Genomic DNA, 50,163 nt, shown 5'->3' with positions numbered 1-50,163 from the left:
TTCAGTTTAAAATCAGTAGTGCCTAAAGGACACCAATCTTGGCTCATCAATTTTCTGACAAATATTTCTCAAATAAACTTCGAGTCATTTCTACCATCAATCAATGAAAATAATTTCGATCGATCAACCAGTAAAAATCCACACAAGTTGTTCTTCATAAGCTCTTAATGATCTTCTCGATGCTTCGTCAGCATCAAGCTAGGTCGGCTATATTACACTGAATTTCTAAAGTGTCAATCCGTAATTTAAATTAATTTAAACTTATCCAACAAAACCTAATCTTAACACTTCGTGCTAAGTTACTGTTTTATCAGAAGTTTTAATCTTCATCACTGCCGATGGATGTGCATTCTACAGGATTTCAGAGCGCTTGCAACACCTTTTTCAAGAAAATCATTTTGCATGTACATTTTTTACTCTTTTTGTGTATTTTCATTCATTTTTTATACAAATTTGCTTAAATGATGTCTATTCGTGAATATAACGTTTATTATTTTTATACTAATAAGTAGTGCTCCTTACTCAGACAAGGCCTCGGGTTTCCTTATGCATCGTTCTATTTACTTATCTATATGCTTATTTTCTCTAGTATCAAGCGTACATGTTTTCGCAGAGGTCAACACGGCTGTGGAAAATGAATCTTTGAAAACGCCACTCAGAACCAAAATATCGGCCAAGGCACAACAATTACAGACACAGCTAAAAGTCGATGCCAGTGCAGCACAGGCTGAAGAAGTCAAAGATCCTTTCCAACCGTTAAATAGAAAGATTTATCAGTTTAATGATGCGATTGACCGTACTGTGGTACGTCCTATAGCTGTTCAGTATGTTGAGAAAGTTCCACAGGATGTCCGCGGTAGCTACACCAATTTCCGTAATAACCTGGGTGAACCCTGGAATGTGGTCAATCAGCTGATTCAGGGTCGTCCGACCCGCGCAGCAAAATCCTTGGGACGTTTTACCATTAATACTTTAACGACCTTAGGTTTGGCTGATCCGGCACGTCGCCTTGGTTTAAGTCATGAAGACGAGAGATTTGGAACTACTTTGGGTTATTATGGTGTTGCGTCTGGTCCTTATATTATGTTGCCATTTTTAGGCCCAAGTTCAGTGCGTGGGGTGATTGGTACTGCTGTAGATAGTCAAACCCGCCCACAAAAATATCTTCTCGAAGATGAAGATGGGCTTTACTGGACCGACCAGTTCTGGCGTGCCATTGATAACCGCTCGGAAATACTGGATGTTGAAGGGGTGCTGACCGGTGATCGTTATGCCCAGATTCGGGATATTTACTTGCAACGCACCAATTACGCGATTGCTGAAAAGAAAGGTACAGAACAAGATACCCTATTCCTAGAAGATGACTTCGAAGAAGATAGTTCTGAAGATATACCTTTTGATGAGAACAATATTGAATCTTCAGAAGAAGATCTTTAAGTTCATGCTTGATGTATGATTGCTAGTGAAATCTGTTCGCTAGCAATACCTTGCTTGTTATAGTACATCGTATAACCAACCCTGAGATCGAATCACTTTTTTATGTATTTCATTCAACCGACTCGTGATATTCCCTATTTAGATCAGGTACTTGATACGCTTCCGCATATTCAGATGATCTATCTGGATGATCATGAGCTGTATGATTCTACGATTATCGCAATTGCAGATGTACATGACTATCTGAAATATAAGTGGAATCTGCCTACCATTGTGCTGGCCTTAGAGCATGAAGGCACAGCGTTGGCTCAGGCTTGGGAGCAAGGGGCGCTGGCAGGCTGGATCTGGAATAAACTTCCTGAAAATCCTGACCTGGCGCTGCAAAAAATTGATGCGCAATATAAACGTAACCAGGATAGCCGTGATCTGCCTTCTGCGGCAGAACTACAAAAAAGATTGTTACCCAACCCGATTAAACTGACCAATTATGAGGTCGAAACTTATTTTCAGCCTTCAGCCTATCTTTCTGGAGATTGGTATGATTACTGGAAAATTAGCGACAAAGAAGTGATTTTCTATTTGGCCGATGTATCTGGACATGGCGTCACCAGTAGTTTACTCACGTCCTGGATGGCGGCTTTTCACGGTCGCTCCAAAACGCCGCGAGAGCTGATTAAAAAGCTTAACGGCATGCTAATGCAGGAAAATATTGAAAAGCACATCACCATGATTGCCGGGATTTTAAATCTGGAAACCCATGTATTGAAATGGTCCAGTGCCGGACATTATCCCCCACCGATTATATTTGAACCCAATCAAGAACCTAAGATTTTCTCTACCAGCAGCTTCCCTTTAGGCCTGACCGAAGAGCTTGAGGTTGAAGAAAACGAATGGGTATTAAGCCCTAATGCCCGTTTTATTATCTGTTCAGATGGTGCACTGGAACCCTTTGATGGTGGATTAAATGAGCAATTTTCACAATTATTACATCACTTGCAGAATGAGTCATTTCAGGCTCCAGAACATGTGGCCGACGATATCGCCTTTTTAAGCTTTATCCGCGTAAATTAGCAGTATATTTACAGACTTTATAAGCACTTAATTTGATTACCACTTTCAGCTACTTGAGTATCAATACACCCTATGGGATAATTTAATATCCTTCTCTGCAAATGGCATTTATATGTCAACAGGTCATGTTGAATATGCAAGTCTGAATGGAACGCATATTTTTAAGCTTATCGGCGAAGTGCGTGCCCAATCTTGTATTAGTCTAGACAAATTACTGAACAAAATTGAACAGCAGGACAACGTAGTTGGCGCTATCGTTGATCTCACCGAAACCAGTTTTATTGACAGTACCGTACTGGGTGTTTTGGCCAAGTTAGGACTGAAACTCAAGCAAGTACATAATATTCAGGCTGTTATGCTTTCCACCAATTCCGACATTACTACTTTGGCCAACAGTATGGGACTGAGCCAGGTGTTTGTGATTCTGAATTATTGTGGCGATCCGAATGTCTGCACCCGTGCGCTGATGGAAGAACATGTCACGCATCAAAATATGCTAAATACCGTTCTGGATGCGCATAAAACCTTGATGAAGCTAAATCAAAGCAACCAGAATATGTTTGAACCTTTAGTCAAACAGTTACAGAAAGAGCAAGACAATTTAGATAAAATCTCCGAGCAAAAGGTATAACGACTATATAAGAGGACCGCATGACTTTACTTTCTGTTGCACAAATGAATTCTCAAAATGAAATTGACGCCAATTTTGTGGAGATTGAGTCTTTAATTCAACAAAGTAAGGCCAATGGTGCTGAGTTAATTGTTTTCCCGGAAAATTTCGTCTGTTTCGCAGCAGGCAAACAACGCGAAACTGCTGCACAATTTGAAGTCATTCAACAACGTCTGGAACAACTTGCCCATCAATATCAAACCTGGATTGTGGCCGGGACTTTGCCCTGCCCTTATCGTCCGGATGGTTCAATCATTCAAGATGGCCGGGTGCGTACTGTCAGTCTGTGTATCAGTCCTGAACGAACCGAAGCGCGTTATGACAAAATTCACTTATTTGATGTACAAGTCGGCGATGCTGTCGGTGGTTATCAGGAGTCCAAATTCTTTGAGCCTGGTACAGAGGTGGTCGTTGCCAAGACTCCTTTTGGCAATATCGGCTTGATGGTCTGTTATGACCTGCGCTTTCCAGAACTGGCTTTAAGCTTACGTGCTAAGGGTGCAAACCTGCTGACTGCGCCTTCTGCATTTACCTATACCACCGGTGAAATGCACTGGCAGTTATTGCTGCAAACCCGTGCCATGGATAGCCAGTGTTCGGTACTTGGCGCTGCTCAACAAGGCTGGCATGGTGAAAAACGTCAGACTTGGGGGCATGCAGCTGCCACCAATAGCCGCGGCCAACTGTTGAATATGATCCATGCTGATGGCGCACATTTGATTACGGTGGACTTTGATTTAAGTGAACAGCAAAAAATCCGTGAATCCATGCCTTTAATGCAACATCGTAAACTGCTACAACTTTCTTAAGAAACCTGCCCGGATACTTGCATAAATTAACAAAATCCCTGCTTATTCTTCAGGCAAAATCGCCGAGCATAGAAGCTCCATGAACAATAAATAGGGATTAAGCTCATGTCATTAGAAAAAGCCGTCTATACCGCACATGCCAAAGCCACAGGTGGTCGTGATGGCCGCGCCACCTCTGACGATCAGATTTTAGATGTACAATTGGCCGTGCCCAAAGAAATGGGGGGACCTGGTGGTGGAACCAACCCTGAACAGCTCTTTGCCGCAGGTTATTCGGCATGTTTCTTGGGTGCGATGAAATTTGTTGCCAATCGTGACAAACTGAATATGAGTAAAGATGCTTATATCGAGGGTGATGTAGGAATTGGTCCAATTCCGACCGGGTTTGGTATTGAGGTGACTTTAAATATCCATCTTGAAGGTATGGATCAGCAAGAAGCGCAAAAACTGGTAGATGCCGCGCATATTGTCTGTCCGTATTCAAATGCAACCCGCAATAATATTGATGTGAACTTAAACGTCATTACTTAATTTTTCGATTCAACCGCTATCCTGAAAAAATGCTTCAGGATAGCTAGAGCGCTATTATAAAATTTTAATCGCTGCATCTTCCCTTAAAAACAAATTCTCTTTTCAAAACAAAAGCAAAAATCTTAATACTTATATATAATGATTCTTATTTGCAATGATTTATTTTAAGTCACCATGTTCAAATTATTTATTTCTAGTTCTCTCCTGTTCAGCATTGCGACTGCCTCTTTTGCAGAGCTGCAAATTTCAGAAAAAGTTCGCCCCCAAGTAAAATCTGTAGTTAATGCCGGGATTGAACGTCTGCCCATTCCTGCAACACCCAACAATATGATTCTGCCTGAATTTGGTAAAGGTATCATTGGTTGGGGTGCTGGCCCCAAAGATGCCGAAGTCCGTTTCCAGCGTGTCACCACAGCCGATGTTGAAAAAATGAAACAGGATGGGGTTACTTTAGAAATGGCGCAGGCCTGGCAGACCTTCTATGAAAATGAAACTCAGCGGAATCCGGGCAATCCGACTGCACCTTTTCGGGCCCAACTGATGAAAAAAATCGTCAGCCTCTGGTAAATATCCAGATATCCTGAGGATAAGTCATTAAAAGCAGCAGATTAAAAAATTATTCTGCTGCTTCATTGGTGACCCGTAATACTTCTTCAATGGTAGTTTTCCCTGCCAAAACTTTGCGCAGACCATCATCCCGAATCGAACCGGATTGCTGCCGTGCATAACTTTCTATTTCGTATTCGGCCGCATTGCCATGAACCAGACGGCGCATATGATCATCGACGGGCACAATTTCATAAATCGCAGTACGCCCACTAAAACCAGTATTGCCACAGCGCTCACAACCCTGTGGTTGCGGCAGTCTTAAATCCTGTGGATGTTCAATATTTTCAAACAGTTTCTTTTCAAAAGCATCTGCTTCATGCCAGGTCGCGCAATGCGGACATAACGTTCTGACCAGACGCTGGGCAATTACCCCAATCAGGGAACTTGAAAGCAGGAACGGCTCAATGCCCATATCCTTCAAACGCGTGACAGCACCAATCGCGGTATTGGTATGCAGGGTCGACAACACCAGATGCCCCGTCAAGGAGGCCTGCACCGCAATTTCTGCGGTCTCCAGATCACGAATTTCACCCACCATCACCACATCAGGATCTTGGCGCAGCATGGCTTTTAAGGCACGTGCAAAGGTCATATCCACTTTGGTATTCACCTGGGTCTGACCAATACCTTCCAGTTGATATTCAATCGGATCTTCAGCGGTGAGGATGTTTTTGGAACCATCATTCAGGTCAGAAAGTGCGGCATATAAGGTGGTGGTTTTACCCGAACCGGTGGGACCAGTGACTAAAATAATGCCGTGTGGACGATGCACCAGAGTTTTCAGTCGATCATAGTCATTATTCATCAAGCCCAAATGGGTCATATTTAAACGACCGGCCTGCTTGTCCAGCAGACGCATCACCACACGCTCACCATGAGAGGATGGCAAAGTAGATACACGGACATCGACTTCACGTCCGGCCAGACGCAAGGAAATACGACCATCTTGTGGAATACGCTTTTCCGCAATATCCAGTTTGGCCATGACTTTAATCCGCGAGACCAAAAGCGGCGCAAGTTCACGGCGTGGCTGGACAATTTCACGGAGCTGGCCATCGACCCGTAAACGTACCGACAGTTTTTTCTCAAAAGATTCAATATGAATATCGGAAGCCCCGACCCGAATCGCTTCAGACAATAATGCATTGATCAGTCGTACAATCGGCGCATCATCTTCCTGATCCATCAGATCTTCAGCTTCAGGTACGGAATCGGCCAGACTGAGTAAATCCGGATGATCTTCCAGACCCGCAGCCACCTGTTGTGATTCGCCGCTATCTCCGGCAAAACTGGAGCTGAGTAACTGGTTAAATTCCTGTTCGCTGCACAGCTGAAAATGAGCCGGATAACCGAGCAGACGGCGCGCTTCCTGCAATGCAAGCATCGAGGTATTGTCACGACGCAGAATAAAGGCCTGATCTCCCTCATAACGCAACAGCACACCATGGCGCTTGGCGAAGCTATATGGGATTTGTAATTGTTTAAGTACTTGCATCGCGGATTATAATAATGATGAAAAAATTTAAATTGAGTGTACTCTAAGCATATGACAGCGTGAAGTATGTTTTCAAAGATTTAGCAAGAAAGGGTGCCAACATTGCCGCAAGATAAAGATGAATTAATCCCGAATACAGCGAAAATGCGCTGGTGGGGAGAACAGATTTTTGAAATAAATCAATCCAAAGCCTGGCAGTTTGGTTCCTTGCTGTTTCGTCTGACTCGAGGCATTCAGGAATGGCGACTGGAATACTATCGTCCTGTGGTGCAATATGATTATGAGCAGCAATGGCATCAGATTGATGATCCGAACTTTGCCTTTCCAGCGCCGGTGCACATTGAACGTTATATGTTCAAATCCACCCAAAATAAATTACAGTTGATGCCACGTTTGGCAAACCGTTCGGTGGTGATCAAGCCGGTTGATCCGATTTATATTCCTGCCGGACAACGTGGTACGCTTTATATCAGCACGCCCTTATGGATTGCTGGTTTTGTCGAGGGGCAGCGCGAACCAATTTTTGATCTCCCGGTGATCTTGCCAAAAGACACCTGGTTTGGGCCGAATCATCGCTCAGGTGAAATCTGCTATGCCACTGCAGTCGATGGCAGAACTGAACTGAAACAATTGCATCCACGCGCTTTTCGTGCGGTTACACCGATTGAATTTCACAATACCAGTAACCAGCAATTGCGCTTTGACCGGATGAATGTCCCGGTGCCTGCCCTGCCGTTATTTTACAGTGAAAGTACCGGGCGCTTATGGACCTCGCAAATCCGGGTCTTGCATGAAGGTTCGGACCGCCCACCGCGTATTCGGGTGGAGAACCGTACCCCGCCAAATGCCGGTGAAGTCGCCTATCTGCATCCACCGCGTGATCCGGCGGGCGCTTTATTTAATATGTTTGATTCATTTTTCTAAGGGCGTCTGATGCCAAGTTCAAATATTCCGACCGAAGTCACCAACAGCCTGAAGGGAGTATTTACCAATATCAATACCGACCGTTTAACCGAAATTTTGGTCGCGGTGGTGTTATGTTTTATTGGTTTCCTGATTGCGCGCTTTATTTCCAATACCTTTATTCGGACCATTGGTGTACGTTTTAATGCCCATCAGAAGCTGGTCTGGCGCCGCGGGATTTTCTATTTTATTTTCCTGCTGTTTGTAATGGCCAGCCTGAAAGAAGCCGGTTTTAAACTGAGTGTCTTCCTCGGGGCTGCCGGGATTCTCACCGTAGCCTTGGGTTTTGCGTCACAAACCTCGGCATCCAACCTGATCAGCGGTCTGTTCCTGATTGGTGAGGGTTCTTTCGAAGTCGGCGATACTATTCAAATCACCTTGATTCGTGGGCATACCATTGAAGGTGAAGTGATTTCGATTGACCTGCTTTCAGTCAAACTCCTCACGCAGGATAATATCTATGTACGTTTGCCGAATGAACAGCTGATTCGGGCACCGGTACAGAACCTGTCAAAATTTCCGATACGGCGTATTCCGATTACGCTGGCGATCAATTTCCACGAAGATATTATTAAAGTACGAGAAGTGCTGCTGGATGTCGCCAATAAGTATCCATTAGTTTTGGCTGACCCGAAACCTGCAGTCACCGTTACCGCCTTTCGTGAATCATCCATCGAGTTGTTATTTGCGATCTGGTGCCAGCAGGAAAATTATCTGAAAGTACGCGATGAAATGCAGGAACGGATTCGTAATGGCTTTGTCGATAATCAGATTGAAATTCCAGTGCCGAAAATGGGCTTTGTCGACCATCCATTATCTCGCCCCTTAGAGAATGTTGATATTGACCAATACGCCAATGACAAGGCCCTCAAAAGAGAGCCTGATCTAAAATAACCCTTCGATTCCCTCTCCTTTTTAAAGGAGAGGCTTAGGGAGAGGATTCAATCAGTTTTCTCTGGCATCGGTGCAATATAGGCAATCAGCAGCATCACCCCACCTGCCAGCAAGAAGGAAATGACTCGCGTCAGGGTGCCAATATGCGACAGGTCAAAGAGCACCAATTTTAAGGTCACAACCACCAGAATACTGCCACCTAAAATCCACATCGGCTTCAGGTTTTTTAAGGTTGCCGTCCACATGGTGATCCAGGCCAGCAATACCCAAAGTACAGTCAAGCTGAGTTGCACCGTCGCATTACCCCATAGCTCCATATCATTAAACGGCGTGTGTAAATACACATGTAAAGCTCTTAAAACCATATAACTGGAAAGCCATAACAGGCTCAACACCATCAAGACTGCGATCATGCCCTTATCACGGCCAACCTTAATCTGTTGCAACAGCATCCAGATAAAACTGGCAAACATGGCGATACTGATCAGGTCAAAAGGATTCAGAATCGGCAACCAGTAATACTGGAATGCTTGCTGACTAAATAACTGTGAACATACCAGCCAAGTGGCCATCAGCAATAAACAACACTTGGTTTGCCAAAGCTGCTGCCAGCCTGATTGCAGGTCCTGTCGATAGCACCACAGGCAAAACAATAAAGGTAAGATCACCATACTGAAATAAGGCATGCTCGGGATCAGACACAGACTGGCCAAAGCCAAACTGCTAAAAACGCCCAAACTCATCCATTCTTTGGATAGCTGCAAACCAGCCAGCGGTCTGAGCCACAGAATCGCTAATAGCATCGCCGAAAGGGCAAAAACCCCGCGCTCCAGACCGCTATCCCAGACAATCACCGCATTTTGACTGCGATCCAGTGTCAAAATCACTGCAATGACCAGCAAGGGTGAGATACCACTCCACTTCGGTAGCAACCAGGACCATTGCTGATTTTTGCGCAGAATCATTTCATTCAACAGCACATAGCCCAGTGTGATGATGAATAAACTCAACACATAGGCATGCTGACTCGAAAATTCATCTTCCAGCAAGGCAAAGAGCATTAAACTGGCTGCAACACTTAAAGTACTTAAAAAACTGACACTCAGACTATCCAGTTGCTGCTGGTATTTTTCTTTAAGCTGACTGATCGCCACCACTGCCACATAACACAGACTCAAAATCCAGAAAATCATCCGCGGTGTGGGATTGATTTCGACCAGATAATACAGGCTGCTAAATCCGGCCATCAACAATAAGCCCATACTTAAATAATGCGCCACCCGGACATTTTTCTCTAAGGCCCACAGATAAATTAGTACCCCTTCCACAGCCCAACCAACCACACTCCATTGTTCGGTCAATAAGATCGGTGGCACCAGTGCCAGAAAAATCAGCATCAGACTCAGATAACTTTGTGAAATAAGCTGAATCGTTTGTTTTTGGCGCAATAAAGTCCAACAAGTGGCAAAGACCCCTGCGAACAACAGACTTAGACCGGCTTGCCAGAGTTTTTGATCGGGCTGATTAAAGTGAATCAGATACAGAAAAATATAAGCAGTAATCGGTGCGGCAAAAATCAAGGCCAAGTCGAGTACCGGTTTTAGCTGAAAACGGGACAAATCCTGTCGTGCCAGCAACTGGCTAAAACGAAAACCCAGCCAGATAAACAGCGCACTATGCGCCAGAATCAGCGCAGTCATGGCATAACGCTCATGAGTATCACCATGAATCAGGCTATACATTCCACCGACAATCGCCGTAATTAAAAAGGCAATCTGATTGAGAACTTTCCAGGGGCGGAAGCTGCTCAGCACTGCCACCCCGACATTAATCAGCAAGTAATAACTGATCAGCTCAACAGCGGAAGCATCTCGGATTGGCAAGGTAAACGGCGCCAGATAAGCAATCAGCAAAGCCATTATGGCCAGTTCGATACTTTCCTGTTTCAGACTTAAATACAGCGTCATTGCCAAAATGATGATAAATACACATGCTGCCAGCGGTAGGGTTGGAATCACCAGATTGTAATAGGCAAAGAATAAAGTCAGGAACAGACTCCCTAAACCTAATCCTTCCAGCGCCAAAGCAAAACTGCGGTTTTTAGGAATCAGCCGATAGCCCAGTCCTGTTACAAACAAACTGGCCAGCGCAACCAGACCTAATTTAGCAGCCAGACTCAGCTGCCAGTGCTCGGTGGCAAAACGCAGCAACAAAATAACCCCGATCACTAAAATACTAATGGCGACTTTTAAGACCGGATTGCCCTGAAAGATCCAGCGCTGCACTTGATCGATGAGATTAGGCGTGGACTGAGAATTTAGAGCCGGTTGAGCAGTCACAGGTGCAGCATCAGACCAGTTCGGTGGTGTCGAGGGTGGTGGATCGGCAGAATAAGATTGCGACTGTAACTGTATCAAGCGCCCTTCCAGACGTTGCAGCCATCGGAGTAAAAAGAACACCCAGGCGGTAATCCCGATGCCCATCAACCAGTCAAGCTCGGCCAGCCCACCGACAATGGCAATAATTGAAGAGACATATAAAGGAACTTTCGAATTGCGTTCCAGAGACCTCTGCTGCTGTGCAGCCAGTTGCTGTAGCGGGGCTTCTACTGCGCTGACATATTGCATCACACTGAAGAGAAAACCCACACCACACAGATAAGTCACAATCTGATAATCCAGATACCAGGCACTGATCCCGACAATTAGCAGAGTAATCAGCCAGATCATGCGTAACTCATTGCGTCCTGCAGCCATTCTTATCTTTCTCTTTCCTGAATCATTCCATCATACAACAGCTTGTGCTGCTTATTTCATCTTCAGCCGATATTCGCTAAGCTGTAAACTCAGACTCGCCTCAGCGAGCGCAGTAAAAATCACGTACAATAGCGCTGTATTTTGAATAAGGAATTGATTACATGCCACCATTTGTCTTGGTCGATGGCTCTTACTTTTTATTTCGTGCCTTTCATGCACTGCCACCATTAACCACGTCAACCGGTTTACATACCAATGCAATTCGTGGTGCGATTTCTGCTATTCAAAAACTGATGCGTCGGATCCAACCGACCCATATGGCGGTGATTTTCGATACGCCAGAACCGACGTTCCGGCATGAGCTTTCACCGATTTATAAAGGTGACCGCCCGAGCATGCCGACGGAATTATCCGAACAGATTCCTTATTTGCATGCCTTGATTCGTGCGCTGGGTATTCCCCTGCATACCTTACCGGGTGCCGAAGCCGATGACATTATCGGAACATTGGCCAAACGTGCCGAAGCCTTGGGACATCAGGTGCTGATTTCGACTGGTGATAAAGATATGGCGCAATTGGTCACAGACAAAGTGACCCTGGAAGACAGCTTCAAAGAAAAACCGCTGGATGTCGATGGCGTGTTTGAAAAGTTTGGCGTCTGGCCAAATCAGATTATTGATTACCTGACCCTGATGGGCGATGCTTCTGATGGCATCATGGGCGTGCCGGGTGTCGGTGCCAAAACCGCGGCAAAACTGCTAACCGAATATGGTTCGATTGGCGGCATTTTAGAAAATGTCGACAAGATCAAAGGCAAAGTTGGTCAAAATATTAAAGAGTATGTGGAGGGCATTGCACTGGACCATCAACTGGCCAGTATTGTGATCGATCTGGATCTTAACTTTGGTTATGACGATTTAAAACTGGGTGAGCCGAATGTCGAGACCTTACGTCATTTGTACACCGAGCTGGAATTTCGTAATCAGCTACAATCCTTAGATCACCCAAACAACCCGAATCATTCAAATTATAAACAGGCGGCAAGATCCATTACCGCCAAACCGGCAACTCTGCCAGACACCAAAGAAGATCATGCTTCTGTGACCAGTGGCGATGATCAGCTAGGTCAAGCAACCTATCATAGTGTGTTAAACCAGCAGGACTGGGACAAGCTGTTTGCGCGCTTAAGTAGCGAAAAACGTTTTGCCTTTGATACTGAAACCACCAGTCTGGATTATCGTATCGCGCAGATTGTCGGCTTCTCGGTCGCCTTTGATGCCAACGATGCTTACTATGTTCCTTTGGCCCATGATTATGAAGGCGCACCGGAACAGCTCAATCGTGAAGTCATCTTGGCACAGATCAAGCCGATTCTGGAAGATGACAGTGTACAGAAAATTGGTCATCATCTGAAATATGATGCGCATGTACTGGAAAACCATGGTATTCATTTGGCAGGCTGGTATTTTGATACCATGCTGGCATCATATGTGCTGAATTCTGTGGCAACCCGTCATGGTATGGATGATGTGGCGCGTCTGTATTTGAGCCATCTGACCACGACCTATGAACAAGTTGCCGGTAAAGGAGCCAAACAGAAAACCTTTAACCAGATTCCGCTGGAAACCGCTGCACATTATGCTGCTGAAGATGCTCATGTCACTTATCGTCTTTATGAAGTTTTGGATGAAAAACTCAAAGTCCATCCTGAATTAAGTCAGCTTTTGCATCGCATTGAAATGCCGGTGGCACGTGTATTAACGAAAATGGAAGAAAATGGCATTCAGTTAGACGTGCATTTCCTTGACCAGCTCAGTGAAGAATTTGCACAAACCATTCAGAATCTGGAAAACCAGATTATTGAATTAGCAGATCAAAGTTTTAATGTCAGCTCACCAAAACAAGTCGGTGAAATTTTGTTTGATAAGCTGGGCCTCAAAGGCGGCAAAAAAACCTCGACTGGCCAATACAGCACCAGTGAAAGTATTTTAGAAAAACTGGATCATCCGATTGCCGCATTGATTTTGGAATATCGTGGCCTGTCTAAACTGAAAAGCACCTATACCGATGGTTTATGCAAACAGGCCAATAATGACAGTGGCCGCGTGCACACCAGTTATCATCAAGCGCTGACTGCAACGGGTCGTCTATCTTCAACAGATCCAAATTTACAAAATATTCCCATTCGCGAAAAAATTGGCCGTCAAATTCGTAAAGCTTTTGTAGCACCGAAAGGTCGTGTGCTGCTCGCTGCCGATTATTCACAAATTGAATTACGCCTCATGGCGCATTTTTCCCAAGACGAAGCCTTGGTACATGCCTTTAATCACGGTCAGGACGTGCATCGTCGTACTGCAGCAGAAGTTTTGGGCATCGCTTTTGAAGAGGTGACAAATGATCAACGTCGCCAAGCCAAAGCCGTGAACTTTGGTCTGCTCTATGGCATGTCTGAATTCGGTCTAACCCGTCAGTTAGGCTTTACTCGTCAAGAGTCACAAGAATACATTAAACAGTATTTCCATCGTTATCCGGGGATTTATGAATATATGCAACGCACCCGTCAGGTGGCACTCGATCAAGGTTTTGTCGAAACCGTTTCTGGTCGTCGTTTATATACACCGGATATTGATGCTCGTAATATGATGGTGCGTAAAGCAGCAGAACGTGCTGCAATTAATGCCCCACTACAGGGTTCGGCTGCAGATATCATTAAAATGGCAATGATTGAAGTCGACAAGATGTTGCCAAAAGATCAGGCCAAAATGCTGTTGCAAGTCCACGATGAACTGGTGTTTGAAGTCGATGAAGCTATTGCCGATGAATTGGCACCGAAACTGGCTGAAGTCATGCAATCGGTATTGCAGATTTCTGTACCGTTGGTGGTTGAAGTCGGTAAAGGTAAAAACTGGGATGAGGCGCATTAATGTGTCTCTAAGCCCCTTCCTCCCTATAGGAGATGAGGCATATATTCGGCAAGGGGATGCAGGTTAGTTTTAATCCCCTCTTCCCTTACGAAGCAATGCTCCCCATCCCAAAGGAAGAGGAACTTTCATTTACTTATTCCTATGCCTTTCTTGAAGTCCATAATTTTGAGTTGGAAGATGTAAGGTAAAGCCCCTCTTTGAAAAAGAGGGGTTTGGGGAGATTTAAATCCTTCCCAACCTCCCTTTAGAAAAAGGAGGCGCAAATAAAAAGGACGCCTCAGCGTCCTTTTTATTTGAATCCAATTAAAGACCGGTCAACAATACAATTGCCACCTGGTTCATGATCATTTCAATGATGATCAAGGTTAAAATAGCAAAAATTGGAGAGAGATCAATCATCCCCATATTTGGCATAATCTTACGGAAAGGTGCCAGCAATGGTTCAGCCAACTCCTGAACCACTTCAATATACGGTGAACGAGACTGAGTAAACATCACCACCCAACTTAAGATAATCGTAGCGAAAATCAAATAACGACAGAAACGGATCAAGTCCTGCATCATGGTGACAAAGGTCAAAATCAGTAAATGCACAGGACCATTCGGCATGCCACCAGAGAGATACATCATGCCGAAAATTTTCAGCAAATACAGTACCACCAATAATGCCAAAGCGGCAGTATTGACACGGCCTTTGGCCAAAGTTGGGAAAATTCGACCAAACACATCTACAATTTTAGTGGCTTTTACAGTCGAAAGAACCACGGGATTGTAGGGGCTGACAGCAGCCAATTGCATTAAAAATCGGAAGAATACGAGCAAAATCGCGACGTTAATGATAATGCCAAAAATTAGCGCAGAATTTGCACCCATACTTGAACGTTCCTAAAAATTAAACTGAAGATTTGCTGCTTTCACTGAGCTCTTGTGCCAGTTCTTGACTGCGTTTTTGTGCAGCAGCAAGTGCGGCCTGAATATTTTGAGAAATCTGGGCGCGATCGAAGACTTCAAGTGCTGCCTGTGTCGTTCCATTTGGAGAGGTCACATTTTTACGCAGCTCGGCTGGGGTGTTCGAACTGGTGATCGCCATTTGTGCCGCACCTAAAGCCGTTTGCAAGGTCAGCGCCGTAGCCACTTTTTCATCCAGCCCTAAATTTTTGCCCGCACGAATCATACTTTCCATCATATAGAAAAAGTAAGCCGGCCCCGAACCCGATACGGCAGTCACCGCATCAATTTGCGCTTCTGAATTCACCCAAATGGTCAAGCCCGTAGAGGCTAAAACCTGACTGGCCAAATCACGGTCACTATTTTCTACATCTTCGTGGGCGTATAGACCATGCGCCCCGGTTTGTACCAAGGCTGGCGTATTCGGCATGACCCGTACAATACGCGCTGTCCCCAATAAGCTTGCCAATGTCGCTATTTCCGCACCGGCAACAATGGAAATAATCAGCTTATCATTGACCAGACCTTTTAAAGGCTGTAACACTTGTGCCAAAACTTGAGGCTTTACCGCAAACACCACAATATCTGCATCCTGAATTGCAGCGCTATTATCATCGGTCACATTGATTTCTTTTTCCGCAAGTAAGGCACGGACTTGTTCGACCGGATCAGAAACTGTAATACGTGTTGTTGGCAAACCACGCGAAATCAGGCCGCCAATTAAGGCTTGGGCCATATTACCGCCACCAATAAAACTAATATTACAATTTAAAGCTGCACTCATGTTTAATGCTCGTTGTTGAGTTCTAAAGTTGAAGAAACCGAAATCGGCAGCCATCCCCCTGCTTCACAATATGCAGATTGGGCCAACCAAAATCCTTTAGGGGTAAACACGCCTAGCATAACATTATCTGTGCTTAATATTTGAATAGTATGCCGAACCCAAGGAAATATTTGCGCTTCCTGAATGGCTTTTTTCAGCGGCCAGGCGCCAACACGACCATAGAGATGGATCTTTTCACCCCCCTGACGCTGCTGCAAGTATAAGGGCTGCTGCAATAATGCTGCGGATAAACCCACCTTTGCAGATTCAATGACATATTTTCCGGACAAGACCTGCACATGATCTTTTAACGCAATTTTCAAGGTTTTTAGGCCAGTTTGAAGCTGTTGCTGCTCGGCCAAATAAACCTCTTCTGTCAAACGATATAGTTGCTGCTGATAGCGTACATAGTAATAATCTTTCCAGTGTAAGGCCGCCTGCGCATCGGGTTTGGCATGAATTACCTCGCGTTGCAGACGCTCGACCATATCTAAAGAGGGGCGATACTGCGCTTCGCCTTTCATCCAGGCGGAGAGTAACTGGCGTTGCCGTGATCTTGACAATTGTAGAAGTTTAGACAAATCAAGTTGCGTATCGGTTCCACACGCCTGTAAATCTTGTTGTAATACTTCTTGCAAAATTTCCTGGGCATCTTGCATCAGTTCACTGGTGCGTACCAGCGCAGACTGCATTTTCGGATAACGTTCACTCAAAACTGGCCACAAGGTCTGGCGTGCCCAGGCCCGGTCATAATGGGTATCAGCATTGCTCGGATCTTCAATATTTTGAATATTTAAGTGTTTTGCCCATTGGCAAATCTGTTCACGGGAAATATCCAGCAGTGGCCGCCAAATGGTGAGATTTTCACGTACATCAACCTGTTTCATGGCCGCCAAACCATCCACGCCAGCACCAGATAATAGGCGCAGCATTAAGGTTTCTGCCTGATCCTGTTGATGATGCGCCAGCACCAGAATTTCATCCGTTTGCAAATGTTGTAAATAAGCCTGATAACGGCAATGACGCGCTTGCTGTTCCAGATTGCCATTTTTGACCTGAACCGGCTGGATGATGCAGGGAATATTCAGTCGCTGGCATCGATCTGCCACGAACTTGCCCCAATCTGCACTAAGAACTTGTAATTGATGATCGACATAAATCGCCCGAACTTTTTCCGGGCATAAAAAAAACATCAGATGCAGTAGCAGCATAGAATCCACGCCGCCACTGCACCCGATGAGAAATTTTGTCTCTGCAGGAAAGCCCTGCAGCTGTTTTAAGAAACCAGACCTAAATTGTCGCTGCCAAACTTCATTAAACGTTGGTAACGTGCTTCGCATCGTGCTTGCGCTTCCATTGGTTGCAGTTCATTCAAAGCTTCTTTCAACACTGCTTTCAAGCTGTTCATGACATGATCCGGATTTAAATGAGCGCCCTCACCTTCATCCACCACATATTCTACAATGCCCATTTTCTGCAATTTTTCTGCAGTCAGCGCCAAGGCTTCACTGGCCTGTTCGGCTTTTTCGGCAGTTTTCCAAAGAATCGATGCACAGCCTTCAGGTGAAATCACTGAATAGATACTGTGAGACAGCATCACCACACGGTCTGCCACACCAATACCCAGTGCGCCACCTGAACCGCCTTCACCGAGTACAGTTGCAATCACCGGTACTTTCAAATTAGAAAGCTGCGCCAGACTGGTGGCAATGGCTTCTGCCTGACCACGTTCTTCTGCACCAACTCCCGGATAAGCACCCATGGTATCAATAAAGGTGAAGACTGGCAGATTAAAACGTTCAGCCATATCTAACAGACGCTGCGCCTTACGATAACCCTCAGGGTTACTCATGCCAAAATTATGCTGTAATTTTTCACGGGTACTACGACCACGATGCTGACCGACGATCATCACCGGTTGACCATCAAAACGAGCCAGACCACCAATCATCGCACCATCATCACCATATAGGCGGTCACCATGTAAAGCATCAAATTCAGTGAATATTTCACCCACATAGTCCAGAAATTGTGGACGTTCCGGATGACGCGCAATCTGCACTGTCGCCCATGCTTTTGATGGAGTCGCTTTATTTTTCATAGGTTAACCGTTTTCATCCCTATAAAGGTATTAATTAACAAACTGTTCGGATTGAATCGAGAGTTCAATCTCCCAATTTTTAAATTGCTGCTGTTCATCATGCAGTTCAGCCACCAGCAATGGCCATTGTCGGGCATCACCAGACACGCTGAGCTGCCATTGTTGCGCATTTTCAACCTTGAGTTCAATGGCAGGAAGCATCTCATCACTACGACTGTGATTGACCAAAACCGACAGACGAAGCAGCAAACATAACCATAAAAGTTTCGATCCACCGACTTTCATCACATCATGCTTGGCATCAACGCGCAATTTGCGGCGATGGTGTGCGACCAAATGTGACAAATGATTTTGGTCGACTTGTGAGAAACCGGCAATATCCGAGTGTTGTAATAAATAGGCACCATGACGATGATAACCACTATGGCTGATCGCCAAACCAATCTCATGCAGATAGGCAGCACGACGTAACAGATCGCTATCCTCTATCGTCAGGCCCAGTTCATGTTCCACGTCATTAAACAGTTTTTGTGCAGTCTGGACCACACGCTCGGCCTGTTTGGCATCGGCATTATAACGACCAATCAGGGCATGTACGGAACGATCACGGATATCTTCATGCTTGAAACGGCCAAGCAAGTCATACATCACGCCTTCACGCAGCGCACCATCCGAATAAACCAGATGATTAATTCCGAGCACATCAAACACAGCATAGAGAATGGCAATCCCAGCCGGCAATACCGCGCGGCGGTCTTCTTTGAGACCTTCGAATTCCATATCCGAGACATATTTATATTTGAGCAGTTTGTCTTTGAGTTTTTCCAGGCCTTCACGGGTGAGCTGTTCTTTGTCATTGCTCCAGCCCATATTGATACAAATCTGACGACAGGCCTTGATCGTGCCACTGGAACCGACCACCGCATCCCAGCCGGCTTCTTTATAGGTATTGGCAATTCCGGAGATTTCTTTACGCGCCGCAGTAACCGCTTTATCAAAAGCTTTGGCACTGATCTCACCATCCTGAAAATAAGCCTTGGTAAAGGCGACACAGCCCATCTGCACCGATTCAGTATGAATCGGCTCGAACTCTTCACCAATAATCAGCTCAGTCGAACCGCCACCGATGTCAACCACCAGACGACGACCACTGTTGGCCATGGTATGCGAAACCCCGAGATAAATCAGACGGGCTTCTTCACGGCCGGCAATAATTTCGATTGGCTTGGGTAGAATTTCTGCAGCTTTTTGAATAAATTCATGCCCATTTTTGGCTTGACGCAAGGCATTGGTCGCCACAATCCGTAAACGATTTGGCTGAACTGCACCTAAACGTCCGACAAAACGTGCCAGACAGGCCAAACCCCGTTGCTGTGCAGCTTCGGTTAAATTTTTATTTTCATCGAGTCCGGCGGCAAGCTGAACTTTTTCTGACATTGATGCCACTTTTTTAACTTCACCATGATCTACACGTGCGATGGCCAAATGAAAGCTATTTGATCCCATATCGATGGCGGCAAGTAATTCTTCATCAATCAAAAAGTCAGACATTCCGGAAATAAACCTTTAACGAATTGTGCTTAGAGTAATTCACATGCATGCAATTTAAAAGCCATTTGTAGCGACAATTTGATGCATGATTCTTTTTATATCGGGAACAATAGTAGGACACGATCATCACTATCGTGATCATCCATTAGACAAAATAACATTAAGCATTGAAAATTTACAGATTCCCCTACATTGTTAAAGATGGCTATGTAATACTAATAATTAGTTATCTTTAAAATATTAATCTGGAGCACATTCCATGTCTGGCAACATCGTAAACACTACTGACGCAAACTTCGAAGCAGACGTTCTTCAATCAGACGTACCTGTACTGGTCGACTTCTGGGCGGGCTGGTGTGCACCATGTAAAGCAATTGCACCCGTACTAGAAGTGCTTGCTGATGAATACCAGGGCAAAGTTAAAATCGTGAAAGTTGACGTAACTTCTTGCGAACAAACTGCCGTAAATTTCAACATCCGTAATATCCCGGCTTTGTTGATGTTCAAAAATGGTGAAGTTGTTGCAACTCAAGTGGGTGCTGCGCCAAAATCTAAACTGACTGCGTTTATTGATGACAATATCTAAGCCCAGCATTTTCAGTAAAAAATACGCGACTGACAATCGCGTATTTTTTTCGGCTATAAATTGACAAAGCCGACATTTTCTCTTATATTTGCTACTCAAGAGATAAAGGATCTTAAATCCTGCCAATTTCTTACAAGACACATTACATAAGATGCCGCTCGGCAATAGAAATTGTTTTTCACATTTTTCTTTGAAACACTCAAACAGATCTCTGAATTGTTCTTTTGCAAATTCAATTGCTTTCGTTTGAATGCTTGTATGCGGCCGAATGTTACTCCCTTTCTAACCTGTACCTCAGAACTTTGATTCTATCTGACCACCTATGAATTTAACCGAACTCAAGAAAAAACCGATTGGCGAACTCATCAAGATTGCCGAGTTTATGGGCCTTGAAGGTATGGCTCGTAACCGTAAGCAAGACATTATTTTTGCCATCTTAAAACGTCATGCAATGAATGGCGAAGAGATTTTTGGTGATGGCGTTCTAGAAATTTTGTCAGATGGTTTTGGCTTTTTACGCTCAGCCGCAGGTTCTTATTTAGCAGGCCCTGACGATATCTATGTCAGTCCTTCTCAAATTCGTCGTTTTAACCTACGTACTGGCGACACCATTACTGGCACTATTCGTCCACCAAAAGAAGGCGAACGTTATTTTGCCTTACTTAAAGTTAATCAGATTAACTACGACACCCCTGAAAATTCACGTAATAAAATCTTATTCGAAAACTTGACCCCATTGTTCCCGACTGAACAGCTGGTGATGGAACTCGGTAATGGTACCACTGAAGATTTAACCACACGTGTGATCGACTTGGTGGCACCGATTGGTAAAGGTCAACGTTCAATCATTGTGGCACCGCCAAAAGCCGGTAAAACCATGTTGCTGCAAAGTATTGCGCAATCGATTGTTCGTAATAACCCAGAAGCTATTCTGATTGTGCTTCTCATTGATGAACGTCCAGAAGAAGTCACCGAAATGGAACGTACCGTTCGCGGTGAAGTGGTTGCGTCGACCTTTGATGAATCACCTGCACGTCATGTTCAAGTCGCTGAAATGGTGATTGAAAAAGCCAAACGTCTGGTTGAGCACAAAAAAGATGTGGTGATTCTACTGGATTCGATTACCCGTCTGGCACGTGCGTATAACACGGTGATTCCTTCATCAGGCAAGGTTTTGACCGGTGGTGTAGATGCGCATGCATTAGAACGTCCTAAACGTTTCTTCGGTGCTGCACGTAATATTGAAGAAGGTGGTTCACTCACCATTATCTCTACTGCCCTGATTGAAACAGGCAGCAAGATGGATGAAGTGATCTACGAAGAATTCAAAGGTACAGGCAACCAGGAAATTACTCTGGATCGCCGTATTGCTGAAAAACGTGTCTTCCCTGCGATGAATATCAAGAAATCTGGTACTCGCCGTGAAGAACGCCTGATGTCAGAAGACAATCTGCGCAAAGTCTGGATTCTGCGTAAGCTGCTGCATACTCAAGATGAATTGGCAGCGATGGAGTTCTTACTGGATCGTATGAAAGAAACCAAGACCAATGATGACTTCTTTGATCAGATGAAACGCAAAGCCTCGAATTAAAATTTCAAATGAAAGGTCACCTAAGCGGTGGCCTTTTTTTAGGTTGACATAAATTACACAATGAAACAATCGAGCCTCATTTATGTAAACTTATTTTTAAGTTTTTGATTAATAAAATAATCAAATTAAAAATTGTATAACTTTTAAAAACTTAACAAGCCTTTCTCCAATCTAAATGTTTCATTCCATTGTTATTTTCTGTTAAAAACTTATGATTTTTTAGCATTTTTCAGTACTTTTTTGAGTCTTGCTAGTAGCAATTAAAAAGGCGCAGTGATAGCATATTTGCAGACCAGTTAGACTGCTCCTGCGTTGTTAGTCCCTAACACAATTAGGAACAATAAAAGCACTTAACAGACTAACTTAGGTTTTTTTTAATCTCAATTTTTAGAGAGTGATGCCATGTTATTCAAAAAAATCGCTATTGCTGCTGCAGTTGCTACTACTCTAGCTTTCGTTGGTTGTGCTAAAAAAGCTGACGACGCTGCTGCTGACGCTAACCAAGCTGCATCTGAAGCTGTAGAAGCTGCTTCTGAAGCTGAAGCTGCTGCTGACGCTGCTGCTGTAGAAGCTACTTCTGAAGTTGCTGCTTCTGAAACTGCTGCTGTTGCTGAAGCTGACGCTGCTGCTGCTGTTGCTGTTGACGCTGCTGCTGACGCTACTGCTGCTTCTGAAGCTGCTGCTCAATAATCTTTTAGATTATTCAGTACAAAAAAAGAGAGCCTTGGGCTCTCTTTTTTTTATTTTAAAAACTGAAATTTAGAAAAATAACAGAATTTAAAAAAGCAGATCAGCTGATCTGCTCATTTCCCACACGTTGACGGAACTTCTGTCCCGCACGGAAGGTCACCACACGGCGTGCAGAAATCGGAATTTCTTCACCCGTTTTAGGATTACGGCCTGGACGTTGACGCTTATCACGCAACTCGAAGTTACCAAAACCCGAAAGTTTTACTTGTTCGCCTGAGATCAGCGCTTGGCTAATCTCATCGAAAAACAACTCAACCATTTGTTTTGCTTCACGACGGTTTAAACTCGTGAGCTCACTTAAATGATCAGCCATTTCTGCTTTAGTTAGTGCTGTCATGAAGCCCTCAATGTCGCTTGGTAAGTGTTTTCTAACACTTGAAGGATATTATCCATACCTGATTTAATTTCAGCATCTTCCAGTGTACGGCTTGGATGCTGCCAGAGAAGTGCAAATGCCAGTGAGCGTTTCCCTTCTTCTACTCCTTGTCCAGTGTACACATCGAATGACCACGTCGAGTTTAAAAGCTCCCCACCTGTTTTTTCGATAAGTCCCTGAATTTCGCTAACATTAATCTTATCACTAATTAAAAGCGCAATATCACGTCGAACCGATGGAAAACGTGATAATTCTGTAAAATTAGATACATAAGTTTGCAAAACAGCCGTTTGATCCAATTCTGCCACCCAAGTCGTTGCCAGATCAAGCTCGTCTTCCAGAGAAGGATGTAGACGCCCTAGGTAACCAATTGATTGACCATTCACGAGAATTTCTGCGGATTGACCTGGGTGTAACCAGCTACGCTCTGAACGTACATATTCTACTTTGACACGGCCGGCAGCCAGAATTTCTTCTACATCACCTTTAAAGTCAAAGAAGTCCATTGCAGCAGGTTTAGCATGCCAAGATTCAACATGACGTGAACCGGTTGCAATCAGCGCAAAGGTTGGAATCTGTTTTAAATCATGAATGCTGCTGGCTTCCTGATAGTCAAAACGTAAACCCAGTTCAAAGAAGCGTACACGGCTTTGCTGACGATTAACATTGTACTGAACACAAGGGATCAGACTAGACAATAAGGTAGAACGCATGACAGCCAAATCACTTGAAATTGGATTTGCTAATGCTAATGGATTCACACCGGAATTAAGTTGCTTTTCAAGCTTCAAGTCAGCGAAGCTAAAACTGATCGCCTCTTGATAGCCTAAAGTCACCGCCGTTTGACGTAATTGACCCAGTTCAAACTGATCCTGGTATTTCGCCAACTTCACATCAATCACAGGCAGACTGATTTGAATGTTGTCATAGCCATGAATACGTGCAACTTCTTCAATCAAGTCCTGATAAATCGCCATATCATAACGATGTGATGGCGGAACTACAGACCATTCGCCTTCTGCTTTTACCGTCACCGTGCAACCAAGGCGTGTCAATGCATCAGTAATAAAGTCGCTTTCAACTTTATAACCTAATAACTGATCGACTTGAGCTTGGTTTAATTCAATCGCATCACGTTTTGGCAAAAGTTCAGCTTTTTCCGCCACGGTGATTGGTCCAAATTCACCGCCAGCCAGCTCAGAAATAAGCTGAGATGCACGGTGCATTGCAATTAATGGCAATTCAAAGTCCACACCACGTTCATAACGTTGTGAGGCATCCGTATGTAAACCAAAGCTACGGGCACGACCGGCAATATGCAGTGGCGCGAAGAATGCTGATTCCAGGAAAATTTCAGTGGTTGCATCGCTGACTGCTGAAGACAAGCCGCCCATAATACCAGCAATGGCTAATGCTTTTTCATCATCTGCAATCACCATCACTTTTTCGTTGAGTTCAACTTCTTGTTCATTGAGCAAAACTAACTTTTCAGCTTCCGTCGCTTGACGTACATGTACCGCACCTTGCACTTTACCACCATCAAATGCATGTAGCGGTTGACCAAGCTCGATTAATACATAGTTGGTAATATCGACCAGAATGCTGTGCTGACGGATACCTGAACGTGCCAATGCACGCTCCATCCATTCAGGCGTTGGTGCTTTGGTATTCACATTCTTGATCACACGACCTAAGTAACGTGGGCAGCCTTCAGTTGACACAACGACTTTCTTTTCGTCGCTAATAGTTGCAGTAACTTCTTTAATTTCAGGCGCAGTCACCGGAAGCTGGTTAATCACACCAATTTCACGTGCGATCCCGCGAATACTGAAACAGTCACCACGGTTTGGTGTAATGCTGATGTCAATCACGTTATCATCAAGATCCAGATATTCACGGATGTTCATACCTACTGGTGCATCTGCAGGCAGCTCTAACAGACCATCGATTTTATCTTCCAAATCGATTTCTGAAGCGCCGCACAGCATGCCTTGTGACTCGATACCACGTAGCTTGCCTTTCTTGATTTTGAAATCGCCCGGAAGTACTGCACCAATGGTCGCAACTGGCGCTTTCATGCCGGCACGTACGTTTGGCGCACCACATACAATTTGCAATGGTTCATCTGAACCGATATTGACAGTGGTCACACGTAAACGGTCAGCATCTGGATGCTGTTCTACAGTCAAAACTTCACCAACGACAACACCAGTAAAGGGTTTCGCTGCAGGAGATAAGTCATCGACTTCCAGACCCAACATAGTCAATTGATCAGAAAGTTTTTCGCTATCGATGGCTGGGTTGACCCATGTGCGTAGCCAATTTTCGCTAATTTTCATTGATATAAAACCTGTAATTCAAATCTCTAGAATCCCCCTCTGACTCCCCCTTTTCTAAGGGGGAGAACCCCATTTATTTCGTGGAGTACCTCTCCTTTCTTAAAGGAGAGGTTAGGAGAGGATTAAATAAAAAGTTTTAAGCAAACTGGCGTAAGAAACGCACATCATTCTGGAAGAACATACGTAAGTCGTTCACACCGTAGCGCAACATCGCAAAACGTTCTACGCCCAGTCCGAAAGCAAAGCCTTTGTATTTCTCAGGGTCAATGCCGGCAGCTTGTAGCACATTTGGATGCACCATACCGCAGCCCAAAACTTCTAACCAGCGACCGCGTTCATCCATGATATCCACTTCAGCACTCGGCTCAGTGAACGGGAAATAAGATGGACGGAAGCGTACTTTCAAATCTTTTTCGAAGAATTCATTCAGCAGGTTAATCAACAAACCTTTCAGTTCTGCGAAGCTGGTATTTTCAGCCACATACAAACCTTCGATCTGATGGAACATTGGCGAATGGGTTTGATCCGAGTCACAACGATAGACACGACCCGGACACACGATCTGGATCGGTGGCTGTTGTGTTTCCATCGTGCGGATCTGTACACCAGACGTATGCGTACGTAGCAAATGATTTACATCGAAGTAAAAGGTGTCATGCATGGCACGCGCCGGGTGATGCCCCGGAATATTCAGCGCTTCAAAGTTATGATAGTCATCTTCAACTTCAGGACCAGTCGCTACCGTAAAACCGGCTTTGGTAAAGAACTGACAAATACGCTCTTGTACCTGGGTCACAGGGTGGATACTGCCCACCTGTTGACCACGACCGGGCAAGGTAATATCAATGGTTTCGCTTGCCAGTTTTTGTTCTAAGGCAGCTTTATGCAGTTCTGCCTGACGTGATGTCAATGCAGCGGTAATGGTTTCACGTACAGCATGGATTTGTGCGCCGAAGACTTTACGTTGTTCAGGATCCATTTTACCAAGCGACTTAGATTGTTCCGCGAGCTGGCTTTTTTTCCCCGTAAATTGCACTCGTACTTGATCAAGTGCAGCAAGGTCTTCTGCTGCTGCAATCGCAGCGAGCGCTTCAGTGGTCAGGGCTTCCAGTGACATAGTAACTCTCAAAGCAACAGGTTAAAAAATATTTTAAAAACCCCACATTCTAACAGTTTTTAGACACTTTGATGAAGATGCGTTTTAAGGAAAATTAGATTGGCATGATTAAATATAAAAAGTATAAGATAAACACAATATCAATCAGATCAAATCACTATGGCACTCGATCAAATTTGGAAACAGCAACTGACCCTGGTCACTTATGGCAATGAATATTTGTCTCAGGGCCTGAGTTTCAATCGTTGGATTCAACATGCCATTTTTAATCAGCATCAGTTTGCCTTTCGGGATCTGATGTCACAACATCTGCTGGCTCAGCATTTTCAAATCTGGCTGGAAGGCCTGAAAAAACAAGGGGTACGTCGACTGAGCTTGCATCGCTCTGATTTACTGATTGATGAAAAAAATCCGAATGCCAATGTCGAGCTATTACCACTGGCACATTTTATTGTCAGTCATGGTGCCAAAACCAAAACTGCCTGGATCATCGGCAAAGAACTGCCTGAATGGTACAGCGCAGACAATGATTACGAAGCGCCTAAATCGCAGCAGTCCCCTTTACGTCATGAAACATTCTGGTGTTATGAGCTGAATCCCAAACTGGCCAAGCGTATTGACACAGATCTGGAAGCACCGAACTGGGACGATATCCAGGCTTATACCAATTATGAGTTATTTGAAAGCAGCCTAGCTCAAGATTTTATAGAACCGGCGTATACCAATCTTCCATACTACGGCACGATACCTGCAATTCAGGCAGATACAGAAAGTCATTTGGCCCTGATTCCAACCGACTATTCAGCTGATTATGCCCATCAGACTTTATACCGGCTAGATGCCTTAAATGAGTTTATTCAAACTAAAATTCAACATCCCTATACGTCAGATGGTGAAGTCCTGAGCCCAGATCAGCAGCTCAATTTACGCCACTTTTCACAAAAAATTGATGATTTAAGTGCCAAATTCATCAGCAAAGTTGCCAACCACTATAAAACTGCACAGCTCACCCCAAAAGTTGCGCCTGACCCATTTGTGGGTATGAGTACCGAACACCGTTCGCCCAAAATATCTAAAGCGGAAAAACCTCAAGATCCAGGTAAAGCCAGTTCTTCTGCAAATGTAGTGACCTTAATTGTGATTACCGTGATTATCTGTCTGATTGGTTACTATTTCGGGCTTTAAAAGAATTTTAAGAAGCTATTTTTTTAGCAGCTTTTTTAAACACAAGAAATTTAAAAAAATTAATGGACAAAGTCAAAATTGGTTGACTTTTTCTATAATCAGAAATAATTTGGTTGACGTTTTTATAAAAATGAAATAAATTAAAAATTCGCTACTTAGGATTTCCACATTACATTAAGTAAAGGATACGTTATTTATGGTCAAATACCCCCACCCTTCAACATTTGATAAAGAGTTAACAGATGACAAGTTAACTTATATTGCAAAATTAATGCTTCAGTGTTTCGATAAAAGTTTTCGAGACACCCGTGATATTGATGATGACAATTATACCTTTGGTACTGTTTTCTTTAAGAGAACTCATAATTGTTTGAAAAGAGAATTCCTCAATGATTCTTGTCCTTACAAATTTGAAATAGTTGATAAAACGAATAAATTTATTTTCAAAGTAGGACAAACACCTTGTCGTTTTTTTGAGGAAAAGAATTATTTTTATCCAACCAAGAAAGGTGCATTTGTCTTAACAGAACAATTAAGCCTTTTCAATGAAGTTGGCTTACCTTGCTATTCCAATTTCTTACTCATGTATTCAATTGATGAAGATGGATTCCCATTAGCCACTGTCCGTTTTGTCAGCTATGACATTAACGAAAATATAGTCGCTTTCTGGGAATATAATTCATCTAGCTTTGCTCCTTCAATTCAAACAAATGATTTGTTTACCCCTGATAGTAATGGCAAAAAACGCACTAGAAATCTATCTAGTAAACGTAATAAAGCTAACAAATCACAAGAGAATTGAATCAATTATTAGGTTCCACAATGTTTAATTCCTTTAATGGATTAGAACTAAAACTGCTGCGTTTATTTAATGAGTTATCACTTGAAGACGTAGCAGCTAAAGTTCAAAAGTCAAAACAATATATACATAAACTCGAAACAGGTCTTAGTTATCCTACTGAGGAACTGTTAAATGAGTTATGTGATATTTTTAATGTAAAGAAAGATTTTTTCTATCAAGTACATTCTCCTTTACAAGAAGACCAAATCCATTTTCGTAGTCTTAGATCATCACGACAGTTTGCAAAACAAGTCGTTATTTCTAGAGCAGAACAATTAAATCGGTTAATTAGATATATTGAACATCATGTGGATTTGCCCGAATATTTAATTAATTCTATTGAAATTGATCATAATCAATTAACAGGTGAGCAAATTGAGAAAATTGCAGAGGAATTTAGAAAACAATTTGATTTAAATTTAGCTCCCATCGAAAATTTAACGGAGTTCTGTGAAGATATTGGCATTGTTATAACTGATTTTGACTCTATTTCAAGTGAAGTTGATGCTTTATCATTGATTTGTCAAAGACCTATTATTGTTCGAAACACTAGTAAAAAAAGTGCCTGCAGACAAAGATTTGATATTGCACATGAGATAGGTCATATGGTACTTCATAATGGAGTTACTACTGGCGACAACCTAACTGAGTCTCAAGCGCATAGATTTTCTAGTGCACTACTATTACCTCAATCCATGCTAAGAACAAATTTTCCAATCTTATTTAAAGGTGGAAGGTTTGATTGGAATAAAATGAGTGAATTCAAAAGAATTTGGGGAATTAGTAAAGCAGCTATTCTATATAGAGCAAAGCAACTTAATCTAATTGATGACAATCAATATAAAACTGGTGCTATCCACCTAAGAGTCAATGGCGAGGCAAGACAGGAATCGGAGGATATTAGTATGCCTATCGAAACTCCTACTCTTCTTCAAGAAGCTTTAAATATTATATTAGATGATGGTATTTCTGCTGAAGAAATTTCCAATGAGTTAAATATTTCTATTTCTATGCTCGAAAAGCTTACCAATATGAAATTTCATACTCAGGAAAGGAAACTTAAAATTATCTAAAAAAAAGACCGCTAAAAGCGGTCTTTTTCAAGTCATAAAGACTTATGCAGCCAATGCATCTTTAGCTTTAGAAGCTAAAGCAGCAAACGCAACTGCGTCATGCATAGCGATGTCAGCAAGTACGCGACGGTCGATAATCACTTGAGCTTTTTTCAAGCCAGCGATCATACGGCTGTACGACAAACCATTTTGACGAGCACCAGCGTTGATACGTGCAATCCACAAAGCGCGGAATTGACGTTTCTTCTGACGACGGTCACGGTAAGCATATTGACCAGCTTTGATTACCGCCTGGAACGCTACGCGGTAAACGCGTGAACGAGCACCATAGTAACCTTTAGCGCGAGCAAGAATTTTTTTGTGACGGCGATGAGCCTGTACACCACGTTTTACACGAGCCATTTATAATCTCCTTAGATGTACGGGCACATACGACGAACTGAAGCAACGTCACTTACGTGAACCATTACACAGCCGCGCAATTGACGAATACGCTTAGCAGATTTTTTGGTCAAAATGTGGCGTTTGAACGCTTGTTTACGCTTAAAACCGTTAGCAGTCGCTTTAAAGCGTTTAGCTGCACCACGGCGAGTTTTCATCTTAGGCATAACAACCTCTTTTGAACACCTGTTCGGCTCGTTTGCACCATTACAAAACGACCTGCAGGTAAGGGAGCGAGTATTCTAAAGCATCTTTGTTTAAAACAAAAGCATCTTCATCCAATAAGCGAATTTAAACAGGATGGTTTTATGATTTCACTTTAAAAATAGTGCGCAAAACAGAATCAGAAAAATCGCTTCAGGTTTAGAACAGGGCAAAAGCCGCATAAATAAACAGATAACGTCCAATTTTCGCCAGGCTGACAATGAGCAAAAATCGGGCAAAGTTTTCTTTCAGTAGTCCTGCAATTAAAGTAATGGGATCTCCAATAATAGGCACCCAGCTCAGCAGCAAAGACCAATAGCCATATTTCTGATATATCATTTGTGCCTTGAGCATCTTGTCTTCTGACACCGGAAACCATTTTTTATTTTTATAATGCTCGATTTTGAGCCCCAGATACCAGTTGACACAGGAACCCAGAATATTCCCCAGACTGGCCACCGCAATTAACAGTGCCACACTATGGCTTGCCTGTACCAAAAGACCAAGCAGCACAGCTTCAGACTGTAAAGGCAGTAATGTCGCTGCACCGAAGGCTGATAGAAAGAGCAGAAACAGGCTCATGCCAGTATTAACGGCTTAAACGCAGTTTTTTCTTGGCTTTGCTATATTCCCAGCTGGACCACAGTACTGCTGCCACCATTGCCATGATCCGTCCCCATTTATACTGCTGGGTAATGGGTTCAATCGCTGCACGCAAAATCTGCTGATCTTTGGTATTGAGAGCAGCAATTACCTGATCGATATGTACAATTTCAGCAATATAAAGTACTAAACATGCAGCAATACCGAAGAGAATACTCCAGTAAATTCGGGTATTGCTTTCAACAATCTTGGTAAAATTCAGAAGAAAATCGTTCATATATCCATCCAATAAAAAACCACCTTAAGGGTGGCTTTATTTATTTAAGGCTATTTTAGCATAAAGGCTGCAGCTTAACTGACCTGTATAGCAAGCGCTTTCTGAACTGCAGGACGTGCATTCAAGCGATCGATATATTTAGCCACTTCAGGATAATCTGCCAGATTAATCTGCTGCCAGTTGTGTCGCAACAACCACGGGAATATCGCCATATCGGCAATCGAGTATTCACCAGCCACATAATCCTGCCCGACCAGCTGCTTGTTTAACACGCCATACAGACGTTTGCTTTCATTGACATAACGCTCGGTGGCATAGGCGATACGTTCAGGCGCAAAACGGCTAAAGTGATGATTTTGCCCAAGCATCGGGCCTAGTCCACCCATTTGCCACATCAGCCATTGTTCTACCTGAATACGTTTGATTTCATCTGTCGGATAGAACATGCCGGTTTTACGACCTAAATACTGCAAAATCGCACCCGATTCAAAGATTGAAATCGGCTGGCCATCTGGCCCTTCCTGATCGACAATCGCCGGAATTTTATTGTTAGGAGAAATAGCCAGAAAGTCAGACTGGAACTGGTCATTTTCCAGAATATTAATCGGAAAAATTTGATACTTCAGCCCCATTTCTTCCAAAGCAATGCTAATTTTATGGCCATTGGGGGTGCCCCAATAATATAAATCGATCATTTTTTTAATACTCCCTGCACTTTATCTATGCCATGATGCATTCAACATAGAGGATTCAGCCAGAAACAACAAGTCTGTATTTTAAAAATATTTTTATATAAATATCATTATCTTAATAAAAATTCATGTATTTTTTTATTTTTTATCTTGAAAATTTTTACAGCAGACACATATTTATTTGTGCATAAGGATTGCGTCAATCTTATGTACTGTCGATGTCTGACATGACAGATCTTATTTTCTTGTTTTTATAACTTTGCTTAATCGAGAAGGTTCTAATCATGAGCAACTTAAATCTTCATCCTCTGTTTCGTCGTAGTATCGGTTTTGATCGCTTGAATGACTTTATTGACTATGCCATGCAAAGTGATGCGCCGAATTATCCCCCGTATAATATCGAAAAGCATGGCGAAAATAATTATCGGATTGTGGTCGCAACTGCGGGTTTCCGTCAGGAAGAACTCGACATTCGTCTGGAAAATAAGTTACTGACCATTTTAGGTAAGCCTGAAAACCAGAGCAATGACCATACCGAATTCTTGCACAAAGGCATTGCACGACGTACATTTAAATTGTCTTTGCGTCTGGATGAATATATTGAAGTACAACAGGCAGATTATGAAAATGGTCTATTGATCATTGACTTGCAACGTATCATTCCAGAAGAGAAATTGCCGCGCCAAATTCCGATTGGCAATAAACTGCTGATCGAAAATGATGAAAAATCAGTTGAATAAGCTAGATTTGACTTAAAAGAAGGGCCCAAAAGGGCCTTTCTTTTTGACTCCAGATTCTCTAAGCTCATTAAAATAATACGCTTTATGATCATAAAAATAAGCTATGAACGCGTCAGAAAAAATCCTGTTTCATCAGAGTAGTCCGATCATGCGTGCTATTGGATATTTACTACTCTGTTATCCGGTTGGCATATTCAGCATTTTTTATTTAAGCAGTCTGCGTAGCAATTCCAGCTTTCTGCAAGGATTGTTATTTTTATGGCAGGAGTCGCCTGGCTTTTATGTTTATATCGGCGGCTTTCTTGGTCTTTCGCTGCTCATGCTGGGAACCAAACTAAAAATAACGTCTCAGGCAATTTATTATACTTTGGCCGGTTTCCGGATCAGCCTCTGCTTAAAACGACACTCGGTACACTATAGCTTTCTGAATCCTCGATACGATTCTCTCAAAGCCCATCTCAAGCGCTGGCTGAGTAGAACTCCAGCGCATGTCATCAGTCAACGCGATGGCACGCTAGATTTTAGATTATGCCAGCCTGGTCTGATCAACCAAATCTGTCTCGGGTTTTTCCGGATTCAATTGTCAATGTTTTCCCGGCAACAGGCTCAACAGATTATGCAGGCCATACAAACTGCTTGGAATTTTAGGGCATAAAAAAAGCCCTGCATCTGCAGGGCTTTGTTCGCTTCATGAGTGCTTACTTTTTCTTTTTAGGACCAAGCAGCATACCCATTTGACGGCCTTCCATTTTCGGCATCTGTTCAACAGTACCGAATTCAGCCACGTCAGCTTCAATTTTTTGCAATTGAGCCAGACCCAACTGTTGGTGCGCCATTTCACGGCCACGGAAACGAAGGGTGATTTTCACCTTGTTACCTTCTTCAAGGAACTTGATGATTGCACGTAGTTTTACGTTGTAATCACCAACATCAGTACCCGGGCGTAGCTTGATTTCTTTCACCTGGACTTGATGTTGTTTTTTCTTCGCTTCTTTCTGCTTTTGCTTAAGATCAAACAAATGCTTGTTGAAGTCCATGATCTTACATACTGGTGGCTCAGCATTGGCTACGATCTCGACAAGATCAAGTTCCACACTTTCTGCTGCGCGCAGGGCTTCAGCTAAGCTTACAATCCCTTTTTGCTCACCATTTTCGTCTACAAGACGGACTTCTTTCGCACGAATTTCATCATTCAAGGCAGGACGGTTTGATTTGTTACCGCCCTGTTGATTACGGTCAGGCTGTTTAATCGCTGTTACTCCACAATGTACCGGCCGCGTTCGGCAACGGCTGCTTTTACTAGGTCAACGAAAGCATCGATTGACATAGTACCCAAATTTTTTCCTGAGCGGGTACGGACGTTTACTGTACCTTCTTCAACTTCCCGGTCCCCAAGTACCAGTAAGTAAGGAATACGCTCTAAAGTACGTTCACGAATCTTAAAGCCGATTTTCTCATTTCTCAAGTCAGAAATTGCACGAATACCGTTTTCTTTAAGTTTTGCGACAACTGACTCACATGCTTCTGCCTGAGAATCGGTAATATTCATCACACACGCTTGCATCGGCGCCAACCAAGGTGGCATGAAGCCTGCGTAGTGTTCAATCAGTATACCAATAAAACGCTCAAAACTGCCAAGAATTGCACGATGTAACATTACTGGCTGATCGCGGTCGTTATCTTCTGTGACATAAGACGCATCTAAACGTTCTGGCAAGTTAAAGTCACACTGAATGGTACCACACTGCCAGACACGACCCAGACAGTCTTTCAGAGAGAATTCAATCTTCGGACCATAGAATGCACCCTCGCCCGGCTGAAGCTCCCATTCAAGACCCGCAGCATCTAAAGCATCTGCTAAAGATTTTTCAGCCATATCCCAAAGTTTGTCATCACCGACACGCTTTTCAGGACGTGTTGATAATTTCATTTGTACTTCTTCGAAGCCAAAATCTTTGTATACGTCGAGTGTCAATTTGATAAAGTCTGCAACTTCAGGCCCAATCTGTTCTTTGGTACAGAAGATATGCGCATCATCTTGGGTAAAGCCACGTACACGCATAATGCCGTGTAAAGAACCTGATGGCTCGTTACGGTGACATGAACCAAATTCTGCCAGACGTACCGGAAGATCACGGTATGATTTTAAACCCTGGTTGAACACTTGTACGTGACAAGGACAGTTCATTGGTTTAACCGCGTAGTTACGGTTTTCAGAATGCGTGGTGAACATGTTGTCTGCATAGTTGGCAGCATGTCCTGATTTTTCCCACAGCGTGAAATCAACCACTTGCGGGGTACGGATTTCTTCATAGCCGTTGTCTTGCTGAACTTTACGCATGTATTGTTCAAGTACCTGGTAAATGGTCCAGCCGTTCGGATGCCAGAACACCATACCCGGTGCTTCTTCTTGCATATGGAACAAGTCTAGCGCTTTACCAATTTTACGGTGATCGCGTTTTTCTGCTTCTTCAATACGTTTTACATAAGCTGCAAGCTGTTTCTTGTCTGCCCACGCTGTACCATAAATACGTTGTAATTGTTCGTTTTTCGCATCACCGCGCCAGTAAGCGCCCGAGATTTTAGTCAGCTTGAACGATTTTAAGAATTTGGTATTTGGAACGTGCGGACCACGGCACATATCCAAGTAATCTTGATGGTAGTACAAGCCCATTTGTGTTTCTTCAGGCATGTCGTTGATCAAGCGTAATTTGTATTCTTCGCCACGCGCTGTAAATTCTGCAATCACTTCGTCACGCGGGGTCATTTTTTTCACAACATCATAGTCTTGATCGATGAGCTTTTTCATACGCTCTTCGATGGCTGCCATGTCGTCTAATGTGAATGGACGTGGCATCCAGATGTCATAGTAGAAACCTTCTTCAATGACCGGACCAATGACCATCTTTGCTTCTGGGAACAGTTGCTTAACCGCATGACCCACCAAATGCGCGCAAGAGTGACGAATAATTTCGACACCGGCTTCGTCTTTAGGCGTAATAATTTGTAAGGTTGCATCTTCAGTGATGAGATCAGACGCATCCACTAAACGGTCATTTACACGACCAGCAACGGTATTTTTTGCAAGACCAGGACCAATGCTGAGTGCAACGTCCATCACAGATACGGCTTGATCAAACTGTTTTTGATCGCCATTTGGCAAAGTGATAATTGGCATAAGAAATCCTTAAGGAGTGATGCCCCGTACCATGGAGCATGTCACCGCGAGATTATGATCGAGGAAAACCTCAAAAGATAAAAACGGTGGATAAATAAAATCGATTCGAATTTTACACGGCTTGGCCGCATGATTAAACCTTTTCCCCAATAAAAATCAGATTTACCCCCAAATCTTTCCCTGATCTTTAAAGACTTAGGCTCATCTCTTAATTCAAAATGTGGTTATTCCCGGAAAGTCTGCCACTCAATAAATGTTCTCTCACGATAAACATAGAGCTGGGCAAATTGCGGAATGATGGCTTCACTTTGTGTCGGCCTTAAAAACACATAATCATCGACATGAATATTGCATTGCCTAGGTACCTGAAGCATTTCCTGATTACTACTGCGACCATACAACAGATGCGGCCGGCTTTTTTCAGGATAAATATAATCTGCCTGCCAATAGCCACCATAGATAAACAGTGCTTTATGCCGATGCGGCAAATGATTCAGCATTTCCAGACCCGGAATCTGGCTATAAGACAATACCTTTAAAATCGGTGTGGCAATCCAGAGCGCACATTTTAAAGCGGATAAATTGTCCAGATCGAAGTCACTGGGTTTGAGCAGCATCGAGCCAAAAGCCAGATCATTACAGACACTCTGCTGGCAATGCTGCATAAAGGTCGGACTGCCACCACCGTTAGAACACAAATCTGCCCGCCATAAATCTGGGAATTGCTGCTGAATAGTATTTTTATATTGTTGATAAATCTGCTGCGATTGCTGATAACTTTTTTCGGGGCTTTTCAAAATATTCGGCAATTTGGCGACATGTGCATCATAGCCCATCAACCCCGAAAGCCTGAGAGCGTCGGGATATTGCTGAATGAGTTTGAGTAAGGCTATTAACTGTTGCTGACTACTCACCCCACCACGATGTAAGCCGACATCAATTTCAATATTGATATTTAACTGAAGATTAGATTCTTGAGCGAATTGCAGATATTGCTTCAAGCGCTTTATGTCATCGATCAGCCATTGAATATTGCTTTGATCATTTGCTTTATTTTGTTCAGGAACGTTTTGATAAAAACCTTGTACCGCATGAATTGGCATCGGTTTACCCAGCAAGATATCAGCCTGTTCAAATGCTCTCATCATTTCTAAAAGATGGGGTAAATGAAATACCATAAATCGTCGGGTATTCAGCTTTTCACTGGCCAGTTTGAGTAGCGGGATACTGGCTAGAGACTTCACCACCAGACGCGGCTTGAGCTGCGCAGGGATTTTTGCCTGTACAATCTCCAGATTCTGCTGATATTGAGCCAGATCCAGAATCAGTTGCGGTGTACCAGTTCCCTGCTGCTGCAAATCTTGGGTCAGTTGCTGAAAATACTTCGATTGCATAATTCGCTCCTGCTATTCAGACAAAAATAACTGCTGTAAATGCGGATTCAGCCATTTTTGCTGCGGATCCAGTTGCTGGCGCAATCTCATAAAATCATCCCATTTTGGGTAAAGATCACACAGCGAAGCGGCTGTCATGCTGTGCAACTTTCCCCAATGTGGCCGTCCCTGATACTTCTGAAAAATCGGCTCGACCAGATCGAAAATAGCTCGGCAATCCTGTTTATAAAACTGATGAATCGAAATCGAAACCGAATCACGCTGATAAAAAGGACTCAGCCATATCTCATCGGCTTTGACATAACGAAACTCGACTGGAAAGAACATCGGCACATTCTGCTTCCTTAAGGTGGCTAAAACCTCCTGCAGACACTGCAAGCCGGAATCGACCGGAAGCTGATATTCCATTTCGTTAAATCTGGTCTGACGCGGAGTCGGAAAAATCCGGGATGACCAATCTACATAACAACTCGGTTTAACAAAAACACCCAATAATTTTTGCAGATAAGGATTAGATGCAGGAATAAATCGGGTCAATTCAGAACACAAAGTCAATAACGCATCTTCAGATGGCCAGTTCTCCTGCCTTGGCTGAATTTCATCATTCGTTTCATCCAGGGTTTTTAGCATGACCTGATCGGCATGCAGAAATGCCCAAAATTCAATATGCCGGTGCTGATGTTTCCATTGATCGATATGCGCAAATACTTCTTTTAATGGACACAGCCGAATCTGTTCTTTTAATTTATAGCGCGGACGATTTTGCAGGGTAATTTTGGTCAATATCCCCAGACTACCTAACGCCACACGCCCCGCTTGAAATATCTCGGTATTCTGCTGATGATCACATTGCAACAGCTCTCCATCTGCAGTCAGCAATTCAAAACCGTCCACAAAAGCAGATAAACAGGGTAAATCGATGCCGGTGCCATGCGTTCCCGTGGAAATCGCTCCCGCCAGACTTTGCTGATCAATGTCACCCTGATTGGGTAAAGCTTGATTGATCGGGGCAATATATTCACCTAAATCATATAAACGCGTACCAGCGTGCACGGTACATTGAACTTTTGCCTCATCCAAAGCCACCACACCTTTTAAATGATCGAGATGAAGCAGCACATCATTGGTTTTAGCCAAAGCACTAAATGAATGCCCCGCACCTACTGCACGAATCTTTGCCTGTGACTTCACCAAACCTTGTAATTCGCTTATTTCTCTGGGCTGAAAAACTTGAGGAGCGCTGTGCTGACTCCCTGACCAGTTTCGCCAGACTGCATTCGCCTGTTGTATTTTCATTATTATTCTCTGGCTCATATTATTTTACTGACTCAATTAGAGTAAAATACCTAAAAAATCAAATATGGGAACCCACGGGTTCAAAAAAATCAAATAGGGCTAAATATTTTAATTAATATTCAATGACTTAAAATTTATATTAATTTACTCGACTAAAGCATAAATGCAAGATTTCGAAGAAGTGCATATCTTTTCAAAAGGATATGAAAATAACGATACAACGGAGTTTTACCATGGTTAGCGCATACGATGAATTACCGCGTACCCCCGCAAATTTTGTAGCCTTGTCACCTTTACGCTATCTAGATCGTGCAGCTTATATCTATCCGAATCAAAATGCGATTATTCATGGTCAGCGCCGCATTACCTGGCGTGAAAAATACAATCGCTGCCGTCAGTTTGCCAACCAACTCCAAAAATTAGGCATCGGTAAAAATGATACCGTGTCTGTCCTGCTGCCTAACGTCCCTGCCATGATTGAAGCGCACTTTGCTGTGCCAATGGCAGGTGCGGTACTCAATACCTTAAATACCCGTCTGGATGCCAAGACTCTCGCCTTTATGCTGGAACATGCTGAAAGCAAAGTCTTATTGGTCGACCCTGAATTTACTGCACTTGCGACCGAAGCACTGGCGCTGGTATCACAAGAGATCTATGTGATTGATGTGGCCGATGCAGAGTTTGAAGGTGAAGACAGCCGTATTGGTCAAATCGAATATGAAGACTGGATTGCCCAAGGCGATGCAAATTTTGACTGGCATTTGCCTCAAGATGAATGGGATGCCATCAGCTTAAGTTACACCTCTGGCACCACGGGTAATCCGAAAGGTGTGGTCTATCATCACCGCGGTGCCTACATTAATGCCGCCAGTAATATCATTGCTTGTGGCATGATGCCGCGTGCCACCTATTTATGGACACTGCCACTGTTCCACTGTAATGGCTGGTGCTTTGCATGGACTATGGCGGCCAACGGCGGAACCAACGTCTGCCTGCGTAAAGTCGATGCCGAACTGATTTTCAAACTAATTGCTGAACATAAAGTCGATTACTTCTGTGGCGCACCGATTGTCCTGTCAATGCTGATCAATACGCCTGAAGAGAAAAAGACCAAAATTGACCATCGTGTCGAAGTCATGGTGGCGGGTGCTGCCCCGCCGGCTGCAATTATTGAAGGCATGCGTAATATCGGAATTAACGTGACACATGTCTATGGCTTGACTGAAACCTACGGCCCTTCTGCGCTCTGTGCATCACAGGCCGGCTGGAGTGATTTGTCTATTCAGGAACAGGCGCAATTGCATTCACGTCAGGGTGTGCCATATCCGCTACAAGATGGTATGAAAGTGCTTGATCCTGACACCATGCAGGAAGTTCCGCATGATGGTCAGACCATGGGCGAGATCATGTTCCGTGGCAATATCGTGATGAAAGGTTATTTGAAAAATCCGGAAGCGACCGCAGAAGCTTTTGCCGGTGGCTGGTTCCATACCGGCGATCTGGCCGTGTGTCAGCCTGATGGCTATGCCAAAATTACTGACCGATCTAAAGACGTGATTATTTCCGGAGGGGAAAATATTTCCTCGCTAGAAGTCGAAGAAGTGCTGTATCAGCATCCTGCCATTTTAACGGCAGCTGTTGTGGCCAAGCCGGATCCACGCTGGCAGGAAGTACCATGTGCCTTTGTAGAACTCAAAGCAGGACAAACTGCAACAGCGGAAGAGATTATGGAATTCTGCAAACAGCATCTGGCACGTTTTAAAGTGCCTAAAGATGTTGTGATTACCGAAATTCCAAAAACCTCGACCGGAAAATTGCAGAAATTTGTTTTACGCGAATGGGCCAAAGAACGCGCTGAAGGTGAGTTTTCTTAATTCCATACCAGTGTGTTTTTTCAAAATCTACTCAATAAAAAATCGTGCCAAGTTTTCTTAGCACGATTTTTTTTAACTTACCCTCTCCAAACCTATCCCATAGGGAGAGGCTGATCAGAACAGTTACATCTCAACCATTTCCACGCCATCAATACGTGCCACAGTCATCAAGTCTTTATCACCACGACCTGAAACCGTCGCAATAATGATTTGATCCTTGTCCATGGTCGGTGCAAGTTTAGACACATAAGCCATGGCATGTGCGCTTTCAAGCGCCGGAATAATGCCTTCAATCTTGGTTAAATCACGGAAACCCTGTAGGGCTTCATTGTCCGTGATCGGTACATAGTTCACACGTTCCATATCTTTCAGGAAGCTATGTTCTGGCCCCACACCCGGATAATCCAGACCGGCAGAAATTGAATGCGTTTCAATGATCTGACCTTCTTTATCCGACATCAGGTAAGTTCGGTTTCCATGCAGTACACCGACATGACCGGCATTCAATGGCGCTGAATGTTTACCGCTTTCAATACCCAAACCCGCGGCTTCTACACCGTACATTTGCACATCTTGATCGTTCAGGAATGGATAGAACAAGCCCATTGCATTGGAACCACCACCAACACAGGCTACCAAGGCATCAGGCAGACGACCAGCTTGCTCCTGAATCTGACGGCGTGCTTCACGGCCAATAATCGACTGGAAATCACGTACCAGCTGCGGATATGGATGTGGGCCTGCCACGGTACCAATCACATAGTAAGTTGAATCGACATTGGTTACCCAGTCACGCATGGCTTCGTTCATGGCATCTTTCAAGGTTTTAGAGCCACTTTGTACAGGCACAACTGTCGCACCGAGCAAACGCATACGGTACACGTTCATGGCCTGACGTTTGACATCTTCAGCGCCCATAAATACCACGCACTCAAGACCTAAACGTGCTGCAATTGTGGCGGTTGCTACACCATGCTGACCGGCACCTGTTTCGGCAATAATACGTTTTTTACCTGACAATTTTGCAAGCAAGGCCTGACCAATAGTGTTGTTGACCTTATGCGAACCGGTATGGTTCAGGTCTTCACGTTTCAGATAAATTTGCGCACCACCCAACTCTTTCGACCATCGTTCAGCATGATATAAAGGACTCGGACGACCGACGTAAAACGCCAGGTCACGGTCAAATTCTGCCAAAAACTGTGCATCATCTTTCATACGGAAATAGAGCTTTTCCAAGTCTTCTAAAGCCGCCATGAGTGTTTCTGACACAAAACGTCCGCCATGAATACCGAAATGCCCGCGTTCATCCGGGAATTGGGTATAGTCAACTGCCTGACTGTTCTGGCTAGTATTTTGCTGATCCACGATGGACTCCTTGCATAAAGCGTTCTATGAGTTGTTGGTCTTTAATACCTTTTGCGGACTCGACACCGCCACTCACATCTACGGCATAGGCCTGTGTGGTGAGAATTGCCTGTTCGATATTGTCAGGATTTAAACCGCCTGCCAAGATCAAGGGAATATCAAGTTTGGGAAATGTCTCCCAATCGAAGCTGTGGCCCGTACCACCTTTCAGATCAGGATGCCATGCGTCTAACAGAACTGCACTCGCGCCAGCATCTTGATAACGTTGAATTTCTACAACTACATCCAGATCAGGTTTGACCTGAATGGCCTTGTACCAGCGGCGTCCGACCTGTTGAGCGATTGTCTGACATTGTTCCGGCGTTTCATCACCATGGAATTGCACAATATCAAGATGAACCGTTTGCAAGATATCCTGAATCTCATTAGCTGAATGATTCACAAATAGTCCAACCACTTGCACATAAGGTGCAATGGCTTGAACCAGTTGAGCAGCTTGCTCTGCTGTAACAGCTCGGGGACTCGGTGGATAAAATACGAATCCTATCGCATCTGCACCTGCGTTCACCACAGCATGAACATCTTCGACTCGGGTGATTCCACAAATTTTGGCACGGGTTCGCATATTATTCTGGCTCTAGATCTACCAATGTCTTGAACAATCTATAAGATTGGGGCAAATCATTGTAATGCAATTTTTCCGGCTTGCGTAAAGTTCGCACTCATATTTATCTATCTAGATTGTTTAAACCTAAGCCACTCTTTATACTTGCGCCAACTTGCAACAAGTTTAAGCACATGCTTTAGGGAAGTTGGTGCAAATCCAACACTGCCCCCGCAACGGTAAAATGAAACGTTTATCTTTATAAATCAAAATGATTTACACCACTGTAGACGACTATGGGAAGGTGGATATTCAGCACAGCTTTGTGCACATTTCAGTCCGGATACCTGCTTGTTGTGTTCTGTCACTCAATCATTCACGGGGAAGTGAATGTATGGAGCATTACATGTCTATTTATTTTCAACCTACTGCTCTTGTAGGTGCAATCGCACTTGCGTTGGGTATCACTTCACCTGTTTTTGCTACCGAGCAAAAAATTGCAAAAGCATCTTTGGATACCATTGTGGTGACTGCTTCTCGTAGTGAACAAAATATCAAAGATGTACCCGCGCGTATTTCAATTATTGAAGCTGCGACTCTTGAGCAATCTCCTATTGCTTCATTACCAAACTTATTGAAAAAAGAGGCTGCTTTAAACGTCGCTCAGCTCGGCGGTTATGGACAACAGTCCTCTATTTTTATGCGAGGTACAAGCTCTTCACATACACTCGTTCTTCGTGATGGCATGCGATTGAATACAGCATTAAGCAGTTCAGCTTCCTTACCTTTTATTGATACGACTGATCTCAAGCAAATTGAAATTTTAAAAGGCCCTGCATCCGTTCTATATGGCACAGATGCGATTGGTGGTGTGGTACAACTCGTGTCTAAAACACCTGAAAAAACATCTGCATTTATGACTGGTGAAATTGGCGAGAATAAAACCTACAAATCACTTGTGGGTGCCGATTTAGCTGAAGATGGTTTTTATGCGCAAATCCGTGGTCAACGTCTAGAAACTGATGGAAAATCTGTTCTAGATAATGAGGATGAAAACTATTCCTTTGACCAAAAAGGTTTCAGCACCAAATTTGGTGTCGACAAAGACCAATATGCGTTATCTCTTGATTACAGCCAAAATAAAGGCACAAGTGATTACAACGCAGGTAGCCTTACTTCACAAGATTTTGAAAATGAAATGTTTAACCTGAAAGGGCGCATTAACCTAGGTTCACAATTAGAACTCAATGCTCGCTTATCGCAGTTTGATGATCAACTCGATCAAAATGCTGCGAATTATCTGGGTCAGGTCGATTATTCATATAGCACCACTCAAGAAGCTGAAATGTATGCCAAACTCAATTTAAATGATCAGCATCATTTTTTATTAGGCACAACTTACAGCAAGCTTGATGGCGATGTGCTGTCCTATGGAATAGCCTATCAAGGTGATGTTTCATCACAAGGCTATTATGCACAACATCAATATCAATCAGACAAACTTAATACGCAACTTGGCATCCGTGTTGAAGACAACGAAAAATATGGCACCCATACGGTAGGCCAAGCCGCTGCACGTTATGCAATATCACCTCAACTCAGCGTCTATACGAATATCGGCTCTGCTTTCCGTTCACCGAATCTGAATGAGCTGTACAGTGGCGAATCTGCAAATCCAGACCTAAAAGCCGAAGAAAGCCTGTCTTATGAAATCGGCTTAGACCATGCTCTCACTCAAAACTCATCTGTTGCAATTTCTGTATATCAAAATGATATAGATCACATGATCCAAAAAGTAGATGGCAAGTTAAATAATATCAACGAAGCGACACTTCGTGGTGGCGAGCTTGCATGGAACTGGAAAAAAAACGATTGGTTCATTGATGCTGCTTTTGCATATGTGCAAGCTAAAGATAGCAAAGCGGATGTTGCTTTAGCTAAACGACCACGTCAGACCCTCACTCTGACTACAGGCCTGGAAAATGAAGTTTATGGAATGAGTGCTTCTCTTATTGCTCGTTCCAAGTCAAAAAGCTGGAGTGATTCAGACCATAATCCGGGCTATGCGACCGTCGATTTAAATGCCTACTGGAATATCAATCCACATGTCAAAGTCTTTACCAACATAGAAAATGTCGGTGATGTCCGTCATAAGATCGAATACAACTGGAATAATTATTATATTGATGAAGGCCGCCTCGCTTCTGCCGGTGTAACCTTTACATATTAAGTTCAGCGTTTCAATAAATACTTTTGAGCATCATGTCATGCCTATGGCATGATGCTTTTTATTTACAGCATTTAAAAATCAAGGAAATCACATGGGTCACCGTTTAAGTAAGATTTATACCCGCACAGGCGATTCAGGCACCACAGGTTTGGGTGATGGTTCTCGCGTTGCCAAAGACGATTTACGTATTGATGCGCTCGGTGATGTGGATGAACTCAATGCCGTGATTGGTGTATTACGTGCACAGATTTCAGCAAGCACGATTGAAGATAAAGCCACTTGGGACAAATCTTTAAGCCTGATTCAACACTGGTTATTTGATCTCGGTGGTGAAGTGTGTATTCCGGGTTTTAATCTGGTACAACCTGTGTCGATTGATTTTTTAGAAAATGATATCGACCGTATGAATGAAGCCTTGCCAATGCTCAAAGACTTTATTCTGCCTGCTGGCACTTTAGTCTGCAGCTTTGCCCATCAGGCGCGCGCAGTCTGCCGCCGGGCAGAACGTAGCGTGATGTCAGTCCACTCTCGCGACCAGAATATTCAGGCAGCGTCGCTACAACTGCTGAACCGTTTATCAGACTGGCTATTTGTAGCATCGCGCACCTTGCAACGCAGCGAGGGCGGTTCAGAAGTGCTGTGGCAAAAAAATATCAATGACAGCATCGAAAACTAGAATTATTTCTTGATTCTAAATCTAAAAATACGCGTCAGATGTATCTTGATTTTACAGTGCATCTGACGACAATAAGCCTTATCATCTTTTTGTCACATAGCACGCATACAATGAAATCAACTTCTCAATTTATGGGCAGTCTATGCGCATAATTGGTCATCGTGGTGCACGTGGCGAAGCCCCTGAAAATACCCTAGGCGGTTTTCAATATATTCAAGACATCGGTATTCGCGCCGTTGAGTTTGATGTGCGTCAGCTCAAAGACAATGCCTTAATCATCATGCATGATGATGATTTTGTGCGAACCACAGGTTTGCAAAAGCATTTATATGAATGCAATCGTCAAGATCTTGCACACTATAATCATGCTGTGACCTGGTCAGACTGGAATAAAGTCGAAGCCACTCCCCTTTTAAATCAGACCTTAAATGTCATTCGAGACTTTGAGCATATTGAAGTCGAAATCAAAAGTGTCGATTCCGAAGCTGCGGCTGAGAAAATTGCACTGGGCGTTGCACAGCAACTGCAAGGCTATGAGCAGGCGGCCATCATTACCAGTTTTGATGCCAAAGTCCTGCAAGCCTTCAAACAGCAAAATTCCCGGCTAAAACGCGGTTTACTCATCGAAACCGACCTAAAATATCAAGCGATTGATCAGGCGCTAGAACTGGATTGCTGTCATATTGGCTGGATGAATGAGCTGGCCAGCAAAGACCTGATTCAGGCCACCCAGGCTGCTGAATTGAATATCAGTGTCTGGACGGTCAATGATGTGAGCCGAGCCAAAGAGCTGCGTGATTGGGGAATTCAAGGGCTGATTACCGATTACCCAAAACTGATGCTGCAGCAACTCTAAAAAACAGCCTGATTATTGATCAGTTCAAATCGTTTTATTTAAGACAGCTCGATTTCATGTCAAGCTATTAAAGCGTGTCTGACTTTTAGATTGATTCGACTTGAATGTTAAATTAATTTTCTATGAGATATATTCTGCAAATTTTCTGGCAATATTGTAGAAATGATGAACAGTTAAATCGCTTAATATTAGCCCAATTAAATAGTCTAAAAGACCGATAATCCTCAGTCACTTAGTCGGAAATCAAGCCCCGTCTAGACTGGCAAAATGGTCGTTTTTGCCCTACTTATCCTGTTACTGACAAGTACAATACAACCGTACAATAATGCTAGTGATGCTATAGGCCACATGCTAATATAAACAAGATAGGCTGCTGTTAAAATCAACAGTGGTTTCTGCTTTTTGTTAAACCTTCCGAGGTTCTAGGAGTGCTGTTGGAGATGAATGCTCCCTTACCCAAAGCCCCCATTAACTGGATTGCGGTGTTTGCATTGGTGTTATTACCCATTGTCGCCCTGATTGCAATTCCGTTATATGCGTATCACCATGATTTTAGCGCCGCCGCTTGGATCAGCATGTTTGTTTTACTGGGCGTAAGCAGCCTTGGCATTACAGCAGGATACCATCGCCTGTGGGCACATCGTGCTTATGAAGCCACTCTACCATTAAAAATCATCTTAATGATTATGGGTACATTTGCTGTACAGAATAGTATCTTGTTCTGGGCATCTGGTCACCGTACTCATCATCGTCATGTCGATGATGTGGATCAAGATCCGTACTCGATCAACAAAGGTTTCTGGTATGCACATATCGGCTGGATGTTACGTGATTATCCATCAGGTGTGGCAAACTATAAAAATGCGCCAGATCTGTTAAAAGACAAAGTCGTCATGTTTCAGGACAAATACTATATTCCATTAGTGATTGCCGTTCATGCTGCTATTTTGCTTCCAATTGGCTGGGCAGTCGGCGATGTCTGGGGAGTCTTGCTGCTGGGTGGATTAGTGCGTTTAATCCTAAGCCATCATGTGACTTTCTTCATCAACTCGCTGTGTCACATGTGGGGCAATCGTCCTTATACCGACGAGAACACTGCACGTGACAACTTCGTACTTGCGATTGCCACCTGGGGTGAGGGTTATCATAATTACCACCACATTTTCCAGTACGATTACCGTAATGGCGTGAAATGGTGGCAATACGATCCAACCAAATGGTTGATCTGGACCTGCTCTAAACTGGGTTTAGCCAAAAACTTACGTCGTATTCCTAGCTTTAATATCAAAAAAGCGGAACTGGCGATGAAGTTTAAATATGCTGAACAGGATCTTGCGGTCTATGGTCATGATGTTTCTGAAGACATCATTACTGTGAAAACCAAGATTGCTCAGGAATATGATGCCTTTACCCAAACTTTAAATGACTGGGCCAAACTGAAAGAGCAAGAAATTCAGGTGAAAAAGGCTTCTATGGCAGAAAAAATTCACCAGATGGATGACAAACTGAAAGTTGAATTCCAGCTGGTTGAACAGCGTTTATCCCATCACCGGGCAACCTTGAATTTACTGGTTCGTAATTTGAAAAAATCAGCAGTATCTTAATAAAACTGCTCACAAAAAAGCCCCAATCGGGGCTTTTTTTATGTCTGAAAGATAACTTGAACTCTCGTTTATACAACAGTTTTCTACAGGCAACTTTGTTATAGTCAAGGTATTCCAAGCCTGTACTGAGTGCCATGTATTTTAACTCTCGTTATCAAACCCTTCCTGCTGCCCTTTACCACCATCAAGTTCCGCTACCGTTGAAAGGCGCAAAAGCCGGGCATTTTAACGTAGCTTTGGCAGAACAACTGCAATGGTCAGATGAAGACAAAGCGCAATGGGTCGAGATGTGTAGTGGTCAGAAAGTCTTTGCTGAGTTTCAACCCTTGGCCATGGTCTACGCAGGTCATCAGTTTGGTCAATGGGCTGGACAATTGGGAGATGGTCGCGGCCTGTTAATTGCACAGATCCTTGATCAGGAAGGTCAGACTATTGACCTGCATTTAAAAGGTGCGGGTGCAACGCCCTATTCGCGTATGGGTGATGGGCGTGCAGTACTGCGTTCGGTGATTCGTGAATATCTGGCGGGTCATGCTTTAAATTCTTTGGGTGTAGCGTCGAGCAATGCGGTTGGCTTTACTTCCTCAACGCAAGGCATTCAACGCGAAAAGCTCGAACCCGGTGCAATGATGTTACGTACCTCAGACTGTCATATTCGTTTCGGGCATTTTGAATGGATCAATCAATATCAGCCGGATCTGCTGGCTGAATTTACCCAGAAATGTATTGAATGGCATTATCCGGAATGCCTGCAAGCCGAACAGCCGATTCTGAGCTTTGCCACAAAAGTCATTCAGCGCACAGCGGTGATGATTGCCAAATGGCAACTGGTTGGCTTCGCGCATGGCGTGATGAATACTGACAATCTGAATATTACCGGCTCGACTTTGGACTTTGGTCCTTATGGCTTTATGGAACGCTTCCGTCCGAACTGGATCAATAACCATTCGGATTATCAGGGGCGTTATACCTATCAGCAACAACCAAGTATCGGGCACTGGAACTTGTGGCAATGGTTAAACAATCTGGTTCCCCTCTGCCCTGTGAATTATGACAAAGAACAATGGAAACAGGATCTGGCCGGCTGTCTGGAACATTATGAGCCAACATTCTTGGAACATTACAAACACGGTTTAAACCAGAAAATGGGTTTACCAGGTTTCCATAAAGACAGTTTTGACTGTGCGATGGCATTTTTACGAATCTTGCAAAGTGAGCAACTGGATTACACCCAGAGTTTTATCCGCCTGCAAAATAAAGACTATGACGCTATTAAAGATGATTGTCTGGATCGCCGTCAGTTTGAAGCTTTCCTGACACAATATGAAACTATTCGTGCACATCAGGATATTGAAGAACTGGATGCCGCCATGAAGCAAGCCAATCCGCATTACATTCTGCGCAATCACATGGCACAGAAAGCCATTGAATGGGCAGAGCGTGATGATTTTTCCGAAGTCGATCGTTTGTTTAAATTGCTCAGCCAGCCTTATCTGAAACAGCCAGATTTGGAGCAGCCTGAAGATTTAGCGCCATTGCCAAGTGATGTGCCTGAAGTGATGGTGAGTTGTTCGTCTTAATGTATTCACATCCAAAATAAAAACTGTGGATAATTTAAGCATTATCCACAGTTTTATGATGATTTATCCATAGCTTATGACCTTACACACTGTTGCTTCATCGACTGCATTAAAACTACCGGAAGTCACTGTTACTCAACCTTTTGGTGAGGGTTTTGATGTATTTAAAGTCATCGATAAAGTCTTTATATTAGCTTTTCATTTGCAAGGAAAAGCCGCGATTAATTTAAAAGTCGAGCCTGATCACGGCGCCATGCTTCGGGATATTTATCCTTATATTCATACGGGCTGGCATATGAATAAACAGCATTGGATTTCAGTTTACGAGGATGAAGATCTGGATGAATCTTTGATTAAAGATTTGGTGCTGAATTCTTATGAGTTAGTTGTGGCAAAATTAAAGAAAGTTGAAAGACAGAAAATTTCTCTATTAAGAACCAAAAATTAAATAACCTAATACTTCAAGAATAAAATTTCATTGCTCATGTGAGGATGCATGTCAAACATAAAAATGATAGGGATTGCTTTAACCATACTAGTCTTAATCTATCTATTTCCTCAATTCACCAAACCTACTTTAAGCAAGGAGGAACGCTTAGCGCAATTCTCCCCTCCAGGACTCATCACAGATTATTTTGACCGTACAGGGGTCGCTCTTGTTAAAAATGAATCGTATCATTTTCAAAAATTAAATAATCAAATTTATTACTTTTTCCCCATTCCACTTGCTCGATATGGCGTTCCCATTCTAGAAGCAGATGTAAACTCATTTAAAACATTGGCTCAACATTTCCATTGGAAAGATTCTTTTGATCAAGATCAAAATCGAAGAAAAAATATAGCCCTTGATAAGAACAATGTGTATTGTGGATTTCAAAAAATTCCCAATCTAAGCCCTTCTCGTTTAATTTATCTGGGAGGGGGCTATCTGACTGATCATCAAAATACTTATTTTTGTGATTGGAATTTTAGGGCAAGTTGAACCGTACCGGGTTTGTCGGAGACTTTTTATTTAAGTTAGGCCACCTGACCTAACGGGTTAATCTTATCATAGTACATTGCTTCAAACTCAAAAGGCGATACATAACCCAGTGCACTGTGTACAC

The 50,163-nt window shown here is 43.4% G+C and carries 46 protein-coding genes and 1 riboswitch; of the genes, 25 read left to right on the top strand and 21 right to left on the bottom strand.

The features are described from left to right. Window positions 1–546: 546 nt before the first annotated feature. The 6 genes from FTU44_RS13080 to FTU44_RS13055 all read left to right on the top strand — a co-directional run bounded on the left by FTU44_RS13080 (window position 547) and on the right by FTU44_RS13055 (window position 5,085). Complete coding sequence (locus tag FTU44_RS13080) at window positions 547–1,437, top strand: VacJ family lipoprotein (RefSeq protein ID WP_180051049.1); 891 nt, start codon at window positions 547–549, stop codon at window positions 1,435–1,437. A 102-nt stretch (window positions 1,438–1,539) separates the two neighbouring features. Then, entirely contained in the window at window positions 1,540–2,508 is a 969-nt protein-coding gene (gene gigA, locus FTU44_RS13075; RefSeq protein WP_005095839.1) for an RsbU family protein phosphatase GigA, read from the top strand. Between the two features lie 112 nt (window positions 2,509–2,620). Next, window positions 2,621–3,139 (top strand): anti-anti-sigma factor GigB, encoded by a 519-nt coding sequence (gigB, locus tag FTU44_RS13070; RefSeq protein ID WP_004647542.1) that lies wholly within the window; start codon window positions 2,621–2,623, stop codon window positions 3,137–3,139. Between the two features lie 20 nt (window positions 3,140–3,159). After that, entirely contained in the window at window positions 3,160–3,987 is an 828-nt protein-coding gene (locus FTU44_RS13065) for a carbon-nitrogen hydrolase family protein (RefSeq protein ID WP_074384078.1), read from the top strand. A 105-nt stretch (window positions 3,988–4,092) separates the two neighbouring features. Then, window positions 4,093–4,518, top strand: coding sequence for an organic hydroperoxide resistance protein (locus FTU44_RS13060; protein ID WP_005095836.1), 426 nt, complete (start codon window positions 4,093–4,095; stop codon window positions 4,516–4,518). A 174-nt stretch (window positions 4,519–4,692) separates the two neighbouring features. Beyond that, window positions 4,693–5,085 carry a DUF4951 domain-containing protein gene (locus tag FTU44_RS13055; RefSeq protein ID WP_100355709.1) on the top strand — a complete coding sequence of 131 codons (393 nt, stop codon included), beginning with the start codon at window positions 4,693–4,695 and terminating at the stop codon, window positions 5,083–5,085. 49 nt (window positions 5,086–5,134) lie between these two features. On the opposite strand, the gene gspE is transcribed toward FTU44_RS13055, so the two are convergent. Beyond that, complete coding sequence (gene gspE, locus FTU44_RS13050) at window positions 5,135–6,622, bottom strand: type II secretion system ATPase GspE (protein ID WP_005172539.1); 1,488 nt, start codon at window positions 6,620–6,622, stop codon at window positions 5,135–5,137. 144 nt (window positions 6,623–6,766) lie between these two features. Here gspE and FTU44_RS13045 point away from each other — a divergent pair, with 144 nt between their 5' ends. Both FTU44_RS13045 and FTU44_RS13040 read left to right on the top strand, forming a co-directional pair. After that, window positions 6,767–7,546, top strand: coding sequence for a hypothetical protein (locus FTU44_RS13045; protein ID WP_167381259.1), 780 nt, complete (start codon window positions 6,767–6,769; stop codon window positions 7,544–7,546). Window positions 7,547–7,555: 9 nt separating this feature from the next. Further along, the gene (locus FTU44_RS13040) at window positions 7,556–8,479 is read left to right on the top strand and encodes a mechanosensitive ion channel family protein (RefSeq protein WP_005095828.1); all 924 of its coding nucleotides are present in this window, start codon (window positions 7,556–7,558) and stop codon (window positions 8,477–8,479) included. A 47-nt stretch (window positions 8,480–8,526) separates the two neighbouring features. On the opposite strand, the gene FTU44_RS13035 is transcribed toward FTU44_RS13040, so the two are convergent. Next, window positions 8,527–11,235: a DUF2339 domain-containing protein gene (locus FTU44_RS13035; RefSeq protein ID WP_180051046.1), complete on the bottom strand. Its 2,709-nt coding sequence runs from the start codon at window positions 11,233–11,235 to the stop codon at window positions 8,527–8,529. Between the two features lie 161 nt (window positions 11,236–11,396). Between FTU44_RS13035 and polA the strand changes: the two genes are divergently transcribed. Further along, window positions 11,397–14,159: a DNA polymerase I gene (polA, locus tag FTU44_RS13030; protein ID WP_180051043.1), complete on the top strand. Its 2,763-nt coding sequence runs from the start codon at window positions 11,397–11,399 to the stop codon at window positions 14,157–14,159. A 303-nt stretch (window positions 14,160–14,462) separates the two neighbouring features. On the opposite strand, the gene FTU44_RS13025 is transcribed toward polA, so the two are convergent. From FTU44_RS13025 to ppx, 5 genes are read right to left on the bottom strand one after another with little or no spacing between them, the layout of a single operon-like run. Then, on the bottom strand, window positions 14,463–15,032 hold the full coding sequence (locus FTU44_RS13025) for a YggT family protein (RefSeq protein WP_005095820.1): 570 nt from the start codon (window positions 15,030–15,032) through the stop codon (window positions 14,463–14,465). Between the two features lie 19 nt (window positions 15,033–15,051). Next, window positions 15,052–15,891 (bottom strand): pyrroline-5-carboxylate reductase, encoded by an 840-nt coding sequence (proC, locus tag FTU44_RS13020; protein WP_005095818.1) that lies wholly within the window; start codon window positions 15,889–15,891, stop codon window positions 15,052–15,054. A 2-nt stretch (window positions 15,892–15,893) separates the two neighbouring features. Beyond that, entirely contained in the window at window positions 15,894–17,270 is a 1,377-nt protein-coding gene (gene tilS / locus FTU44_RS13015; protein WP_180051040.1) for a tRNA lysidine(34) synthetase TilS, read from the bottom strand. After that, a complete protein-coding gene (locus FTU44_RS13010) occupies window positions 17,207–18,031 on the bottom strand; it encodes an acetyl-CoA carboxylase carboxyltransferase subunit alpha (protein ID WP_005095813.1) in 825 nt (274 codons plus the stop codon). The genes tilS and FTU44_RS13010 overlap by 64 nt, the downstream gene beginning before the upstream one ends. A gap of 30 nt (window positions 18,032–18,061) precedes the next feature. Continuing rightward, window positions 18,062–19,582, bottom strand: a complete 1,521-nt coding sequence (gene ppx, locus FTU44_RS13005; protein WP_074384073.1) for an exopolyphosphatase — start codon at window positions 19,580–19,582, stop codon at window positions 18,062–18,064. A 259-nt stretch (window positions 19,583–19,841) separates the two neighbouring features. Between ppx and trxA the strand changes: the two genes are divergently transcribed. From trxA to FTU44_RS12990, 3 genes are all read left to right on the top strand, one after another. Beyond that, the gene (gene trxA, locus FTU44_RS13000) at window positions 19,842–20,168 is read left to right on the top strand and encodes a thioredoxin (RefSeq protein WP_004278266.1); all 327 of its coding nucleotides are present in this window, start codon (window positions 19,842–19,844) and stop codon (window positions 20,166–20,168) included. 322 nt (window positions 20,169–20,490) lie between these two features. After that, window positions 20,491–21,759 carry a transcription termination factor Rho gene (rho, locus tag FTU44_RS12995; RefSeq protein ID WP_005095808.1) on the top strand — a complete coding sequence of 423 codons (1,269 nt, stop codon included), beginning with the start codon at window positions 20,491–20,493 and terminating at the stop codon, window positions 21,757–21,759. A gap of 402 nt (window positions 21,760–22,161) precedes the next feature. Beyond that, window positions 22,162–22,449, top strand: a complete 288-nt coding sequence (locus FTU44_RS12990; protein WP_004647530.1) for a hypothetical protein — start codon at window positions 22,162–22,164, stop codon at window positions 22,447–22,449. Between the two features lie 100 nt (window positions 22,450–22,549). Here the strand turns inward: FTU44_RS12990 and FTU44_RS12985 are convergent, their stop codons facing one another. The 3 genes from FTU44_RS12985 to pheS all read right to left on the bottom strand — a co-directional run bounded on the left by FTU44_RS12985 (window position 22,550) and on the right by pheS (window position 26,341). Beyond that, on the bottom strand, window positions 22,550–22,846 hold the full coding sequence (locus tag FTU44_RS12985) for an integration host factor subunit alpha (RefSeq protein WP_180051037.1): 297 nt from the start codon (window positions 22,844–22,846) through the stop codon (window positions 22,550–22,552). Further along, window positions 22,843–25,224 carry a phenylalanine--tRNA ligase subunit beta gene (pheT, locus tag FTU44_RS12980; protein WP_180051034.1) on the bottom strand — a complete coding sequence of 794 codons (2,382 nt, stop codon included), beginning with the start codon at window positions 25,222–25,224 and terminating at the stop codon, window positions 22,843–22,845. The genes FTU44_RS12985 and pheT overlap by 4 nt, the downstream gene beginning before the upstream one ends. Window positions 25,225–25,360: 136 nt before the next feature. Continuing rightward, window positions 25,361–26,341, bottom strand: coding sequence for a phenylalanine--tRNA ligase subunit alpha (gene pheS / locus FTU44_RS12975; RefSeq protein WP_180051031.1), 981 nt, complete (start codon window positions 26,339–26,341; stop codon window positions 25,361–25,363). 159 nt (window positions 26,342–26,500) lie between these two features. On the opposite strand from pheS, the gene FTU44_RS12970 reads away from it, so the two are divergent. The 3 genes from FTU44_RS12970 to FTU44_RS12960 all read left to right on the top strand — a co-directional run bounded on the left by FTU44_RS12970 (window position 26,501) and on the right by FTU44_RS12960 (window position 29,440). Next, a complete protein-coding gene (locus FTU44_RS12970) occupies window positions 26,501–27,526 on the top strand; it encodes a hypothetical protein (RefSeq protein ID WP_180051028.1) in 1,026 nt (341 codons plus the stop codon). Window positions 27,527–27,722: 196 nt separating this feature from the next. Further along, the gene (locus FTU44_RS12965; RefSeq protein WP_005246034.1) at window positions 27,723–28,328 is read left to right on the top strand and encodes a hypothetical protein; all 606 of its coding nucleotides are present in this window, start codon (window positions 27,723–27,725) and stop codon (window positions 28,326–28,328) included. Window positions 28,329–28,348: 20 nt separating this feature from the next. Then, window positions 28,349–29,440, top strand: coding sequence for an ImmA/IrrE family metallo-endopeptidase (locus tag FTU44_RS12960; protein ID WP_180051026.1), 1,092 nt, complete (start codon window positions 28,349–28,351; stop codon window positions 29,438–29,440). Between the two features lie 42 nt (window positions 29,441–29,482). On the opposite strand, the gene rplT is transcribed toward FTU44_RS12960, so the two are convergent. The 5 genes from rplT to FTU44_RS12935 form a co-directional block, all read right to left on the bottom strand. Continuing rightward, entirely contained in the window at window positions 29,483–29,842 is a 360-nt protein-coding gene (gene rplT, locus FTU44_RS12955) for a 50S ribosomal protein L20 (protein ID WP_004647525.1), read from the bottom strand. A gap of 11 nt (window positions 29,843–29,853) precedes the next feature. After that, window positions 29,854–30,048 carry a 50S ribosomal protein L35 gene (gene rpmI / locus FTU44_RS12950; RefSeq protein WP_004278281.1) on the bottom strand — a complete coding sequence of 65 codons (195 nt, stop codon included), beginning with the start codon at window positions 30,046–30,048 and terminating at the stop codon, window positions 29,854–29,856. A gap of 196 nt (window positions 30,049–30,244) precedes the next feature. After that, entirely contained in the window at window positions 30,245–30,667 is a 423-nt protein-coding gene (locus FTU44_RS12945) for a YqaA family protein (protein ID WP_005095796.1), read from the bottom strand. Window positions 30,668–30,674: 7 nt separating this feature from the next. Next, window positions 30,675–30,965: a hypothetical protein gene (locus tag FTU44_RS12940; RefSeq protein ID WP_100329202.1), complete on the bottom strand. Its 291-nt coding sequence runs from the start codon at window positions 30,963–30,965 to the stop codon at window positions 30,675–30,677. 74 nt (window positions 30,966–31,039) lie between these two features. After that, entirely contained in the window at window positions 31,040–31,660 is a 621-nt protein-coding gene (locus FTU44_RS12935) for a glutathione binding-like protein (protein ID WP_180051023.1), read from the bottom strand. A gap of 281 nt (window positions 31,661–31,941) precedes the next feature. On the opposite strand from FTU44_RS12935, the gene FTU44_RS12930 reads away from it, so the two are divergent. Both FTU44_RS12930 and FTU44_RS12925 read left to right on the top strand, forming a co-directional pair. After that, window positions 31,942–32,397: an Hsp20 family protein gene (locus FTU44_RS12930; RefSeq protein WP_005095791.1), complete on the top strand. Its 456-nt coding sequence runs from the start codon at window positions 31,942–31,944 to the stop codon at window positions 32,395–32,397. A gap of 103 nt (window positions 32,398–32,500) precedes the next feature. After that, on the top strand, window positions 32,501–33,052 hold the full coding sequence (locus tag FTU44_RS12925) for a hypothetical protein (RefSeq protein WP_180051020.1): 552 nt from the start codon (window positions 32,501–32,503) through the stop codon (window positions 33,050–33,052). A gap of 43 nt (window positions 33,053–33,095) precedes the next feature. On the opposite strand, the gene infC is transcribed toward FTU44_RS12925, so the two are convergent. From infC to FTU44_RS12905, 4 genes are all read right to left on the bottom strand, one after another. Beyond that, window positions 33,096–33,593 (bottom strand): translation initiation factor IF-3, encoded by a 498-nt coding sequence (gene infC / locus FTU44_RS12920; protein WP_004647518.1) that lies wholly within the window; start codon window positions 33,591–33,593, stop codon window positions 33,096–33,098. A 59-nt stretch (window positions 33,594–33,652) separates the two neighbouring features. Further along, a complete protein-coding gene (gene thrS, locus FTU44_RS12915) occupies window positions 33,653–35,575 on the bottom strand; it encodes a threonine--tRNA ligase (RefSeq protein WP_005095787.1) in 1,923 nt (640 codons plus the stop codon). Window positions 35,576–35,799: 224 nt separating this feature from the next. Beyond that, the gene (locus FTU44_RS12910; RefSeq protein WP_180051017.1) at window positions 35,800–36,969 is read right to left on the bottom strand and encodes an alanine racemase; all 1,170 of its coding nucleotides are present in this window, start codon (window positions 36,967–36,969) and stop codon (window positions 35,800–35,802) included. Between the two features lie 12 nt (window positions 36,970–36,981). Continuing rightward, window positions 36,982–38,265 (bottom strand): D-arabinono-1,4-lactone oxidase, encoded by a 1,284-nt coding sequence (locus FTU44_RS12905; RefSeq protein WP_180051014.1) that lies wholly within the window; start codon window positions 38,263–38,265, stop codon window positions 36,982–36,984. Window positions 38,266–38,498: 233 nt separating this feature from the next. Between FTU44_RS12905 and FTU44_RS12900 the strand changes: the two genes are divergently transcribed. Continuing rightward, a complete protein-coding gene (locus FTU44_RS12900; RefSeq protein ID WP_005095781.1) occupies window positions 38,499–40,139 on the top strand; it encodes an acyl-CoA synthetase in 1,641 nt (546 codons plus the stop codon). A 123-nt stretch (window positions 40,140–40,262) separates the two neighbouring features. Here FTU44_RS12900 and trpB read toward each other — a convergent pair whose 3' ends face one another. Together trpB and FTU44_RS12890 are read right to left on the bottom strand one after the other, a co-directional pair. Then, entirely contained in the window at window positions 40,263–41,507 is a 1,245-nt protein-coding gene (gene trpB / locus FTU44_RS12895) for a tryptophan synthase subunit beta (RefSeq protein ID WP_180040504.1), read from the bottom strand. Continuing rightward, window positions 41,488–42,132, bottom strand: a complete 645-nt coding sequence (locus FTU44_RS12890) for a phosphoribosylanthranilate isomerase (protein ID WP_005095778.1) — start codon at window positions 42,130–42,132, stop codon at window positions 41,488–41,490. Before FTU44_RS12890 ends, trpB begins: the two co-directional genes overlap by 20 nt. A gap of 144 nt (window positions 42,133–42,276) precedes the next feature. Then, window positions 42,277–42,481, top strand: a riboswitch (cobalamin riboswitch). Window positions 42,482–42,517: 36 nt separating this feature from the next. Between FTU44_RS12890 and FTU44_RS12885 the strand changes: the two genes are divergently transcribed. From FTU44_RS12885 to FTU44_RS12855, 7 genes are all read left to right on the top strand, one after another. Continuing rightward, window positions 42,518–44,341, top strand: a complete 1,824-nt coding sequence (locus FTU44_RS12885; RefSeq protein WP_180051011.1) for a TonB-dependent siderophore receptor — start codon at window positions 42,518–42,520, stop codon at window positions 44,339–44,341. Between the two features lie 91 nt (window positions 44,342–44,432). Further along, window positions 44,433–45,017 carry a cob(I)yrinic acid a,c-diamide adenosyltransferase gene (locus tag FTU44_RS12880; protein ID WP_005172582.1) on the top strand — a complete coding sequence of 195 codons (585 nt, stop codon included), beginning with the start codon at window positions 44,433–44,435 and terminating at the stop codon, window positions 45,015–45,017. A 142-nt stretch (window positions 45,018–45,159) separates the two neighbouring features. Beyond that, complete coding sequence (locus FTU44_RS12875; RefSeq protein ID WP_005095772.1) at window positions 45,160–45,873, top strand: glycerophosphodiester phosphodiesterase; 714 nt, start codon at window positions 45,160–45,162, stop codon at window positions 45,871–45,873. A 440-nt stretch (window positions 45,874–46,313) separates the two neighbouring features. Beyond that, window positions 46,314–47,477 (top strand): acyl-CoA desaturase, encoded by a 1,164-nt coding sequence (locus tag FTU44_RS12870; protein ID WP_005095770.1) that lies wholly within the window; start codon window positions 46,314–46,316, stop codon window positions 47,475–47,477. 134 nt (window positions 47,478–47,611) lie between these two features. Next, a complete protein-coding gene (locus FTU44_RS12865; protein ID WP_180051008.1) occupies window positions 47,612–49,057 on the top strand; it encodes a YdiU family protein in 1,446 nt (481 codons plus the stop codon). Between the two features lie 76 nt (window positions 49,058–49,133). Then, window positions 49,134–49,505 (top strand): MmcQ/YjbR family DNA-binding protein, encoded by a 372-nt coding sequence (locus tag FTU44_RS12860; protein ID WP_180051005.1) that lies wholly within the window; start codon window positions 49,134–49,136, stop codon window positions 49,503–49,505. Between the two features lie 48 nt (window positions 49,506–49,553). Beyond that, entirely contained in the window at window positions 49,554–50,039 is a 486-nt protein-coding gene (locus FTU44_RS12855) for a DKNYY domain-containing protein (RefSeq protein WP_180051002.1), read from the top strand. Window positions 50,040–50,163 lie beyond the last annotated feature (124 nt).

This window comes from Acinetobacter sp. YH12105 (genome assembly GCF_013419095.1).
Taxonomy (GTDB): domain Bacteria; phylum Pseudomonadota; class Gammaproteobacteria; order Pseudomonadales; family Moraxellaceae; genus Acinetobacter; species Acinetobacter pseudolwoffii.
The sequence above is the reverse complement of the archived record's forward strand: the minus strand, read 5'-3'. Positions and strand labels throughout refer to the sequence as shown.

Bases quoted from the DNA above. Each gene is read 5' to 3' on its own strand.
- FTU44_RS13045 (WP_167381259.1), top strand. From the start codon at position 6,767: ATGCGCTGGTGGGGAGAACAGATTTTTGAAATAAATCAATCCAAAGCC.
- FTU44_RS12890 (WP_005095778.1), bottom strand. From the start codon at position 42,132: ATGCGAACCCGTGCCAAAATTTGTGGAATCACCCGAGTCGAAGATGTT.
- FTU44_RS12875 (WP_005095772.1), top strand. From the start codon at position 45,160: ATGCGCATAATTGGTCATCGTGGTGCACGTGGCGAAGCCCCTGAAAAT.
- FTU44_RS13055 (WP_100355709.1), top strand. From the start codon at position 4,693: ATGTTCAAATTATTTATTTCTAGTTCTCTCCTGTTCAGCATTGCGACT.
- FTU44_RS13035 (WP_180051046.1), bottom strand. From the start codon at position 11,235: ATGGCTGCAGGACGCAATGAGTTACGCATGATCTGGCTGATTACTCTG.
- FTU44_RS12945 (WP_005095796.1), bottom strand. From the start codon at position 30,667: ATGAGCCTGTTTCTGCTCTTTCTATCAGCCTTCGGTGCAGCGACATTA.
- tilS (WP_180051040.1), bottom strand. From the start codon at position 17,270: ATGCGAAGCACGTTACCAACGTTTAATGAAGTTTGGCAGCGACAATTT.
- ppx (WP_074384073.1), bottom strand. From the start codon at position 19,582: ATGTCTGACTTTTTGATTGATGAAGAATTACTTGCCGCCATCGATATG.
- FTU44_RS12960 (WP_180051026.1), top strand. From the start codon at position 28,349: ATGTTTAATTCCTTTAATGGATTAGAACTAAAACTGCTGCGTTTATTT.
- gspE (WP_005172539.1), bottom strand. From the start codon at position 6,622: ATGCAAGTACTTAAACAATTACAAATCCCATATAGCTTCGCCAAGCGC.
- FTU44_RS13010 (WP_005095813.1), bottom strand. From the start codon at position 18,031: ATGAAAAATAAAGCGACTCCATCAAAAGCATGGGCGACAGTGCAGATT.
- FTU44_RS13080 (WP_180051049.1), top strand. From the start codon at position 547: ATGCATCGTTCTATTTACTTATCTATATGCTTATTTTCTCTAGTATCA.
- rpmI (WP_004278281.1), bottom strand. From the start codon at position 30,048: ATGCCTAAGATGAAAACTCGCCGTGGTGCAGCTAAACGCTTTAAAGCG.
- polA (WP_180051043.1), top strand. From the start codon at position 11,397: ATGCCACCATTTGTCTTGGTCGATGGCTCTTACTTTTTATTTCGTGCC.
- thrS (WP_005095787.1), bottom strand. From the start codon at position 35,575: ATGCCAATTATCACTTTGCCAAATGGCGATCAAAAACAGTTTGATCAA.
- FTU44_RS13060 (WP_005095836.1), top strand. From the start codon at position 4,093: ATGTCATTAGAAAAAGCCGTCTATACCGCACATGCCAAAGCCACAGGT.
- gigA (WP_005095839.1), top strand. From the start codon at position 1,540: ATGTATTTCATTCAACCGACTCGTGATATTCCCTATTTAGATCAGGTA.
- FTU44_RS12970 (WP_180051028.1), top strand. From the start codon at position 26,501: ATGGCACTCGATCAAATTTGGAAACAGCAACTGACCCTGGTCACTTAT.
- FTU44_RS12885 (WP_180051011.1), top strand. From the start codon at position 42,518: ATGTCTATTTATTTTCAACCTACTGCTCTTGTAGGTGCAATCGCACTT.
- rplT (WP_004647525.1), bottom strand. From the start codon at position 29,842: ATGGCTCGTGTAAAACGTGGTGTACAGGCTCATCGCCGTCACAAAAAA.
- FTU44_RS12855 (WP_180051002.1), top strand. From the start codon at position 49,554: ATGTCAAACATAAAAATGATAGGGATTGCTTTAACCATACTAGTCTTA.
- FTU44_RS12940 (WP_100329202.1), bottom strand. From the start codon at position 30,965: ATGAACGATTTTCTTCTGAATTTTACCAAGATTGTTGAAAGCAATACC.
- rho (WP_005095808.1), top strand. From the start codon at position 20,491: ATGAATTTAACCGAACTCAAGAAAAAACCGATTGGCGAACTCATCAAG.
- FTU44_RS12965 (WP_005246034.1), top strand. From the start codon at position 27,723: ATGGTCAAATACCCCCACCCTTCAACATTTGATAAAGAGTTAACAGAT.
- FTU44_RS12860 (WP_180051005.1), top strand. From the start codon at position 49,134: ATGACCTTACACACTGTTGCTTCATCGACTGCATTAAAACTACCGGAA.
- FTU44_RS12880 (WP_005172582.1), top strand. From the start codon at position 44,433: ATGGGTCACCGTTTAAGTAAGATTTATACCCGCACAGGCGATTCAGGC.
- FTU44_RS13025 (WP_005095820.1), bottom strand. From the start codon at position 15,032: ATGGGTGCAAATTCTGCGCTAATTTTTGGCATTATCATTAACGTCGCG.
- FTU44_RS12865 (WP_180051008.1), top strand. From the start codon at position 47,612: ATGTATTTTAACTCTCGTTATCAAACCCTTCCTGCTGCCCTTTACCAC.
- FTU44_RS12935 (WP_180051023.1), bottom strand. From the start codon at position 31,660: ATGATCGATTTATATTATTGGGGCACCCCCAATGGCCATAAAATTAGC.
- FTU44_RS12990 (WP_004647530.1), top strand. From the start codon at position 22,162: ATGTTATTCAAAAAAATCGCTATTGCTGCTGCAGTTGCTACTACTCTA.
- FTU44_RS12870 (WP_005095770.1), top strand. From the start codon at position 46,314: ATGAATGCTCCCTTACCCAAAGCCCCCATTAACTGGATTGCGGTGTTT.
- FTU44_RS12905 (WP_180051014.1), bottom strand. From the start codon at position 38,265: ATGAAAATACAACAGGCGAATGCAGTCTGGCGAAACTGGTCAGGGAGT.
- pheS (WP_180051031.1), bottom strand. From the start codon at position 26,341: ATGTCACTGGAAGCCCTGACCACTGAAGCGCTCGCTGCGATTGCAGCA.
- proC (WP_005095818.1), bottom strand. From the start codon at position 15,891: ATGAGTGCAGCTTTAAATTGTAATATTAGTTTTATTGGTGGCGGTAAT.
- FTU44_RS13065 (WP_074384078.1), top strand. From the start codon at position 3,160: ATGACTTTACTTTCTGTTGCACAAATGAATTCTCAAAATGAAATTGAC.
- FTU44_RS12930 (WP_005095791.1), top strand. From the start codon at position 31,942: ATGAGCAACTTAAATCTTCATCCTCTGTTTCGTCGTAGTATCGGTTTT.
- trxA (WP_004278266.1), top strand. From the start codon at position 19,842: ATGTCTGGCAACATCGTAAACACTACTGACGCAAACTTCGAAGCAGAC.
- FTU44_RS12910 (WP_180051017.1), bottom strand. From the start codon at position 36,969: ATGCAATCGAAGTATTTTCAGCAACTGACCCAAGATTTGCAGCAGCAG.
- pheT (WP_180051034.1), bottom strand. From the start codon at position 25,224: ATGAAAATTAGCGAAAATTGGCTACGCACATGGGTCAACCCAGCCATC.
- FTU44_RS12925 (WP_180051020.1), top strand. From the start codon at position 32,501: ATGAACGCGTCAGAAAAAATCCTGTTTCATCAGAGTAGTCCGATCATG.
- FTU44_RS12900 (WP_005095781.1), top strand. From the start codon at position 38,499: ATGGTTAGCGCATACGATGAATTACCGCGTACCCCCGCAAATTTTGTA.
- FTU44_RS12985 (WP_180051037.1), bottom strand. From the start codon at position 22,846: ATGACAGCACTAACTAAAGCAGAAATGGCTGATCATTTAAGTGAGCTC.
- gigB (WP_004647542.1), top strand. From the start codon at position 2,621: ATGTCAACAGGTCATGTTGAATATGCAAGTCTGAATGGAACGCATATT.
- FTU44_RS13040 (WP_005095828.1), top strand. From the start codon at position 7,556: ATGCCAAGTTCAAATATTCCGACCGAAGTCACCAACAGCCTGAAGGGA.